Here is a 43,243-nt window from a genome sequence, read left to right on the forward strand (position 1 = left end):
TGGAGGGCAGCATGCCAGCGCAACAGCAGGCCGAAATTGGCGCGGTCCGGCAAGGCTTGCCGCGCGCGCCAGCCCGAGGGCAGCTCCGCAGGCGCACAATAGTCCGCCATTTGCGGGGGCAGTTCGCGGTCGCGCCAGCGCTTTGCGAGCGACGGCGGGCAGAACAACGCGCCGCTGAAACTGGGGCCGCCCAGAAATTTCGATCCCGTTATCGCAAGGGCGAACCCCTGCGCGAGATAGGCCCGAATGGTTTCCGGTGTGAGGCGCAGCTGGCAGCCATCGATCAGGAAATCGATGCGGTCGCCATAACGTGCCCTCAGGCGAAACACCGTATCGAGACGGGGGGCGATCAACCCGGTCTTGGACACATCCGTGACGACGACCAGGCAATTGTGGCCGCTTTCAATCGCGGCGGCGATACGGGCGTTGATGTCGTCCTCAACATCGTCTTCATCTCTTAGGCAACCGGCATCGTCCCGTACGGCAAAGGTCGCGTTGCTTATGCCCGATGTAATCGAACTGCCCGGCAAGCGGCACGCGCCGCTTGGCGAATGCGCCATGAAGTGCGAGCCCGAAGCCGCACTCGCCACCGAACTGCCGGTTTCGCTCGGCTCGAGCGTCAGGGTGAAAAGGGGTGCGTCCGGCTGGCGAAACAAAAGCGTCGCCAGCAAGTGCAGATCGGTGCCGGAGGGTGATAGCAGGACCTCGACCCCTGACGATGCCGCACATCCGATACAATCGAGCAGGCTGGCGCGGAGACCGTCACATTCCGCCTGATAAACAGCGGTTTCTCCCCGCGCGACACTCTCGCCCAGAAGATACCGGTGATAGTGTTGGACCGCCGCAAAGGCGCTGCCCGAAATCGACGAAGCGGTGGACGAGCTTAGCGCGCGTTCCGAGGCAGCCGGACGCGGTCCGTATCCATACATATTGCACCCCGTCTGCGGATCGAGCGCAAGCCGCTCATCCCCGCCGCTGACGAGCAAGTGCAGTAAATCGAGGGCGCTCACGCGGCGCACTCATAGCCGACCCCTCGCAACGCGCCCGCATAGCTGACGAACGCGTCGAAAAGCTTCTGCATCGCCACTTTTTTGTACGGGAACGTCTCCCCGTCATCCATGTCGTGAACGAGCATGGCGACATCGACCTCGAAAATCAGCAGTCGTCCGTCGGGCAATTCGGCACAGTCGATCCCGAAATAATCGAGCCCGATCCGACGATTGAGCGCGGCGAACGCAGCAGCGTGCCGGTGAGCGAAATCGATATCGAAATGCTCCATCCATGCCGCCTCGACGGCGCGTTTATCGGCATTTTCGGCCATGCCGGCGCTCAGATAATGCACGATCCAATGGTCGGAGAGCGCCAAATGACTGGGGAACGCCTTGCCGCCGATAAACACCACGCGTTGTTTGCTGAACAGTCCGTCGTTTCCGCGATAATCGATAAAGGGCGCGATGAAGAACTTCGCACTCTCATCGGTGGCGAGATACGCCAGCGCGGCGTCGGGCGAGTCCAGGCGATCGAGTCCGCCGCCGGCATGCGTGCCGAGGGGGCGCACAATGATGGGGAAGGCAAGGCTCGCGACATGGTCGGCGAGTTCGGTTGCTCCCGAGCCGATCGATTCGAGCACCGCCCGATCGACCTTGGTGGTTGGAGGGACGCACAGCGACGCCTCGGCCGCAAGCGACGCGCTGACGTCATCCCGCGTCAGCCCCGCGATCCGGCGCGGATCGGCATTCATCACTGGACCATGGAGCGTGGGCAATAATTCCGCCATCCGCGCCAGGACGGCGCGATGCTCGGTGGCCTCGCCAATCGCCAGCAAGGCGACATCATGTTCGGGCAGGCCGTCCAGATCTGCGGTGTCGGCATCGACATAGCGCAGCCACAGAACGGCGTCGGAACCGTTGAGCAGGAAATCGACCGGCGTGTTGGCCATGAAATCGCCCGGCGTGACGAAGGCGAGCACCTTCAGGCCCGAGCCATCACCGTGGACGATGCAAAAGTCGCGCTGAAGTGCGACGGCCTGATCGAGCAAGGCACGCGCTTCGTCGGCGCGAAAATGGCAATAGAGCATCATCGACAGATCGATCATCGCTGCCGCGTCGCCCACGTCCGCCTCGATCCGCTGGATGGTGTGTTGCCATAAAGCGGTCATGTCGCGGCGCTCAAAGGCCATTGGCAAAACGCGATGCATGCCGAGCGTCTCGGTGCGTGGACCGATTACGGGCCGGTTGAGAAGGGGGTGGTTGACTGGCATCGATATATCCTCAGCGCCGCGAAGAATGGCCCGCGCCAAACCGCAATACTCCTTCGACAAGCGCGTCGAGGTCATCTGCGGTGGTGCGGTGATTGACGAAAGCGGCGCGGATCGCGGGCCGATCTTTCACCAGCGTCAGGGACGGTGCGACGCGACCGGCATTGTGCAGATCCTCGACGATCGCACGGTTGATCGCGCCATCCCCGCCAACGCCGTCGGGCGCGTAACCGAAGCAAACGATGTTGAGCGCGACGGGAGCCAGAAGTTCCAGATCGGGTTCGGCCGCGATCCGCGCAGCCAATACGCGGGCCAACTGGCAGTTCGCAGCCATGGCCGCGCCCAATGCCTGGGTCCCGTAGGTCTTGAGCGTGAACCAGGTCTTGAGCGCCCGGAAGCTGCGCGAAAGATCGGGGCCGATATCGCATGGCCAGTCCCCGCCCGCCGCGAGGCCGGTCTCGGCGCGGGTCAAATAGCCCGCGGGCGACGCGAAGGTCTCTTTCAGCCAGATGCCCTCGCGAACGAGCAGGAAACCAGCGTCGTAGGGGACATGCCCCCATTTGTGGAAATCGAACGCCAGGCTATCGGCGCGCTCGATTCCGTGCAGGAGCGGCGCGATCTCGGGCGACATCATGCCCAGCGCCCCCAGCGCGCCATCGATATGAAAGTGCAGGTCCTCCTCGCCCGCAAGATCGGCCAGGGCGTCCAGGTCATCGATCGCGCCGCTGTTGACCGTACCGGCGGTGCCCACCAGCAGGAATGGCGTCAGGCCGGCGGCGCGATCCGCCCGGATGTGTGCCCGGAGCGAGCCCATATCGATCCGCCCCGCAGCGTCGGTCGCGACGCGGGTGAGCGCGTCGGAGCCAAGTCCCGCCATTTCCAATGCTCGGGGAACGCAGCCGTGAACTTCGTTCGACGCATAAGCAACCAGGCGCGGTGCCTTCGTCACGCCGACTTGCCGCACAGCCGCACCGCATATCCGCGTTCGTGCGACCAGCAGCGCGACGAAATTGGCTTGCGAAGTTCCGGTCAGGAATAGACCGTCTGCGGTTGCGGGAAAGGCGAAGATCTCGCGCACCCAGTCGCGAATCTGGCGCTCGATCAGGATCGGCATATGGTTGCGCCCGCCCAAATTGGCGTTCAGCCCGCCGCTGAGCATTTCGGCCAGCATGCCGACGGGCGTCCCCGCACCCTGCACCCAACCCATGAAACCGGGATGCAGATTGCCGCCGGCATAAGGAAGGATCGCGTCCATGAAGCTTGCGTGCACGCTCGCCAGATCGGTTGGGGCCACCGGTACCGCTTCGCGCGCAACGGCCCGAGCGTCTGCGGGCACCGGACGCCAGGCCGGTTGCCCGGAAAGCCCTTCGAGATGGTCGATCATGTCATCAAGCATCCGATGCCCCTGCGCGCGCAAGCCTGACCAGTCCGCCGGATCGAGCGATGTCGCGCAGCGAAGCGGTGCGCGCGCGCTGTCGAAGCCCGGGCTTATCGGCTCACCATCATCGGACGCGACAGAAGCGGCTGGATCGAACGTCACCGCTGCATCGCCTTTGCGTCATCGGGCTGCGCCCGATTTGAACCCGAAGCGGCGTCCAGGGCGGACCGCGCAGGAGCGAAACGCCGTGAGGTGAGATCGGAGGTCGCCGGGGCGGTCTCCGGCGTTCCTGCCCGGCTGCGGTCGCGATGCTGTGCCTGTCTCCCGATCACGCGAGGACGTTAATGTCGGTTTGGCTGGATCCGTAGGCAGCGGCGGGAATGGGCTTGGGCGGTGGCGGTGCGTTCGGGTCGGCCGACTTGCTGATCTGGCCGTCACGCGCTTGTTGCAGGGCCTCCGCCGCTTGCCGGATTGCCGCTGTGTCGCCACTCTGGAGCGTCGCCCCAAGCGCGGCGAGCGGGCTTTTGACGGGGGGCGTCCGATTGGCGGTCAGGCGCGCATACGCCGCTTTCGCCGCCGTCGCGTCACCCGATTGGGCGGCCGCCATCATCTTCAGATAGTCTTGCTTGTGTTGTCGTAACGCCGCCATCTGCGTGGTCGACGATATCGACGCGGTCGGTGATGCCGACGATATCGCGTTCACGCCCGTGCAGGTGCCCATGATGCCAGACTTCCCGTTGCCAATGCTTCGACTTCCTCATCTTCATTTTAGGAAGCAATTTGGCCGAAACGCCGAACCTGCGGGAATTTTGATAGTTACAGGCGCGCTAACCGAGGAAGGCCCTCGATTTCGGGGAGATTATTCCGGGTTAAATAGCCCCGCCGCCAGGGTCGGGGGGCACTATCGCCGATTGGCGGAAGAGGTGGAAGCCAGTTTGTGCATGCTAAGTATCCCCATTTACTCTTAAAACTGTTCGACTGATTTGTCCGGTGCCCCCGCGAATGCCCCCCTTCGCGGAACTGTTCAGGCGGCGGAGCGGCGTCCGTTGAGCCAATCTTCGATGCTGGCTTCCCACCATCCGACTGCCCGGGCAGTCAGCCGGACCTGTTCGGGAAAGGCATGTGCGTCGATTTGGCGATAGATCGTCGCGCGGCTCAGCCCGGTAGTCGCGATCACATCATCGATCCGCAGGAAGCGCCCTCGATCGCTTGGCCGACCGAGATTTTTCGACTCAGCCAATGTGGGTCGACGTGCGGGCGCGCTCATGCTGCCACTCCCGCCAAATACGCCTGCAGCCTGGACTCCCGGACGTACAGGCGGTTGTTGGTCACCGGATCGACGCCGACACGCGCGAGCGCCTCGGTGCTCCCGTCGGCCGACAGCAGTTCGGCACCGCCCGGTACTTCCAGGATCACGTTCGTGCGCCGTGCATGCTTGAGCAGCCAGGCGCGCATCGGCTCACGATTCCAGGACGCGGGGCGTTCGCAATGGGCGATCACCGTCCCGGCCGCGTTCAAATCGATGACGACGCCAGTGCGATCCGGGCGCATCGCCGCCGGGAGCGCAAGCCGGGCAACCCGCTGCGACCCGAGCCACAGGCATTGGAAACCGCTGCAGGCGTCGGGGCGCTGATCGTAGATCGCGCAGCCGCCAGAGCTGCAATGCGCGCATGTCACCCGCTCTGGCTTCGGCGGTTCCATCGCCACGCGCATCAGCGTGCAGCAAAGGGTGCACGATCCGCACGCGCCGCTCATGCGGCCACCGCCAAAGTGTTGTAGCGCTCGCGGACCAGGGCACGCAGCGCGATGATCTTGCTTTGCGTGCCCGAAAGTATGCGCAGGTTCGCCCAGTCGGACCATTGTTGCGTGGTGCCGGTCAGCAGCGTCTGGAAGAGGCGATCTGGATCGATCGCTGGCCGTTCGTGCGCGAGCAGCGTCAGGATCGCACCGAGCATTGCCGCCGGCTGCACCAGCACCTCGTCGGGGAAGGATTCGCCGATCAAGGTCAGAGCCTGACCCAACGCGCGTTCGCCATGTTTGATGAACAGCGTTCGGAGCGACCCGACAATCATAAGCTCGCCCGGCGCGACATGGGCAGGCTGTTCGTGAGGGGCGATCTTAAGGCCGGCCGCATCGACCAGGCGCGCGATCGCCAGCGCGTCGGCATCGCCAGCGCCGAGCGCCGCACGGAAGTCGTCGATGCGGCTCATCCGCTTGCGGCCGCGGTTTGAGGCGATGAAAATCCGCGCTTCCTCGGCCGGGCCGGCGCAACGCTTCAGCACGCACGGCAATTGCGTGATGTCGCCGCGCAGCTCGGCCGCCGCGCGCCGGTGCTGCCCATCGATGACGAACAACGAATCGTCGGGACGACGGGAGACCTTGAGCACGTCAAACACGTCCCAATCCCATTCGGCTGCGATCGCGCGGATCAACTTGCGCGATGCGTCGGTCTCGATCGAGCGCTGGTAGCTGTCGTCGATGCGAAGCTCGCCGAGCGGCACCCATTCGATAGACGGCTGTCGGCCCCGAGGTAGAGCATAGGAGGGCATACCCCCCCCCCGCGGCTTTTTTGGAAGCAACGGTCATTGATACCCCCTGCCGGTCTTGAGGACGGCTGCAGCGAGCTTCTGGCTACCGAGGCGCGCGTCGGTCAGGCGCTTCCGGTCGGCACCGGTGTCGCGCATATAGGCATGGACGCGCCGGACATGATCCAGCCGCACGCCGAGAAAACCGGCGATTTCCTGATCAGAATGGCCGAGATCGGCCATATCCATCACTGCGGTTTCAAACGATGTGGTGCGGCCTCCGCCGTGGATGATCGCGCCCATCACTCGGCCGCCTCGAGCATGTCGTCGGCATCGGCCGCGACGGCGGATTCGTTGCCGCGGAAGCGGAGCAGCGGATGCACCCAGTTCGCGGCCGCCTGCGCCTTCGATGCGCGGGTGGCGGGATGCTGTCCGGTGACGACCTGCAGGACCTGACGCGAGATCTCGCTTCCCTTCAGCCGCGCCCAGGTGGCGAAGGTGACCCGCTCGACCATCGGCTCGGCGATCGCGAGGCGTTGTTCCTTGCCGAGCAGATCGAGCAGCTCCACCGTCGGCTGCCAGAAATCGCGCAGGCCCTCATCGGTGGCGAGGCCGACCATGTCGGCAAGGGCGTCGTGCAGTGGGACGCTGTAATCGCCGTAATTGAGCGACCGTTCGATCGCGAGGCCTGCGGCGATCGTCGCGGCAAGCGATTTGAAGTCTTCGGCCTGGTCGCGATAGGACTGGAACGCAGCCACGAGATCGTCGCTGCTGAAGGCCGGGCACAGGTGCATGTCGCGCATGGCGTCCATCCACAGCCGGTTGCCCGGCATCGCCTGGATCAGGCCGCGTGCGCTGTCAGGCCCGGCCGAGGCCGGTGCCAGGCGTGCGACACCGATCGCGTTGCCCGGCGTGTTCGGCGCGATCATCTGGCGCAATTGCGACCAGACCAGGAAATCGCGGCCGACAGTGCCGCCATCGCGCGCATTGCCGACCAGGGCGGCGCGCAGGATCGATCGACGCAGCGCGCGGAAAACGTCGACGCCTTCCTGGGTGATGCCCTCCTCTTGCTTGATCGCCGCATCGGCCGCGCGGCGCGCGTCAAACCCCGCGACTTGGCTGACGGCCGCGCCGATCGCGCGCGGCTTGGCGGCTGGCGCGGCGGTGTCGACGGGTTTGCGCGTGCTGTACTTCGCCTTCGTGCTTTCCCACCAGAAACTGATTTTGGGGTCACCACTCGCGGCGATCTGGATGTAACCGACGACATCGCCGTCGGGCATGGTGATTTCGGTTTCCTCGCCCAGCACCACCGCGAGTTCCGGAATATTGAGGAAATGATCTGGTCCGCCAAAGCTCGCCTGCGGCGGTTGTGGAACGAAGCGCAGATCGGGCCGCGCGGCGCGGCGGCGGATCTCGTCGCGCACACCCGCCAGCGCGGCATCGGCAAGCTGGCGCAGCAAATCGGGATGGCAGATCAGCGCGCGCGCCGGTGCGGCGTCGGCAGGATCGTCGAAAAGGTCGAGTTCCAGCGCGCCACCGGCATCGAGATAGGTTTGCTGCCCGACAAAGCGGAGCAGCCGCGCCGCCTCGGCATCGCCGATCTTCAGCCAGGCGCGGATGCGATCGGGCGTCTGCTCGAGCGGGGACAAGAGGCGCAGCGCGTTGAATGCGGCAAGCTGCAGTGTCTGTTGCTCGGTCGCGCCATAGGCTTCGGCCTGCGCCTGCGAAATCGTGCCTGCCTTCAGTGCATCGAAGATCGGCGGGGCAAGCATGCCCAGCCGATAGGCGCGATAGGTGAAGCGCGGTTCCTGGCCGAGCCGCTCGGCGATCGTCTCGAGCGAATCGCCCGCCATATGCGAGCGCACCACGCCCTGGGCGATCTCGTACATTTCGAGATCGAGCCGCATCATGTTCTCGGCCTGGCTTTCCTCGAGCAGCTGCGCCTCGGTCAGCTGATCGCGCACGACGACGTCGATCGGCCAGTCGGCCGGGAGCGCGCCCGCCTTGATCAGCGCGCCGATCGCGCGGCACCGGCGCCCGCCGGCATGCACGCCATAGCGTTCCTTGCCGCCCTTCAGCGGATGGACCTTCAGCGCGTTGACCAGGCCGAGCGCGAGGATCGAGCGGCCGAGCGCCTCGATCGTCATTTGCGCTTTGCGATTGGTGCGGACGTTGAAGCGGCTGATCTCGAGCTGATCGAAGGTCACCGCCTTGCGCAGGATCGCGGGCGGGAGTTGCTGAGGCCGCGCAGACGCGATCGTCGCGGGAAACTCGGTCGGGGTGCTGGTCATGGGCACGCTCCTTCGGTTAGGACCGAGCGAGCGGGTGCCACCGCTGGACGGTCAGGGGCGGGGGCGAGGTTGGTCACCTCGCCTCCAGAGATCGGAAACATGCGCAGCGGGCGCGGCGCAGGGCGCCAGCGCGTGCAGCGCGCGGCGAGATCGAGGAAATCCACAGGCGGATGGCCGGGGCGGTTGCCCCACCAGGCGCGCGCCTCGGCCTCGCGCTCAGGCGTGAAATTCTGCACGCAATCGAGCGTGCCGCAGCGGGCCGTGCAAAAGCCGCGATCGCCAAAGCCGATCACGCGCGCGCCTCGCTGGTCGCGGCCGCGCGGGCGGCGCGCCATTGGTTGAAGGCGGTGCGATGCTGGGGGCAAAGGTCTTTCCCCGGCGCTGGCTGGTGCGCGCAGCGAGCGCACACCGGCGCATCGCACGTGCCGCTCTTCCTGGTCGGGACCTTCCAGTCGCACAGGCGGGTGGCAGGGCGACCGCAGCCGCAGCGTTGGCGCGTCCGGGACGAGCAGACGATGGCAGAGCCGCCACCGGGTAAGGAGACGTGGTCGCACGTCATGATCGCGCCTCGGCCGATGCGGCGCGCGCGGCGTCCTCGCCAGCTTGCAGATAGCCGATCAGCTCGCACAAAAACGCGTACATTTCGCGCCTACGATCTGTGTTCTCCTCGCGGGCCAACCACGCTGAACCAGTCCAATCCAGCAACTCTTCGCGTTTTTCCGCCCACTCGGAGGGCTCGCCCAGCGCCTCTCGCACAGCGGTGCCGCCTACTGGCAGGAGGGTGAGAGCTTCGCGCACGGCACGCGCTGCCACCGGATAAGGAATGAGTCCGATCGCGGTGTCGGTGCTTTTGTGGACGCCCGCGTGAAACAGCAGGGAGCGGACTTTGTCCGCGTCTGCGAAGCAGAGCGCGTCGGTGGGATACACGCCGCTCATCAGCAACACCCCCACAGATCATCGTCGTCGCAGGCGTCGCAAAGATCGTCGGTCCTGGACATCGATGCCTGGCCACACACGCGGCACGGCTTTGCCTCAGGCGTATAATCGAGCGTGCGAAAGGCGAGAGCGTCAGCCCAGTCGATCTGACTGGCGTATTGTGGACCGCGCACCTCGAGGCGACGGTCAATCACGATTACGCGGGTTTCCTGGTCGACCACGGGCGGCACAAAGCGATCGAGCTCGCGGAAGCCGAGCGCCTCGACATAGGTCTGCGCGGCCCAGTCGATGCCATCGGCGTGGATCGTGCCCTGGATCATGCCGACACCATCGCCGAGGCCATCAGCCGAAGGGTCGCGGTCTTGGTCCAGTTCTCGAGCAATCCCTTGTCGGGGCTGAAGGTGCAGGTGGACACGACGCCGGCGCAGGATAGCCGGCTACCATCATAGCGCGTGCGATATGCGGCCCCGTGGTTAGCGACGAGGCCGTCGATGATCGTCGCGGCGGGAACGCCCGCCCGAGTCAGCTTGCCGACATAGTCGGTCGCTGCGATCAGCTTTTGCCGTTTTAGATCGATCGCGTCCATCAGTGCACCCGATCGAACGAAAAGGCGGGATGGGACCGATCGTGACGCGGATCGGTCAGTCGGACATCCAGCACGTCCGAAATCCCGCGCACCTCGTCACGCAAGAGCTCGCGCGCTTCGGCCTCAGCCTGCTCGGCCGATGAGGCCAGGATCGCGTAGGAACGCTGATCCTCTCTGGTGACTTCAAAATCGATCGTGACGACGATCTCGCGCTCGCCACGATCGTCGAACAATGCCCAATGGCGATCGTAATAGCGACGGCATGCCTGCAGCGATGCCGGGTAGGGCATGGCGGCGATCTCTTGGAGCATGGGCTTTGGCATCACGCCGCCTCCCGCAGTTCTGCACGAGCATCGCGGCGCGCGAGAGTCATCAACCTGCCTTTGACGCTGTTGGGTTTCCTGCTGATCCGCCGCGCGATCTCAGCGATATTGATGCCCTGCGCCTCGAGCGTCAGGAGGAGCGCGTCGTCGGCCGCCGAGAATGGGCGGACAATGTGGCCGCCGCGGTTATAGGGCTCGGTTGGCTGGGTGCACCGGCCTTGGAACTTTAGCGGAGCATCGGCGCCGACGCGCAGACACTGCCAATTGATCGCATTGGCACTGATCGAGACACCCTGTTCGCCGAAATGCGCCGCGATGCGTTCGCTGCTCCAACCCCGCTCCCGCAGGCGAGCCATCTCATCAATCTGGTCGTCGGACAGCCGTCGGCGCTGACGTGAAGTAACCTCTGCCATTGCTACAGCCCCAACACGGATTTGTAGGTTTCGAGGATCGCCTCGGCCTCGTCACGATGGTGCTTTTCCATCTTGCGCAAGCGCACGATCGTGCGGATCGTCTTGACGTCGAATCCGGTCGATTTGGCCTCGCCGTAGACATCCTTGATGTCGTCAGCGATGCCCTTCTTCTCTTCCTCGAGGCGCTCGATCCGCTCGATGAGCAAGCGGAGCTGGTCGCCGGAAATGCTGTCGCTCATGCCGCAGCTTCCTCTTTCAGGCGTTCAAACCTTGGATCCTCGTAGGCACGTCGCCCAACGCCGCCGAGTTCGCGCCAAAGGTCGCGCACTCGTCGTGAGCCCCAGCAGTGGAAGGGGGCGTAATTGTGCAGGAACCGCATCAGGTCCGGCAGGCGATCGAGCGAAACCTCGTCGGCGCTGGTCGCCGCATTCAGCAGATCGTTCGCGAAAACGGCACTGAGGAAGCTGCCGGTGGATGTGCCATGCAAGATATGCGCGCGGACACCGGTCCACAGATGGTCCGGGACAAGTGACCGGCCCGCTGCGATCTGCTCGTCGACCGATGCGACTGTGACGCTCACAGACCGAACAGCGCGCGCAGCGCCGCTCCCAGATTGCCGGTGGCGGCGACCGCCAGCAGGCCAGCCACCATGCCGAGCGCGAACAGGCTGGGGCCACGGTGCAGAAGGCGGTGCAGCAGCGCGCGGCGCGGATCGCTGGGGCTGGGCGGGCGGCAGCTGGGGCAGCTGCAGTCCATGCGGTGCGTGATTTCCGGGCGCGGCCGGACGGCAAGGTCAAGTCTCATCGTGGCGTCTCCCGCTGGATCATCGCGAAGCCGGTCGCGAGCGCGACCAAAGCGAGCCACAAGGCCGCTTTCGCCAAGGAAGGTTTGCTAAGCAGCAGCACGCTGACGCCGAAACCGGCGGCGGCGATCGCGAGATCGATCGCGCGGCGCGCCAGGCGTGCGCGCCGGGGGCGGCGGTTACCGTCGGCGCTCATTGGACGACGCTCGCCGCAGGCGGCGTGGCGCAGGCTGAGCACAGATCGGGCTCGGACCAGAAACACGCCCAGCCGAGCGCGTCCATGCAGGCATCGCCATCACTGCACGCGCAAATGCGGCACAGGATCGGCGCGGGAAGATCCGCGCCCTGGGCGATCGCTTCGAGCTGGGCGAGCACGGTCAAATCAAAGCGATAGGCGAGCCGCAGCGCGACGATGGTGGTGAAGGTGGCGGGCGTGGCGTCGGCTTCGATCAGCTCGAGCCATTCGCCGCGCAGATGCTCGGACGTCTGCGGCTCGGTCGAGACGCGCGCGGCGACATCGGCGATGCTGAGCCCGGCGCGCTGGCGGCAGCGCTTTAGGTACGCGCCGGGGGTGATGGTGCCGGTCATGATGACAGGCCGTCGGTCAGGACGCTGGTCGCCGCAGCGCCGGTGAGCCGTGCCGACACAGGCTCGACGATCGTCATCTCGATGACGGGGTCGACCGCATAGTGCAGGGCGTGCGCCAGCTCGATCTTGGCGAGCGAAATAGCGAGACGTGCGCGCCGGATCCGCGCCAGCGCAGCAAAGGATCCGGTCGACCGCTCGATCGGCCGCAGCGCGTCCTGGATCGCGTCCAGGTCGATCATGATCGAAACGATGGCGGCGCGGTTGCTCATGCGGGTTTCCAGGCAGCAGTTTTCCCACCCCGCCAGCGGATGCGGCGAGGGGGCGACGGTTCGGCGATACAGGTTCGGTCAAGCCCGGGGGCGGGCCGGGCGGATCATGGCGGTTGTTGCTCGTGCGCGATCAGCGACTGGATCACCGCGACGGCGCGGTGGTTGGCCTCGATCGATTCGACGGTTTCCTTGAGCGCCTTTTTCAGCGTGCGGCTGTCGGCACCGGGCAAGCTCGCCTCGATCAGCGCGACGTGCGCGTCGCCGCCTTCCTTGACCACATCGCAGGTGACGCGGCTGATCGCATAGGCGTTGCTGAAAAGCTCGGGCTGGGCCGCGTGCAGGATGGTGGCGACGGCTTCGAAGATCGGCATGCCCGGGAAGCCGGCACGCATATGCGCAACGTCGAGCTTGATCATGTCGATCACGGTCAGTTGCGCGCGCTGGTCGGGATCCGACAGCATGCGGAGATAGCCTGCGGTGCGCCCGGTCGCCTCGACCGCGCCCGACATGGTGAGCGCGCCGAGGACCTTGTAAAGCGCATCCTCGACGGTGAGCGGCTGGCGCAGCTTGGTCATGCCGCCACCGCCTGCGCTGTAAACCATGCGGGCGATGCCAGCAGCATGGCCCCGGTGCGATCGATACAGAGGGGAGGTGGCACCGCCATGGGGGAGAGGGACCCGATGACGGTGCCGGTACGCGAACAGGACGGGTTGGGGGCACGTGCGCCAAGTCGAAACACCGAAACCCCAGGGCAAAGGTTCCGGACGCACGCGATCCGGCCGACCCGTCGGCGGCCGAAACGGGAAAAGGGGGACGTCGACGGCAGGCGGGAGCGCACCCGCCGCCGACGCTCGCCGCCCGGGTGGCGGCAGAGGGAAAGGGATTGTGCTGACCCCGTCACCGCGCGGGCTCCAGGCTGGCGCGGGGGGTAGCCGAGTCGTCGGGGTAGATGTCGGGGCGGAGCACCTCTTTCGGGATGCCGGTTTCGCGCTCCACCAAGAGGACGTGTTCGGCAGGGAGAGGCTTGTTGAGCTTCAGCCAACCCCACACCGCAGCTTGCGTGACCCCTACGAGGCGACCCATCGCGGATTGCGATCCAACCCGCGAAATTGCTTCGCGCAATGCATCCGTGGGGGAGAGTTGTTCCATGAGGGTAATCTAAAGGCAAATCTGTAGGTGCGTCAACAGATAAATCTTCAGATCGTCGCTACAGGGAAAGTTGTAGCAAAAGGCGTGCTCGATGCCTCCCGCCTCCGCGCCCGCATGGCCGAACGAAAGCTCTCACAGTCGGAGTTGGCTAGGCGCGTGGGTATTAGCCAAGCGTCGATTTACAACCTCGTATCCGGCAAGGGATATGGGTCCAAGCACATCCATCTTATTGCGCGAGAGCTTGGCACTACACCGGCTTACCTGACAGGTGAAACCGACCAGCCCGAAGATGACACCCCAGATGCGCCACGGCTCGACTCGGAGATACGGGAACTTTTTGACCACCTCCTGGCGATGGACACGGCCGACCGCCGCGCGATCGCGCAGATCGCGCGCGGCCTGACACGACACGCACCCAGCGGAAGGGACGTCTTTACGGTCCACGCGCCCGTGACAAGCTATCGCGGGCCGCCGGTCAGCGAGAACGCGCTGGGGCAAATGATCGAGGGGTTGCTGCGGGCTGTTGATCTGACGGCTCCCGTGCCCGAGCTCGCTCGTGAGCTTGCAGAGCTGTGGCCCACCGCGATCGCGCAAGTGCAAGGTCCTCTCTACGCGTTGGACGATGAGACGCCGGCGGCTCCAGCAGAATCGCCTGCAACTCTCGCCAGCGCCGGTCGCGCACCGCGGTGATGACGGCGCACTGCACATCGCAGCGCAGACAGCGCAATTCGCACGCGGGCGACGCCCGATACACGGTTCCAGTCATTGGTCTTGCTCCCGGCCTGGCCGTCGAGGCTACTTCAACGGCTTCAGGTCGAGCTACATGGTTGAGGGTAGATGGTTAGGTCGGCGTTGACGAGCGCCACGCAAATTTCCGGAAATAATGCTTGAATTAGAAGCGCGAACAGGGGGCTGGTGATGATCCTTCAAAGCGATCGATGAGGCTGGGGGATGCATCGGCTCCTGTTCTGGACCAACGCAAGGTCATCATCGATTATGTTGATGCGAACGGCGAGGAGAGCAGGCGTACAATCGTACCGCTCTTAATCGCTGGATCTTTCGCAGGCGGCCGATTGGATGTGCTTTATGTTGAGGCTCGTTGTCTCACTGCCAAAGCGAAGCGCACATTCCGCATCGATCGTATCCGGGAACTCAGTGACGCAGCAACCGGCGAGGTATTGGATCTTCTGGAGTGGGCGCGTGGTCTCGAGGTCGGGCCGTTATCGCTGGTCGATGAAGCTGAACCCGTAGAGGAGATCACTAGCGCCGCCCGTGTTCGATCACCATCGCGCCTGTGGCTGGTGGCAGCCATGCTATTGGCCGGGTATTTGATCGGCCGCTTTCGCATCCTGCACCTTCTTTTGGTCGCGACGCATATGCATTGGGGGCGATGGCTATGAGATTCACGATTGCGAGGATTCTCTGCATGACGAGCCTCGTGCTGGCCTCACCCGCGCCGCTATGCGCTGAGCAGGTGGCAGATGACGGCTTAGAGGTGTTGGACGGACAATGCTCTTATCCGCCAAAGTTGGGGAATCCCGGCCCCGAAGATCGCCGCCTGGAATGCGATACTGTGGTCTTGTTGCCCTCCGGTCAGGACAGCGTATTGGTCCAATTTGCGAAAAAGGGTTCCGGTGCTCCGGTCGGCTTCGCAGGCCCCATCGGCGACAACGGAGAAATGTCGGTGCGCCGCATCTACCTCTCTCCCGGAAACCCTACGGCGGCAACAGCCGGTCATTGCCGCCTTTTTGAGCAAGATGGCAAGACGACGGGAATTTGGTGCGTTGCCTCGATTGGACGTGGTCGAGTTATGGCGAATTTTAGGGTCGCGCCAAAGATCGCCACGGGATCGACGCAATAAAAGCGTTTGGTTTCATCCTCGCCGCGATCGGCCCATCGATCGTCTTGGCGGCATGCTCTGACCCGGTGGCCGACGCACAAGAGCGCTTGCGTATCATTTCCAGCACTCAGGCAAGCAAGGCCGACATCTGCAATGCCCATCGGCGGATTGTCGAAGCGTATCTGGCTGCAAAGCGCAGCGAGGGTTATGAGGAAGCGAAGATCACAGCCGATATGTATTGCCTGAGAGCAGAGCTCGACCCCGGGGGACAGATCGACGCCAACGGACACGATATTCTCATCGTCGCCGACTCCATCGACAATAACGCGTCCATGCTCGACCAGATCGACACGCCCCGGAAGATGCCTGCAACCGATGCGGTCAAAGGCAGCGACGACAATGCCGAAATCGGGCGTGACAATTGGGCGGGGGAGTGACGAGCCGCTAGGCAAGTCCCAGATGTCCTCCGCCTTTTGCCCGTCTCAGCTCAGTGCCGATGCTCGATCTCATTGCGCGCGGCCTGGGCGAGGAAGGCGCTCCGAGTAAGGCTGCGCGAGGTCGCGGCCTTGTCGATCGCGTCGAGCATACCGCGATCGAGCGACAGGTTCACGCGCGCGACGGTGCCGCTGTTGCGGATCCACGGCACCGCGATGATGAACGCGCCATCGCGCAGATCGTCGGCGGCAAGCGCCTGGATCTGATCGAGCGGGAGCGGCGCGACCTCGGCGGCATCCTCGAACCATAAGGCGAGCGCATCGCAGGCATTGGGCAGAACCTCGCCGATCTCATCCGCTGCCGAGAAACAGCCCGGAAGATCGGGGAAGGTGACGCCGAAGGCGCTGTCTTCATCCTTGTGCACGATGGCGTAGAAATACTTCATAGTCTTACTCCCAGGGGGCGGGGGATCACACCCACCCCGCCATTTTCGCGATGCTGCGGGCGGTGCCCAGCGGCAGGTCTTTCTTCGGGTGCGGGACGATCACCGTGATATCGCCCTTGCGGAATTTGTGGTGCGAGCCCTTGACCGACACGAGATCGAACCCTTCCGTCACCAGCCGCTTGACGATTTTCTTGCTGTCCCGTTCCATGCGCAAATATATACACATCATGCGGAGGTCGGTCAATCGCTTTTGCGCAAATACATGCGCAATATGCTGAAATGTTTCGGGCTATGGATGGTTGCCGCAATTCCCGCTATGTTCCGCACCGGGAGCGCGGGCGTAAACAAGTCTATGGTGGCGCAATATCGTCGTTCGCCGAGCATGGTGAGCACGAAGCTGCAGGTGCTGGATTTCGCCAAGGCGTATTTCCTGCGCTGGGGCAGCTCACCCAGTTATGGCGAGATCGCCGGCGCGGTCGGCATCGGCCGCTCCCGTGCGCGCGACATGGTGCGCACGCTGACCGCCGAGGGCGAGATCCTGCGCGCGCCAGGCGATCGGCGGCGCATGTCTTTCCCAGGGCTCGAGCAGCACGTCAGCGAGGGCGACGCGATCCTGGCACTGCGTGCGGCCGGCTGGACGGTGAACCCCGATGGCCAGGTGTTCGAGCGGTCAACGGCCAGCACATTTCCGCCACTGCCGCGGGTGCCCGAACTTGAGCAGACACCCGTGACAGACGACGGGGGTCAGCAAAATGTCGGACAGCAATCCAGCCGAGGCGAAGGTGATGCGCGCGATCATCGCGCGCCACCGCAAACAGGCACTGGCTGAGCGGGCCGAGGCGAACGCGGCGTCGGCGAAGCAAGAGGTGAGGGGTGTCGGCTGGTCGACCAAGGCCCCCAAGAAGCGCAAGCCCAGCCCGCTCGAGAAAAGCATCGCCGATGACATCGCGCTCAACCGTCGGCGCTGGGCAGAGAAACATCCAGATCGTGCGGCAGCAGAGCGGTCACTGCGGAAATCCCGAGCGGAAATGCACGAGCGCTGGGATCATAAGGCGCACGGTACGCCGGAAACCCATGAACACCACAAGCACCACCAGGACGGTGCGCTGGCCCAGCTCTACCTTTCCGGCTCGATCGACGCCGAGCAGCTTGCCTCGGCCGTGGAGATCGCCACGGTTGCGGAGCGGATCGGTGCCGACGTGACGGTGCGAACCTCCAGCGTCGAGACACGCGTCGACCAGACGCGCAGTGGCGATGGGACCTTTTACGAGGCATTGGGCGCGGTGCGGCGCGAAATGGCCTATTCGCGCTGGCGACGCGAGGTGCGCGGGCCGATCGCCGCAGTCCTAGACATGATCGTTGGCGAGACGGTCGGCTATACCGTGGTGGCGAATCGTTATGGGATGCACAACCGGCGTGCGAAGCGGTTGTTGATCGACGCGCTAGACCTATGGCCGCAGATATTCGGCACGGTGTGCAAAGACGTCGATGCGGCGACGCTGATCGCCGCGCATGCCGGTATCTTGAGCTAAATCACGCTAAGAGAGACGCCGAAATATTCGCGCATGGCGGCGCTCTCCAGCAAAGCTGTGATGATGATTGCGACCGGCCCCGGCACAGCTCGATCGCCATGCTCCCATTTGTAGATTGTCCGCGCTCCCGACACACCGACCAATCCGGCCAACTCCTCTGCGCTCAGACTGAGGGTAGCACGCGCCGCCAGAACCTCTGCGCCGGTCATTTCGGATCAATCCATGCCCAGGCGGCGCAGCGCTCGAAATCGCCAAGCCAAGCCATCGCGCCATGGTCGGTCACCGCAGCCGGCAGCAGCAGTGCTGCGCACCACGGCGCAGGAGGCTCGTCGAGTGCCGGCGCGTCCGGGTCAATCCTATGGCGCAACGCGATCATCTGCCCCCAGAGCGCGCGCGACGGTCGTGCAGCCACGGCGATCGTCACCAGCGGCACATCATCGCGCGAGACCGTGCACAGCGCGGCACGGCGCGACCCGAACGGCTCAACATGCAGCCGATAGCCGGGGACCGGCATGTCGGTATCCCCCCCGCCAGCGACCGCATCGGCGACTAGCTCGCGCGTATGCTCGATCGCTGCGTCGTCCACCTCGTGCAGCCATGAGCGGCGGAGATCCCCCGTGTTGAGGGTCAGGTGGTTGAGGTAGGTCATGTGGTCGCCTAACTGTTCGCCAGCAGCATGATGTCGATCATGCTGCTGGCTTGCTGACGGGTGAGGCCTTTGGGGATGTCCGCAGGATGCCGGTTTGCTCGCCGCATGAGATCGGCGAGATATTCCAGCTGTCGCCGCGTGGCGGGCGGCGCGCCGCGTTGACCGGCGCGCCGCCCGCCTTTTTGGCTGGCCATCTGTTTTTGTCTTTTACCAAAGACATAGTGGTAGCTACCGCCCGTTTCGGGACGTTTGAGCAGGGGGGCGTCCCCGCCGCGAGATCCGTCAGGGGCCAGGCTGCGATCCTTGGGGAGCCAATAGCTGAGATATGGGTTGTCTACCATTGGTCGCCATGACCAGACTACCAGAGAGCCTGCCACAGCTGCGTCTGATAGCCACCGCTCAAGACTGGCTCTCGGCGCGTCCGCATCCAACCGCTCACGCTCAGCATCAAGCCAGCGCCGATTTGCCGACACTACACCCAAACTGTCGCCGTTAATCGGCGGATAATGATGCTCGGTCATGTCCCAGGCACCGTCGCGCCATGCTCGGTTGATTAATCGAGACCGCAGGATAGACATGCTCGACACGCCTATGGGCATAACAATTCCGTAACCTCGGTGGGCCGCGACAATTCCGAGGTCGATCTCGGAGATGGGGTCGGCGATCATATCGCAACGCTCTCGCCAATAGTGACGCGACGCACGGACAGTCGCAAGTGCTGGGTCGCTATCCGGCACCGCATCGCTTTTTTGGGATCGGCGGAATGGGGTTTCGACATAGCCTGCCGCGAGCGTATCGCGGCAGGCTATGACCGTACGAAATTTGACGGACATTACAGCGGTGCCCCATTAACGGTAGGGATTGTAGCCATCGCCTCCCTCATTCATCCCGTCAAAAAATGCACGGCCAGCGGCGTTGGTGGCGGCCGTCTCCGATACCCAGGCGGCATAGCGCGCGCGCTCATCGGTACCCTTGGCGTAGTCCGCAGCCGTCAGGCCGATCTGCGTGTACTTGCCATCCACCTTGCCCTGCACATAGGCGGCATAGCCGGCCGCCTTAAGCCCGGAGACGAGCGGGCGCGCGAAGTGCTTGGGGTTGGCCTCGATCTCGGCGACGGTGATCACCGTCGCATAGGCGGATGCTTCGACGCGGGCGCTCTTGGAAATGATCTGCACGTGGCCGCCGGTCTGGACGACATCGAACAGCTCATGCGAGCGGAGGTTGGTAGCGGCGGGAACGAAATCGGCCATCGTCTGTCTCCTGCGCCCCGTTGTGGCGGCGCCCCCTTTCGGCGATCACCGCCGATGCAGTTTATATAGGCCCATTGGGCCTATGTATCAAGCGATACCTTGCGAAAATTTGGACGCGATAAAAAATCATTGGGGGTACACAAAAACGCCCCTGCCAAAATGGCCACGTAATGGCCTATTTCGACCCCGCGACAATTGCGCCTGACGCCCACCGCCTTCCCCCGGGCCGGTGGGCTTTTTTTGTATCTGGAGCGCTTCCCCATGCCCCAGTCGCGCGTCTCCCGCTCTTCCCCTGGCGGGTCCATTGCCGATCAGCTCGAGCGTTTGACGCCCGATTGGGATCGGCTGGTGCACGACGCGCGGCGGCGGGAAGAGGCCGCGACAGGGCGTCCGGATATGCCTCTCGATGACCTCGAAGAGCGAGCGCAGCAGCTCGTCCGCGCAATTGTCGCCCCCTTTCGTGGAGACCGCCGATGACCACGCTCGCGATCCTTCGTGATTTCATCTCGACCATGCCCGGCGAGGAAGCGGTGATTTCGAAGGCGAGCCTGGTGGCGATCGAACGCGAGCTCACCACCGCGAGCGTCGCTGCGGCGCGAGTGAATATTGATGCCGGCGTGAACAGCGTCATCGATGGGCTGCTGACGCCGAACGCAGTGCGCGGCTTCGCGTGAATCGCCAGCTGGCATCTCTCCTGGTCGGGAGCCGAACCCGGCAGGAAGTTTCGCCGACCGCGACCGTGCAGGGCACCCTGCCTGCGGGCACCGCCGGGGCATCGCCATCTGTTCGCGGCCGTGCGGCCACGGTTTTCCGCCAGATATTCTGACCGGGGCGGAGGGGGTCTCCGCCTCAGCGCTCGCCCACCTCATCGATCATTATCGCGGTCCCGCTAGCGGTGATCAATCGGTCGGACTGACCCGCCATCGTGGTGGTAATTGGAACACCTCGATAAGTGGTAATCGTCCGCTGTGCGCTCGGCGAAGGCATCGAATTGCGCTGCAGTTGGGCCTGACGGTCCTCTGACAGGTAAAGTCGAGCGGCACCTAGGCCGTGTCGATGCGCGGCATAAATCGCCGAATCGATCATTGATGTGAGTTGCTCCATCAGCTCCCGCCTTCTCACCGCGTCACGGCGCGGGTTGTCTTTGGGGATATCAGTATGGCGGACGCAAAGCATCCCGCGTCGATCGACGTTGCTGGTTCGCTCTATCTTCGCGACGCGAAAGGCAGCCTCGTGCCGCTAACCGCGGTGAAGGCGGCCGATCTGCTCATGGACGAGACCGTCCGCGGCATCCTCGGCCAGGCGCGCGATGTGTCCGCGCAGATCGCCGCGTTCAAGGTGGACGTGTTCGACCGCGTTTCGGCGCTGCAGGCACTGATCGCGCAGCACTATGGCGCGACGCTTGGCGGCAAGAAGGGCAACATCACGCTGATGTCGTTCGACGGCTGCCAGAAAGTCCAGGTCCAGGTCTCGGATCTGCTCGAGTTCGGGCCGGAACTGCAGGCAGCGAAAGCGCTGATCGACGAATGCCTTACCGAATGGGCCGCCGGCGGCCGCGTGGAGCTGCGCTCGCTCGTCAACCGCGTCTTCCAGGTCGACAAGGAAGGCCAGATCAATCGCGCGGAGCTGTTCATGCTGTTGCGCGTCGAGATTTCCGACGAGCGCTGGCTGCGCGCGATGGAAGCGATCCGCGAATCGATCCGCGTGATCGGCTCGCGCACGTATGTTCGTTTCTATCAGCGACCGGTGCCGGATGCGGCGTGGTCGGCCGTCACGATCGATCTCGCCGCCGCGTGACTTCGATCGACATCCGCGCCAACCTGAAGCCGCTCCAGCGTGCGTTCATCGGGCTCAGCGCGAAACAGGTGCCGTTCGCGACGTCGCTCGCGCTGAACGCCCTCGCAAAGGGCGTCGTCGCGCAAGAAAAGGACGAGGTGTCGGACACCTTCGACACCCCAACGCCGTTCACGCTGAATGCGTTTCGAATCGAGGTCGCCACGAAATCGCGCCCGATCGCGCGGGTCGCGGCGAAGGACATCCAGGCCGAATATCTCGAGCCTTATGTTGTAGGCGGCAATCGATCGCTCGGAACGAAGCGTGGGATGCTAGCGCCGCGCGAGATCACGCTGAACCAATATGGCAATCTGGCCAAAGGGAAGCTGGCCTCGCTCAAGGGAAAGCCCGGCGTTTTCATCGGTAAGGTGACGACGCGGAATGGCAAGGTCGTCAACGGTGTCTGGCAGCGGCCGACATCCGCAGCACGGCGCGTCGGCAACAAAGGCGGCAAAGCCCGAACCGGATTGAAACTGCTGATCCAGTTCGAAGACACGACGCCGGTCCGCAAGCGCTTCGACTTCTTCGGCCGGGCAACGGCCTACCTGAAGGCCAATGCCGCGCGCGAGTTCGACGCTGCGCTCAAGCGCGCCTTCGCGACTGCTAAGTGAACTGCTAAGTGAGACGCGATGATGGATTTAATGACCATGCAATTTGGCGGCCTTAAGCTGCTATCATCGGACGCGATGACCGTTCCAGCGGAGGACTGGTCACAAGTCCGCTCGCCAGGGCGCGCCCGGCGCCGCCTGAAGCGTGGCCATCCGCAGCGCATCCGCCACTACCCGGCTGCAGATCCCAAGGTCATCATCACCCGCGACGCGATCATTGGTCATCCAGTCACGATCGCGCGCTTGGCCCGCGACCTTCCCACTATCGGGCAGCGCCGCGTCATCTGACACCCCCCCGGGGGTTTTTTGGGTCCTTCCTGGCCCCTTCTGCATCAAGGGTAATTGCGCACCGCGTGACGTCCCCAGCTACGACGTTAAAAAAGTGGTTGCGGGGGGCAACCGGTTGCGGGGAGGGGGGGCTATGACGCTGCTCTCGCTGACCGCGTACGCAAAGACGCACGGTGCGTCCCGCCAAGCCGCGGCGAAGTGGAAAAACAACGGCGCGCTGTGGTTTTCCGGGGATTTGGTCGACGTCGAAGCGTCGGACGAACGGATGCGGAACGCCGGCCTCGGTCGCTTCAAGCCGGCCGCGGCAGGGGCGCAACCAGCCCCCGCAACCGCACCCCGCAACCGTACGCGGGTTGCCCCCGAAGTTGCGGCCGAGATCGATGAGGTTGTCACTGACCTCCAGGCTGCAGCCGAAGACGGCGAGATCGATGAGGAAATAGCGGGCGGCTTCATCGAGCAACTGCTCAACGGTCAGTTCCGGAGCAAGGTTCAAGCGAACGCGATCAAGGAGAACGCCCTTGCGCTGAAGCACCTGCTCGCGGCGCAAAAGGAGGCCGGTAAGCTCGTCGATATGGCGACGGCCGAGAAAGTGCTGTTCGACGATCGCCGCGCTGCACGCGACGCCTGGATGGCCTGGCCCGGACGCTTCGCCCCGCTGCTCGCCGCCGATCTCGATATCGACGGCGCAAAGCTGGCGGAGGCGCTGAAGCCCTATGTCCACCAGCAGCTCGAGGAGCTCGGCGAACCCGACCTCGACTTCACCAGCGCCGACGAAGACTGAGCGGCTAAGGCGCGCGAGCCGCAAGGGGTGGACGCCGCCCCCGCGGGTCAGCTTGCCGACATGGGCCGACAAGCGCCGCAAGCTCGCGAAGGAGGCGGGCAGCACATCGGGCCAGTATCGCACCGGTCGCGTCGAGATCGCGCGTGGTCCGATGCTCGCGGTGACCGAGCCGGGCGTGCGAAAGCTGACGGCGGTGGTTGCAACGCAACTGCTCAAGTCGACGCTGATCGAGAACATCGTCGGCTTCCACATGGATCTCGATCCATGCCCGATGCTGATCGTCCAGCCGAAGGACTCGGCCGCGCTGCAATTCTCGAAGGAGCGCATTGCGCCCTTCATCAAGGCGACGCCGGCGCTGCGCGGGCTGATTTCGTCCAAGACCCGCAACGCGGGCGATACGGTCGATTACAAGGCTTTCCCGGGAGGCTTCCTGGGCATCGTCGGCGCCGGCAGTCCGGACAACCTGGCGCGCAGGCCGATCCGGATCATTCTCTACGACGAGATCAACAAGTACCTGCCCCTGAAGGAGGGAAAGCCGACCGATATCGGCGACGAGCGCCTCGCCACCTTCGAATCGAATTCGTTGAGCGTGCGCGTCTGCTCGCCGACGATCACCGGCGAGTGCGAGATCTCGGCGAGCTATGCGACCTCAGATCAGCGCCGCGCGTCGGTCGCCTGTCCCGACTGCGGGCATCGCCAGTTTCTCGATTTCTTCGAGCACGTCCATTGGGAAAAGGGTGCCGAAGGCAAGGTCCACAAGCCGGAGACGGCGCGGATCTATTGCGAGGTGTGCGGGACCGGCTGGTCGGAGGGGCAACGGCTCCGCGCGCTCGGGACGATCAGGTGGCACCAGGCTCGTCCGTTCGAATGCTGTGGCGAGCTGCAACACCCGCTCGATGCCTATGCGGCGGCCTGGGCGGCAGGAGACGACGCCAACGCGATCGACCGGGTCTGGGATTGGTGGAGCGGCCCGCGCTGGGCCGTCTATCGCGCCAAATGCGGCCATTGCGGCAAGTGGGCGGTCCCGAACGAACATGCCGGGTTCCAGGCGTCGAAACTCTACAGCCCCTGGGCGAATGACTCCCCTCCCAGGATCGCGGCAAAATGGCTTGCCGCTATCGACGAGGACGGCAAGCTTACCTTTTACAACACCCAGCTCGCGCTGACCTTCAAGAAGAACACGGGCAAGGCACTTAGCGCCGACGCGCTGCTGAACCGACGCGAGATCTGGGCGGCGGATGTTCCCGACGGCGTCGCGATCATGACGATCGGCATCGACGTCCAGGACTATCGCATCGAAGCCGAGTTGGTGGGCTGGGGTCGGGACGAGGAAAGCTGGTCGATCGCCTATGAGGTGTTCGAGGGCGAATTCGACGATCCGCGGCTGCAGGCGCGGCTGGACGAGTTCCTCGAACGCAAATGGTATCGTGCGGATGGCCGCCCCTTCGTGGTCACCGCAGGCTGTATCGACTCGGGCGGCCATCACACCCAGGCAGTCTACGATTTCGCCAAGGCACGCCTGAAACGCTACATCTGGGCGATCAAGGGTGAAAGCGCGCGGACCGGGCAGCGAAACCCGATCTGGCCGACCAAGGTGCCAACGTCGCGTTCGAAGAAGTCGTTTCGCCCGGTCATCCTCGGGGTCAATGCCGGCAAAGACGCGATACGCTCGTACCTGACCCGGGAAATCCCCGGGCCGGGTTACATGCACTTCACCACCGACCGGGACATCAATTATTTCGCCCAGCTCACGGCTGAACAAATTGAGATCAAACAACTCGGCGGGATGAAATACCGGGTCTGGGTTCTGCCGCCCGGCAAAGCCAACGAGGCCAGCGACTGCCGCGTCTACGCCTATGCCGCGCTGCACGGCATGATGCATCGCGGCTTCAAGCTCAACCGCGAAGCGGAAAGGGTCGGTGCGGTCACGACGATCGAGCGCCAGGCCGCCGTCATGCCGACCGCACCGGCCAACCGACCCGCCGAAGAAGTGCCCGCCGCCCCTGCGGCACCGGCGGTGCCGCCCGCCAAGATGACTGCGCGCCGCTCGGGCCGCATACGCCGCCTTGCCTGAAGGAGCCGCCATGGCCCGCTACGATCCCAGCCAGAGCCTGCTCGCGGGGATGGATACGGCCGTGCTGCGCCAGCAGCTCCAGCTCATGCAGCAGGACTATCTCGACCTGAGCGCCGGCCGCAAGCTGGAGAGCGCGTCGTACGCCCAGGGCGATGGTGCCAAGAGCGTGAAATACACCATCGCGACGATCGGCCAGCTGGCGATGGCCATCCGGCAGCTGCAGGCGCAGCTCGGCATCATCTGCTCGCCGCGCCGCGCGATCGGGGTGCGCTTCTGATGTCGCCGGGTCGGGCGAGCGGACCTCCCGCGCTGATCGATAATCGTGGTCAGCCGATCCCGTCGTCGACGATCGCGCGCATTCGTGAGAACGCGCGCGGCGGCACCGGGCGGATGCGCGGCTCGCTCGGCGGCAATAGCGGCGGGAACTTCTTTCCCTACGACGCCGTCAACTTCCAGTCGCAGGACCAGAGCGACTGGTTTCCGCAGGTCCGCTCGCCCGACACCGAGATCAACCTCTATCGCGATCGGATGGCCGCCAAGGCGCGCGATCTGCGCCGCAACGATCCGTGGGCCAACGGCGCGATCAGCGGGATCCTCGATTCGACGATCGGCGCACAATACCGCTTCGTTTCCAAGCCCGACTATCGCGCCTTGCGGCTCCACGCGAAGGGCTTCGACGCGGTTTGGGCGAACGAGTATCGCCAGGTGCTCGAGGCGAAGTGGCGCACCTATTCCGAGGACCTCGGCCACTATAACGACGTCAACCGTCGTCTCACCATTTCGCAGCAGTTCCGCCTCGCGCTCGGCCATAAGCTGGTCGACGGCGAATCGCTGCTCGTCGCGCAGTGGCGCCCCGATCGCATCGGCCGCGGTGCCGCGACGTATGCGACGTGCTTCGAGGGCGTCGATCCCGATCGGCTGTCCAACCCCAACATGGGGCCCGACACGCGTTATCTGCGCGGTGGCGTCGAGCTCGACAACGATCAGGTCGCGATCGCCTATCACGTGCGCCGCGCGCACCAGTTCGACTGGTACAATGCGACGCAGAGCATGCAGTGGGATCGCGTCGAGCGCGAGGATCCCGACGGCTGGCGGCGGGTGTATCACGATTACGACGCCGACCGGGTGTCGCAGAACCGCGGCGTCTCGGTGTTCGCCCCCGTCATCGGCTCGCTCAAGATGCTCTCGCGGCTCTACGGCGTGAAGCTGCAGGCAGAGACGGTCGCGGCGGCGTTCGGCCTCTACGTCACCTCCCCGTACGATTTCGAGATGGTGCGCCAGGCGCTCGACGCCGAGGACCAGGACGAGGAAGCGTTCGGCTGGTATCAGGACATGCGGTCGGACTTCCATTCCGATCGCGACGTCAGCGTCACCGGCGCGCGCTTCTCGACGCTCGCGCCCGGCGAAGACATCAAGTCGGTCGCCCCCGGGGGCGGACAGACCGATATCAAGCCCTTCGCGCATGAAATGCTGCGGGGCGTCTCGGTCGCGATCGGCGTCTCGGGCGAGGAAGTCCACAATGACTATTCCGACTCGAGTTGGTCGTCGGCGCGCGCTGGCATCGTCAAGGCCGAGAAGACCTACAATCGCCGTTGCGACGAATTCGACCAGAACACCGCGACACCGGTGCTGGCAACCTGGCTCGAGGAGCCGTTCGAACGCGGCGAACTTCCACTCCCCCGCGATGCACCGTCTTACCTCGAAATGCGCACCGCCTATGCGCGTGGCCGTTGGCTCGGTGCCGCACGTGGTTGGGTCGATCCCGTCGCCGAGCGTCAGGGCGTCGTGCTCGGGCTCGATGCCGGCCTCTCCACCATGGAAGAGGAATGCGCAAAGCAGGGCATGGATTGGGAAGAGAACCTCGAGCAGCGCGCCATCGAATACCATCGCATGGTCAAGCTCGGTCTGCCGCGGCCGCAATGGTTCGGCAACGAATACACCGCGACCCAGATCTCGGCACCGCAATCACCGGAGCAAGCCTGATGTTTATCGATGTCACGCATAGTGGCGATGGGCGCACTTTGCGGCTGTCGACCTCGGCGATCGCCTATCTCGATCACGCCGAAGACGGAGCGCGCGTTCGCCTGATCGGCGGTGAGAGCTTGCGCGTCGCGGAGTCGCCAGCGGAGATCGAGGCGCGCGCCGACGCGCAGCTCGTCCAACAGGCAATCCCCATCGATCCGGACAAGGAACTGGCCGCGATTGATGCCCTTGAAACCATTGGGCTGCTGCGAACCGATGAGGCAGTCTGTAAACGGGTTGAGGTCATTTCGGCTCGCGGCCAGGGCAAACGTAAGTGACGGCCCTTCCGCGTCACCTGGTCACGCGCCTTTTCAACAGCTGCGCCGCGCTCCTGCCCGCTGCGTCGACGATTGCGGTCGACCTGCTCGCGCGGGCTAGCGATGGCATCGAAGCAAGTGCGCCAGGGTCGGCCTTTGGGATTAACGAGGATCTCGAAAACGAGGATCGCGCGCGCCCTTACGATATCGTTTGCGGAGTCGCGATCATTCCGATCCGCGGCGTCCTGATCCAGCGGCTCAGCTGGCTGTGGTCCTATGGCGACCTGTTCGGCATCTCCGGATATGATCGCATACGCCTGCAGTTCATGCGCGCGCTCGCCGATCCCAATGTCGATGCCATCGCGTTCGATCTCGATAGCCCGGGTGGCGAGGTCGCCGGCTGCTTCGATCTGGTCGATACCATCTACCGCGCGCGGGGTTCCAAGCCGATCGCCGCGATCCTCGGTGAGAGCGCCTATTCCGCCGCCTATGCTATCGCATCGGCGGTCGATCCAGGCCGCTTATGGGTCCCGCGCACCGGGGGCACCGGCTCGGTGGGTGTAATCTACCTGCATTTGAGCATTGCCGGCTGGCTCGCGAAGAGCGGCATCACGCCGACACTGGTCACCAAGGGTGCCTTCAAGGGCGAAGGCAATGAGATGTTCGACCTGAGCGAAGATGCGCTCGAGCACATGCAGGCCGATATCGATGCAGTCGGCCAACTGTTTGACGCGACGGTCGCCCGCAACCGTGGCCTCGCGATCAAGGATGTGACCCGCACCCAGGCCGGGACGTTTCTCGGCGGCAAAGGGGTCGACATCGGTTTCGCCGACGCGGTCGCCGCACCCGACGAAGCGTTCCGGGCGCTGCTGAAGCAGCTCGATTAACCCGGCCGGGCCGCCCGGGCCCGGCTGCCAGGCTTCGCGCCAACAGGAGTATCATCATGACGACCAGCCGCCTCATGGCCGGCGCGAGCAGTTTCGCGCATTTCGCAGGCCTTTCCCGCAAGGTCCGCAGCACTGCGGACGATGACCAGCACGACGACGAGCCCAAGGGCAAGCGCTCGCGTGCATCCGATGACGACGACGATGACGACGAACCCAAAAGCAAGAAGTCCAAGCGGGCGGATGATGATGAGCACGACGATGACGAGCCCAAGGGCAAGCGCTCGCGTGCATCCGAGGATGATGACGATGATGACGAGCCCAAAAGCAAGAAGTCCAAGCGCGCGGATGATGATCAGTGCGACGATGACGAACCCAAGGGCAAGCGGTCGCGCGCGTCCGATGAGGACGATGATGACGAGGAAGATGACGACAAGGAGGAGATGAACGGGCGCAGCGCCAAGGCTTCCGCCCGGCGTCGCGAGCAGGCGCGCATCGGGGCGATCCTCGGGCACGCTGCGGCCGCCAACAATCTCCCGCTGGCGGTGTCGCTGGCCTGCGAGACGCGGATGACCCGCCTCGAGGCTATCACCGTCCTCAAAGGCCAGGGTGGCCGCCAGCGCGACGATCGCGACGATGCAGGTGCAAATCGCCATGCGCGCCAGGACCGCTCCAGCCGCAACGTCCAGCTTGGCAGCGATAGCCATGGCCCAACCGGGCCGCAGGCCGTCAGCCGCGGCTGGGACGCGGCGTTCCAGCGCGCCGGCATCAAATCGACCCCGCGCTGATCTGACGCGCGGCCACCTGGCCCCCAACAGTCCCCTTATCCCGAAAGGAGCCCCTCATGGGCACTCCCACGATTACCCCGCTTACCGAAATGCGCCGCGAAGGCGGCTATGTCGTCTGGGATCCGAGCGACGGCATGCTCACCCGTGAGGCGATTCTCCTTGGCTCGGGTGCCGGGCTTTGCCTCGCCGGTCTCGTGCTGGCCGCGCAGTTGACTGGCGGCGCAGCGACCGCGACGGCGCTTGGCACCAACGTCGGCAACGGCGCGATCGGCGCGATCACCGTGTCCGGTGCCGCGAAGGTCGGCGATTACAAGCTGTTCTTCATCGAGCCCAATACCAATGCCGGCACCTTTATCGTCGAAGATCCGACGGGCGTCGAAATCGGCCACGGCAACGTTGCATCCGCGTTCAGCGCTGGTGGCCTTGGTTTTACCCTTGCCGATGGCACGACGGATTTCGTCAGCGGCGACAGCCTCACCATTACGGTCACCGGGGCGACCAAATATTTCCCCTATGATCCAACCTCGGTCACCGGGCTGCAATATGCCAGCGCACTGCTTTGGAGCGGCTGCCGCGACGCAACTTCGGCAGATCGGCGTGGCGTCGCGAACGTGCGTGGTCCGATGAAGGTCCAGGCGGCCGAACTGATGTGGGGCGCGAACGTGACCACGCAGGGCCAACGGACTGCAGCGCTCGCTCAGCTGGCCAAGCAGGGCATCCTCAACATCTGACCCGACGCGGCCGCGCCGCGTCATCCCTTCCGAAAAATGCCTGACCCTGGGTGGCTTCGCGCTGCCCGGGGCGGGCCCGGTTGCGGCCCATCCCCGGCGCAGCCCCCATCGATGGAGCCTTCCCGCCATGTCCATGATCAACATTTTCCGCAACGACGCCTTTTCGGAAGTCGCGCTGACCAGCCAGGTCGAGCGTATTCCACATTTGCCGCAGACTCTGAGCGACATGGATCTGTTCACGCCGAACCCGATCCGCACGACGGCGCTCGCCGTCGAGGAACGCAATGGCGTGCTCAGCATCGTGCCCATGAGCCAGCGTGGTGAGCCGACCAATTCGGAGCGCACGACCGAGCGGCGCAAGATGCGCTATTTCGACGTGCCGCGGATTTTCAAGGGCGACACGATCCACAGCCATGAGCTGCAGAATGTCCGCGAATTTGGCGAAGAGACCGTTCTGATGCAGGTCCAGACCGAGGTCGCGCGTCGGCTCGCGGGTCCGGTCGGCATTCTGACGCATCTCGACTATACCGAGGAGTATCAGCGTCTGGCCGCGGTCCAGGGCATGTTGCTCGATGCCGATGGCAGCGTCTGGTATAATTGGTTCGACGAGTTCGAATTCGCCCTGCCGGCGGAAATCGGCTTCAATCTCGATGCGAACATCGAATCGTCTTTGCGCCCGATCATCAACGCGATGACGCGCGACATGGCCCGGTCCGCCCAGGGTGCGTTCACCACACAGACCAGCGTCGTCGGCCTGTGCGGTGACTCCTTCTATGACAAATTCATCACCCATGTGGACGTCGAAAAGACGTTCAAAAACTGGAGTGATGCGTCCGAGCTACGCGCTGGCGGAGCCTTCAAGCACTTCAACTTCGCCGGCGTTGATTGGGTCAATTATCGCGGCTCCGACGATAACACCTCGATCAAAATCCCCAACGACAAAGTGAAATTCTTCCCCAAGAATGCCTTGGGCGTCTTTGAAAAGGCCATGGCACCGGGCGAATCCTTCGACTGGATCAACACGCCAGGCAAGGAGCGCTACGTCGTTCCGATCTTCGACCGTGACCGCAACTCCTGGTGGCGGATGGAAGCGTACGAATATCCGCTGTTCATCTGCAAGCGACCCGAGGTGCTCCGGACCGGACGCCAGGGTGCCTGATCGATGGCGATCGACTGGGACGCCGTAATCCTCGGGCCTGTAATGGGAGTTTTTGGAGAAGGCGTCGCAGTCGATCGTGCTTCATGGCCGACCTACACGCCACTCGGCCTCGCACCCTTTCAACTCGCCGATGCGGTGTTTGATCGCGCCTATGCCGACATCACCATTGATGGCGAAGGATCCGAGGTCACTACGCGGAAGCCGTGCCTGGGCGTGCGGACATCCCTATTCTTGCAACGTGAGCCGCTGCAGGACGACAGGGTTTTCGTTCCGTCGGTGCCAGGGACCTTCGTCGTCAAGGATGTGCGTCCGGACGGCCATGGGCACGCCAAGCTCATCTTGATGGGCCCCATTCCATGACGACGTCGGCCGAATTGCTTGATCTCGTCGTTGCTGCCCTCCGGGTCGATGGCGCAACGGTCGCCGGGAGCCGTGTGTATCGGCCCGGCGATCGTCCCACGCAGAACGACCAATATCCCAACTGGCGCGCGCGGGTCGTTCGGGAGACCAAGCAATCGCTCGGCCGCGGCGGCGGGCCTGCCTTCACTGTCACCACAACGATTCGCTTGATCGGCGAAGTCTCGGCGATCGCGGCGGTCGGCGACGATGGCGCGGCCGCGGCCGAGGCTGAGCTGTGGCAGATGCAGCGCGAGGCGGAAGTTGCGATCGTCGGCAGCTATCCGCTTACCTCCAAGATCTCGCAAATCGCATCGATCGATAGTCAGCTTTCGTACAACTCCGATGGCGAGACGCACCTTGCCGGCATTCAGAGCGATCTCGCGCTAGAGTTTTACCAAGGGCCGGAAAACTTCGCGCCGATCGAGAGCGACGATCTCGATGAAATTGACGGCCGCTGGCCTGCATTCCCGCCAATCGGCTTCGCCGCCGACCTTACGCGCTGAGGAAATTTGCATGAAAATTGTCTCCGTACCGGGCCGTCTGGTCCGCGACCCCGCGACGCAGCGTTTCGTCGATAGCGATGGCATCGACATCGACGAAACGGATCTGAACTGGTCCCGGCTGCTCGCCGACGGCGATGTCGTTGAAGCCCCTGCCGACACTCCGCCCGCGCCCAAGGGCGCATCCCCGCGCGCCGCGCCCGCTCAGGAGGCTTGAGCCATGACGATCCCGTTTAAAAACATCCCGTCGAACCTGCGCGTCCCGCTATTTTATGCCGAGCTCGACAATTCCAAGGCCAATACCTCTGCCCAGACGCAGCGGGCGCTGTTGATCGGCCAGAAGCTCTCCAGCGGCACGTTCACCGCCAACGTCCCGTCGATCTGCTCGTCGCAGTCGGACGGGCGCACCGCGGCGGGGCCGGGATCAATCCTCGCTGGCATGATCGACGCCTATCGTGATAGAGATCCGAGCGGCGAAATGTGGGTCCTTCCGCTGGTCGATGATGTCACCGCGGTGCAGGCGACGGGTAGCATCACGTTCACCGGCCCGACGACGGCGCTTGGCACCCTGCCGCTGTACATCGCAGGCCGCACAGTTTCCCCGATCATCGCCAGTGGCCAAACCGCCGCCCAGGTCGCCACTACGGTGGCAGCCGCGATCAATGCCACGTCCGGTCTCCCGGTGACGGCGGCCGTCGATGGGGCCGTTGCCAGCAAGGTCAACCTGACCGCCCGCAATGGTGGCGAGTGTGGCAACGATATCGACATCCGTTTCGCATTTAAGGGCCCGGCCAGCCAGGAAGCTATGCCGGCCGGGCTGGCTGCCTCAGTGGCGCCGATGGCAAACGGCGCGATCAACCCCGTTCTGACGACCGCCTTGTCGAACCTGCTCGATACGCCGTTCGATTTCATCGTTTGTTCGCTGACCGACACCGTATCGCTGGCGGCGATCGTCGCGCTGCTGAACGACGCGACCGGACGGTGGTCCTGGTCGAGCCAGGTCTATGGTCATTGCTTCATCGCCAAACGCGGGACCGCTGGTGCCAACGCAGCTTTTGCGACCACGCTCAACAACCAGCACATCACGTGCATCCCGTTCAATGACTCCCCGACACCGGCGTGGGAATGGGCGGCGGCCTTCGCGGCCACCTCGGCGGTCAGCGTGCGCGCGGATCCAGCCGTGCCGTTGCAATATCTGACCGTCCCGAATGTGCTGGCACCACCCCTTGCGTCGCGCTGGAGCCTGACCACGCGCAACAATACCTTGCTCTATGGCGGATGCTCGACCTGGACGGTCGATGCGTCGGGAAATCTCGTTATCGAAAATATGGTGACGACTTATGTCACCAATGCGGCTGGCCAGCCCGATAATAGCTATCTCGAGATCGAGACGCTGTTCCTCATCGTCTTCGTGCTGCGGTCGCTGTCGGCGATGGTCACCGCCAAATATTCGCGCGTGAAGCTCGCGGCTGACGGCACGCGTGTGAGGCCCAACTCGAACGTCGTCATGCCATCGACGATCCGCGCCGATATCATCGCATTGTATCGCGAGCTCGAAGGACAGGGATACGTCCAGAAATCGGCCGAGTTCGCCGCTGGCTTGGTCGTCGAGAAGGATGCGACCAATCCCAATCGCGTCAACGTCCTGCTTCCGGCTGTGCTGATAGGCCAGCTCCGCACCTTCGCCGTGTTGATGCAGTTCCGCAACGCCTGATCCCCTCAATTTCTGGAGAGCGCCGCAATGGCCAATGACCCCAACCGGCTTGCCGGCACCGCTTCCGTCACGATCGACGGCCAGTCTTTCACCATCGTCGGCGAGGGGACCTACCGGCTGAGTTCGGCCCATCGCGAAACCCTAAAGGGTCAGACCGGCGTCGAAGGGTATTCGGAGATGCCGATGGAGGGGAAGATCAGTTGGAAAGGACGCGACGGTTACAATGTCGACATCGCCGCGCTCAACGCGGCGACCAATGCGACGATCGTGCTCTCCCCTGCCAACGGCAAATCGATCATCGGCCGCAATATGTGGCGCACCGGCGACCCGATCGAGGCCAACACCGAAGACGGCTCATTCACCATCGAATTCGATGGTCCCGACGTCATCGCAGCATAAGGTACTCTTTGATGAGCGAACTCCCTGACCAGTTGACCATCACCCTGCGCAAGCCGGTGACGCTGGGCGAAACCTTCACCGAAATGCGCCTGACCGAACCGACTGGCGCACAGATGCTCGAGATCGACAAATATCGCGGCGTCGAGGCCGACTTGATGTCGCTCGCGATCGTCTCGGGCATCCCATTGCCAGCAGTGAAGATGATCGGCGCGCGCGATATCCGCGCTGGGTCGCGCTACCTCGCAAGTTTTTTGTTCGACGACCCGAAGACTGGCGACAGCGACACGTAATTCTCGCGCGTGCCTTCGGCTGCCTGCCACCTGCAATTCTCGGCCATCCTTGGTCGATGCTCAACGAGTGGTGGGAGCTTGGTGGCTTCGTCGAATGAAGGAGGCCTGATATGACTGCCCAGGCAACTTTCGGCATTGACATCACAGCCTCCGATAAGACGGCCAAGGGAAAGAAATCTGCCGAGAAAAGCCTCGGTCAAATCTCTAAGAATCTCGGATCGATCGACCGCAAGGCGGCCGAACAGCGCGAGCGAACAGTCAGTGCATCAGGCCGGCGCATGGCGCGCACGTTCGGCGAGGTCGAAAAGGCTGCCGCGCGTGCCTTCGGCGGGCGGTCGATCACCGGCGGGCTATCCGACCGCCTCGGGGCAGCTCGCTCCGCAGCGTCCGCGCTCGGATCCGGCTTGGGTGAGGCATCGGCAGCGGGCGGAGTGCTCGAGGGGGCGCTCGGCGGGGTCGCGGTTGCTGGCGCTGCCACGATCGGGGTATTGGCCGCAGCGGCCTATGCCGCGTTCAAAGTCGCCGATGGCTGGGCGAAGGGGGCGGCGGCGATCGGCCGAACAGCCGAGATCATCGGGGTCGGGACAAAGGCCCTGCAGGAATTCAGTCTCGCAGCCGAACGTTCCGGGGTCGATCGGGGGACGGCTGGTGCGGCGCTGGGCGGCCTATCGCAGACGCTCAACGATGCGCGCTATGGGCGCAACAATGATGCCTTGGCGCTGCTGGCACGTATGGGCGTGTCGTTGAAGACCAAAAGCGATGGCACGGTCGACGTAGAGGCAATGCTGCCGCAGATCGCTGATGCGGTAAGCCGCCAGAATTCGTCGGGACGCCGCACGGCCGCTCGCATCCTCGGTATCCCGGAGTCTGCGCTGCCCGCCTTCAGCCAGGGTGGTAAGGCCCTGTCACAGGATATGGAACGCGCCGGGAAGGAAGGCGCTGTCATCGATGACGCTGGTATCACGACCGGCAAGCGCATCGCACGACGCGACACGATCGGTGCCCAAATGGCCGAGCGCGGCACCAATGCTGCGTCGCGGATGGTTGCCGAAGGTGTTGATACCGTAGGGACCGCGGTCATTTCGAGCGCGCGATCCATGATGAGCAGCTCCCGCACCAACGAGCGCGCTTCTGCAACCAGCGAGCGTGCTGCTGATAAACTTGAACGCGCTTCATCGCGCTTCGAAGGCGCGGTCAATTATGCCGGTGGCGGAGGTGGAAGACTGACGCGTGAGGGCGCGATCAGCGAAGCGCGTAAGGGGGTTACCCTCCGCGACAAGCTTGTTGCCCGGGGAGTCCCGTTCAGTGACGCGACGGCCATAGCGGCGAATGCGGTGCGGGAAAGTGGCGCGAACTACCGAGCGCGCGAAAGAGGCGGGAATGGTCGTGGACTGTTCCAGGTAACTGACAAGGCGCGGAAGGCGCTCTTTCGACGGATAACGGGCGTCGATATCGAGAACGCGAGCGAGGATCAGCAAATCGATGCGATGCTGTACGAGCTCCAACATTCAGAAAAGAAGAATTGGCAGCGTGCTCGAGCGAACGGCAACGATGCTGGATCCGTGGCAGCGGGCTTCGCGCGCTATGTTGAACGCCCTGCAAACCCGGATCGAGATGGTGCAGAGCGCGCGGCCGTCGCTAGAGCCCTATCTGCGATCCCCGTTCACGTCACGGTTGAGCACAAGAATGCACCGCCTGGGACACGCACGACTGTCAAGGCGGGGAGCGGGCCCGCGCCTGCAGTGAGCCATGCTTTTGAGCCGGTGCATGGCGGATGAGATCGTGACGATCCCTTTCGCCCTCGAACCGAGAATGGAGGCCGAAAATGGCATTGCCTAACAGCGGTCTTCTGCCGGCGACATTCCGCGGCGTTCCTTTTGTCGTCACCAATGACGAAATTGGCGGCGGGCGACGCCAGGTTGTCCACCAATATCCAGGGCGCGACGACCCATGGACGGAGGATATGGGTCGCGAAGCCCGTCGCTTTCGCTTTCGCGGCTTCATTTTGGACGGATCTATCCGATTTGCTGGCGGCCCTGTGCAGTTGCAGCGTTCCTTGCTTATTGCAGCGCTCGAGCGGTCGGGCGCGGGGATGCTCACACATCCAACGCTGGGGATCCTTCAGGTGTGCGTCACGCGCTTTAACGTCAGCCAAGAGCTTGATGCCGGGCGCAAGTCGAGCGTTGACATCGAGTTCGTCGAGAGCGGTAAGCGCAATTTTCCATCGATCCTTTCGTCATCCTCCGGCCTGCTCAGCGCGGCCAATCTCGGGAAGCTCGCTCTTGCCGTCGATGGTGTGCGACTGATCGCACTTGCGGCCGCAGCCGGCGGTCGGCGGCAGGATATGAGGATCACTGCTGCCTCCTGGAGCAGCAAGGCAATTGCGCTCGGCGCTGATGCCACCTCATTGCATCGTCTCACTGCTCAGCTTCCGGGCAATTACGGTCGCTTCAGCGCCGGGGGCAATGCGGGTTTCTCCGACCGGACAAGTGTGGCCTATTCGGCAGGCACGACCGTCGCGACGCTGATTGGTGTCGCCTCGGGTGCGCGGGTCGGAATTGCGGCAGCAGCGCAAGCGCTGATGACAGCAGTTTCGACCACAGATCTCGGCTATGCGCAGGACGTCGCCAGCTCGATCGTCGCAATGGTGCAGGCGCTTGCAGATGCCTGCGCTGACCCGGCCGATGCAATCCGATTGCTTGAGCAGTTGCTCGGCTACGATCCGGGTCGCACGGAAGCGACCACTGCGATCGGGCTGGCCGTGTGCGGGATGGTGCGCCGCGCCGCTGCGTCCTCGTTAGTTATCGCGGCAGGGCAATATCAGCCAACCAGCGCGAATGATGCCGCAGCGATGGTTCAACGCCTAGTCGCACTGATCGACGCAGAGGCGACCATCGCAGCGGATGCTGGCGACCGCGAAACCTATAGTGCGTTGACCGCTGCGCTCGGCGCTGTTGTGCGCGACCTTCGCGCACGCGGGGCCAATCTCGCGCAAGTCCGAACCTTTCGCAGTCCTCGCGCAACACCGGCGATCGTTCTGGCGCAGCGCTGGTATCGCGATCCGACCCGCGCCGCCCAGCTTGTCACTCAGAGTGGAGTGCCATCGCCCCTTTTCATGCCGACAGAATTGCTGGCGCTATCCGCATGACCGATGCACACAAACCGGATGGAGACCTCTCGATCGAGGTCGGCGGCAACGCGATTACCGGCTGGGAAGCGATCGACGTAACGCTCCGCGCCGAAGCTTTCCCGAACAGCTTCGCGATCAGCCTTTGCTCGAAGGAGCCCATCACCAGCAAGGTGGTCATCGCGAAAGCTGGTGACCCATGCGTGGTCAAGATCGGCAGCGACACCGTGATTACGGGATACGTCGATCGCGACAGCAATACGACCAGCGCAGACGGACACACCCTCTCTTTGATCGGGCGCGGCAAGACGCAGGATCTCACCGATTGCTCAGCCGAGTGGGACGGTGGCCAGATCCTTAGCGCAACCGGGTTGGAAATCGCCAAGAAGCTGGCTGCTCCTTATGGGATTGAGGTCAAACTTGCCGCTGGCACCGACGCTGGCCAGCCGGTTCCACAAACCAACATCACCTATGGCGAGACTGCTGCTGGGATCATTCAGCGGAACGCGCGGAACGCAGGATTGCTCGCCTATGAAGATTCGGACGGCGCGCTGCTTCTTGCGCGTGTCGGAACCGTCAAGGCCGCCAGCGGCGTAAAATATGGGGTTAATGTCCTCGATTCATCGGTTACCAACTCAATGGACCAACGATATTCCGAGGTCCGCTGCGCGGCGCTTTCGCAGAATACCTTCGGCGATATTGCCGGGGGCGATGACTCATTCTTTTATTTCACTGCGTTTGACCCGAATGTTCCGCGTCATCGGTTGATGTATCTGGTGACCGAAGCGGCATTTTCACCGCGCTTCTTCACCGAATTGAAGGCCAAATGGGAGGTGGCACGGCGCGCAGGTCGTGCGGGTGGCGCGTTCGTCACGATCGATAGTTGGCGTGATAGCGCCGGCAGGCTCTGGAAGCCCAACACCCTGATTGATGTCGATGTCCCAGGCCTGCGCGGCGAGGGCCAGATGTGCATCTCCGAGGTGACTTTTCACCGATCGACCGATCGCGGTACCGTTGCAGACTTGTTCGTCATGCAACCATCGGCATTCGCTCCAGAACCGATCAGTCTGACCAATCTCAACACGGCAGATATTGCGCCAGATTCGACGTCGCAATTGGTGCTGCCATGATGTCGCGAATTCTCAATCTGATCGGTCGCGGTCGCCTCACGCTTGTGAAGGACGACAAGGACGTTCAGCGCCTTCAAATATCGGAAGGGAACACCGGTAGCGACGAAGGCGAAAGCCTTACGGACGATATCGCGATGATTGGCCTGTTCGGCTTATCGAGCAATGCACCGGAAAAAACCGAGGTGGTGCTGCTTCGCCTCGGCGGAGATCGGTCCCAGACAATCGCCATTGGGGCCAATCATCGGCCATCCCGGCCGACCAATTTGGCACCAGGCGACACGATGCTTTACCGCGCGAAGGACAGCGCGCGCGGGGCATATATCTGGCTCAAAGACGGCGTGCTGCAGATCGACGCGGCGGCCGGCGACGTGATGGTCCAGAACGCGGCGACCGTCACCGTCAAGGCATCGACCAAGGTCCGACTTGAGACCCCCACGGTCGAAACCACGGGCGACTTTGTCAGCCGCTGCGATGGGACCTCAGTCAGCCTCAATGCACTGCGCGATGCGTATCACCTGCACAAGCATACCGGTGGCACGATCAGCGGCAATACCGGGGCAACCGATCATGACGTGTGAGCTGCCCTGTGGCTGACATTGCCACCATCTGGGACGCCGCAGCTGGCATCGGAGACTGGTCGCTCTCACTCGGTCGATCGAACGTCATCGTCGATGAGAAAGGTGCGTCGATACGCGACGGGCAGGGTCGCCAATATCTTACCTCGGCAGATGCCTATACCCCCGGCACGGGACTGGTTTCGGATCAGGACCTTCAGACGGCGGTCCTGATCAGCCTCTTCACCGACGCAGAAGCCGGGCCGGACGATGTTGTTCCGGACGGCACCGGAGATCCTCGAGGATGGTGGGCCGGGTCTATCGGCTCCAAGCTTTGGTTGCGCGAACGGTCTAAGGCGACGCCCGATCTGCCGGAATTGATCCGAAACGATATTGGTCAAGCCCTGCAATGGCTGATCGATGACGACGTGGTCGCGTCGATCGCGGTGACTGCGGAATATCGGGACGCGAAGACGATCGCCGCCCAGGTCGTGCTTCGTCGGCAGGACGGAACGCAGATGGCGATGCAATTCGCGCGCGTTTGGGAGACAATCTGATGCCATTCGCACGCCCGAACCTGTCGCAACTGCGCGTGACCGCTGCGACCGGGATCAATTCCGTGCTGACCGGGCTCGATGCGTTGCTCCGCTGGTCGAACCTTGGCATCGTCGCCGAAGTTCTCGCTGGCCTGGTCGATGGCCTTTACGGTTATCTCGACTGGATCGCGCTGCAGAGCAATCCGTTCACGGCGACCGATGAATATCTGGAGGGGTGGGCAGCACTCAAGGGCGTCACCCGTAAACCCGCGACGAATGCGACGGGAACTGCCGTGTTTGCGGGGACGAACGGCAGGGTCGTACCATCTGGGTCGCTGGTGAGCCGTTACGATGGCATCGGCTACGTAAGCACCGCGGATGCTACGGTGACGGGTGGCTTTGCAACAGTTCCGATCAGCGCATCGGTTGCAGGGATCGAGGCAAATGCCGTCGCCGACGTTACGCTCACGCTGGGTGTTGGAATCGCTGGCGTCTCCGCGACGGGCACAAGTTCGGGACCATGTACCGGCGGCGCGGCGGTCGAGACCGACGCATCGCTGCGCAGCCGGATGCTGATCGCGTATCAGAAGCCGCCCCAAGGCGGATCGATCGATGATTATGGCGAATGGGCGCTGGCGGTGCCCGGCGTCACGCGGGTCTGGGTGATCCCGAGCGGGATGGGGCCGGGGTCGGTCGTCCTGTTTTTCATGATGGATGACGCGCAAACGTCTCATGGAGGCTTCCCCCAGGGCACCAACGGCTGCGCACGCCTCGAGACGCGCGATACGCCCGCGACCGGCGACCAACTTGCCCTCGCCAACGCCCTGTACTTTCAGCAGCCGGTCACCGCCTTGGTTTATGCGGTCGCACCAACACAGAATGTCATCGGGTTGACCATTGCCGGGCTTTCGACGGCCAGCACCGCGACCAAAGCCGATATCGCTGCAGCCTTCGCGAATGCGCTGTTGGTTGCGGGCCGACCGGGCGGGGTTACCAATGTCTCAGCGATCGAGAGCGGGATCGCCGCCGTGGCCCTGACGGGTGGCTTTGTCCTGACGAATGTGACGGCTTCGGCCGGGACCGTTTCGCCAGGCGCGACCGGCAACATCACCTCCAACGCTGGCGCACTGCCCGTTCCCGGCGCGATCACCTACATATGAGAGCTGAACCCGATACGCTGGATGGCGGTGGCGATCCGGGGTCGCCGATCACTACGCCCGATCCAGCCCCAAACCCAAACCCAACGCCGACGCCCGTCCCGACGCCGCCAGCGTCTCCTGTCGCGACGCCTGCGCCGCCCAGTCGGCCACCTCCGATCCCGCTCCCGGCGCTTCCCAAATCGCAATTGCCAACTCCGCCCGCACCCGTCGGCGTCGCGCGCTACAGCGAGGATGATTACACCGATGCAGCGCTGGCACTGCGCCCACGCGGTCGCGTCTGGTCGCTCGACCCGAATGGCGTGCAGGCGCGCGTTTTTCGAGGTGTAGCTAAGACGCTTGTTGCCCTTGATGCGGCAGCAAATTCGATCCTGGCGGGCAGTCTCCCCGGATCAGCACTATCTGGGTTCATACCGGAATGGGAAGCAACGCTCGGCTTGCCAGATCCTTGCGCCGGAAACGCACCGACTGTGCAGCAACGCTGTGATCAAATCCGCGCGCGCTTCGTTGGCGGCGGCGGCCAGTCGCGCCAGCACTATCTCGACATGGCCAAAACGCTCGGTTTCACGATTATGATCACGAACTTTTCACCGTTCCGGGTCGGCCATAGCAGCATCAATGAGCCGATCAACGACGTGCGCTGGACGTTCATTTGGGGCGTGACGATCGTTTCCAATTTCGGCGGCGCTCCGATCGACGTCCTGCTTTGCGAACTGGCCGCAGGCCGCCCGGCAGGCACGGACGTCATCCTACTTTCGTGAAGGGATTATCATGCATCGGATCGATGGACCGACGGCAGCGGCCGCGCTGCCGTCCCCGGCCGCAGTGGTGGGCACACCTGGCTATTGGTCAAGCGGGGATCCCACGACATCAACGCCAGCGACGGTTCCAACCCAAGACTGGTTTAATACCGTCCAGGAAGAGTTGGTCGGTCTGGTCACTGCAGCCGGTCTCGCACCCGACAAAAGTAATCATAGCCAGTTGCTTGCAGCCCTTCGGGTGCTGTTCGTTGCGCAAGGTGGCGTTGGCGGCGGCGTCATCATCGGTGCGAACCAAGCCACAATCCCCATCGCTGGCGGTTTTCTCATCAAGGTTGGAACGGATTCGGGCACCTTCTCAGAGGGAGCGCTGACAGTGACTTTCGATGATCCCTTCCCCCACGCGTGCTGGGCACTGATCCCAGTCTCGATCAATGCATCGGGCACGAACACCAAAGACATTTGGCCTCAGCGACAATCGCGAAGCGCGGGTTCGGTCACGCTGTTCATGAATCTGGGCGGCGGCGGGACCACCAATTCCATCGATGGCGTCGACTTCATCGCGCTCGGAAACTGATCGACGAAACCTAATTCTTGGAGTACCGACATGCCCACAATTGGGGATTTTAGCCCGCCAGCAGTGCTGGATGGGACGGAGAAGATCGCCGGTTGGAAAGACGGAAAAGACGTCGGCATTCTGGTCGATCAGCTCATTAATAAAGCAACGAGCTTCGCCGAGATCGCCCGTAGTAACGGTCTTTGGGGCGTTCTGCCTACCGATAGCGATATAACTGCTCTCAACAAGTTCGCCGATTACGCGATTACGCAAAATCCAGGCTTTCAAAGCACTATCCCCGGTCCTTCCGACAACACCTATACCACGCTCGCTACATTCCGAGCCTCGGACGTGACGCGCAAGGTAGCATCGCTGGTCGGGGTGCCGGGCATTCCAGACGCGCGATATTATTTCGACCGCGCCGCAGGTCCCTATGTCGAGAGCCTACCAGATCTGATTAAGGCCGATAGCACATCTCTATCGGTCGGGGTGTGGAGACGGCAGGGCGCGACCGGGATCAGCCATACCCCCGCAGGAATAGGCGCGGCAACGCGTACTGCTGCGCAGGTAATGGACGAGTTTGTCTATGCGTCTGGATTTACGGGTTACACCGAGGCAGGTGAAGGTTCGTCAACCGATAGCTATCCGGCAATTATGGCAGCCATCGCGGTTGCGAACGCCCGGAGCCGCCCGCTCATCATCCAAGGTCGCCCGCGCATCTCGCAGACGATTAAGCTGACTGCGCCCACGCACCTCAAGTTAGAGGGATCTCATTACGTGCCGGGCCAATTGCTCGGCGGCACGCTCATTATTAAGGGTAATAGCTGCGCTGGCCCAGCGATACAGGTAAACCCAGGGGCGCTTGGTTCCATCATCGAGGGCGGCGGCATCGTCGGCGAAAGCGGGAACACCGGCGACGGGCTCGCTATCATGGGCGCACGCGTCATAGTGCGCGACGTCGGCATCCAGTATATGGGCCGGGACGGTATCCGTATCGGCGGCTATGCCACGAGCGATCCATGGTACGATG

Annotated in this window: 64 protein-coding genes (1 of these 64 only partly in view); 34 read left to right on the forward strand and 30 right to left on the reverse strand. The window is 63.7% G+C overall.

Annotation, left to right across the window (positions count from 1 at the left end; translation table 11 throughout):
* The 23 genes from EJC47_RS07305 to EJC47_RS07415 all read right to left on the reverse strand — a co-directional run.
* Window positions 1–1,010, reverse strand: partial view of a hypothetical protein gene (locus EJC47_RS07305; protein WP_126846384.1) — the 5' portion only. It extends 502 nt beyond the left edge of the window; only the first 1,010 of its 1,512 coding nucleotides appear in the window; it begins with the start codon at window positions 1,008–1,010; its stop codon lies off the left edge, out of view.
* On the reverse strand, window positions 1,007–2,260 hold the full coding sequence (locus EJC47_RS07310; RefSeq protein WP_126846385.1) for an ATP-grasp domain-containing protein: 1,254 nt from the start codon (window positions 2,258–2,260) through the stop codon (window positions 1,007–1,009). Before EJC47_RS07310 ends, EJC47_RS07305 begins: the two co-directional genes overlap by 4 nt.
* Before the next feature lie 10 nt (window positions 2,261–2,270).
* Complete coding sequence (locus EJC47_RS07315; protein WP_221885161.1) at window positions 2,271–3,797, reverse strand: pyridoxal phosphate-dependent decarboxylase family protein; 1,527 nt, start codon at window positions 3,795–3,797, stop codon at window positions 2,271–2,273.
* A gap of 166 nt (window positions 3,798–3,963) precedes the next feature.
* Window positions 3,964–4,356: a hypothetical protein gene (locus tag EJC47_RS07320; RefSeq protein ID WP_033965971.1), complete on the reverse strand. Its 393-nt coding sequence runs from the start codon at window positions 4,354–4,356 to the stop codon at window positions 3,964–3,966.
* Window positions 4,357–4,659: 303 nt separating this feature from the next.
* Window positions 4,660–4,902 (reverse strand): helix-turn-helix transcriptional regulator, encoded by a 243-nt coding sequence (locus EJC47_RS07325; protein WP_126846386.1) that lies wholly within the window; start codon window positions 4,900–4,902, stop codon window positions 4,660–4,662.
* Window positions 4,899–5,390, reverse strand: a complete 492-nt coding sequence (locus EJC47_RS07330) for a hypothetical protein (protein WP_260591500.1) — start codon at window positions 5,388–5,390, stop codon at window positions 4,899–4,901. The genes EJC47_RS07325 and EJC47_RS07330 overlap by 4 nt, the downstream gene beginning before the upstream one ends.
* Window positions 5,387–6,184 (reverse strand): DUF6551 family protein, encoded by a 798-nt coding sequence (locus EJC47_RS07335; RefSeq protein WP_126846387.1) that lies wholly within the window; start codon window positions 6,182–6,184, stop codon window positions 5,387–5,389. The genes EJC47_RS07330 and EJC47_RS07335 overlap by 4 nt, the downstream gene beginning before the upstream one ends.
* Before the next feature lie 33 nt (window positions 6,185–6,217).
* The gene (locus EJC47_RS07340) at window positions 6,218–6,463 is read right to left on the reverse strand and encodes a hypothetical protein (protein WP_126846388.1); all 246 of its coding nucleotides are present in this window, start codon (window positions 6,461–6,463) and stop codon (window positions 6,218–6,220) included.
* Window positions 6,463–8,451, reverse strand: coding sequence for a ParB/RepB/Spo0J family partition protein (locus tag EJC47_RS07345; protein ID WP_126846390.1), 1,989 nt, complete (start codon window positions 8,449–8,451; stop codon window positions 6,463–6,465). The genes EJC47_RS07340 and EJC47_RS07345 overlap by 1 nt, the downstream gene beginning before the upstream one ends.
* Window positions 8,448–8,786 (reverse strand): hypothetical protein, encoded by a 339-nt coding sequence (locus EJC47_RS07350; protein WP_126846392.1) that lies wholly within the window; start codon window positions 8,784–8,786, stop codon window positions 8,448–8,450. Before EJC47_RS07350 ends, EJC47_RS07345 begins: the two co-directional genes overlap by 4 nt.
* Window positions 8,787–9,006: 220 nt before the next feature.
* Window positions 9,007–9,387, reverse strand: coding sequence for a hypothetical protein (locus tag EJC47_RS07355; RefSeq protein ID WP_085364578.1), 381 nt, complete (start codon window positions 9,385–9,387; stop codon window positions 9,007–9,009).
* Window positions 9,387–9,707, reverse strand: coding sequence for a hypothetical protein (locus tag EJC47_RS07360; protein WP_126846394.1), 321 nt, complete (start codon window positions 9,705–9,707; stop codon window positions 9,387–9,389). The genes EJC47_RS07355 and EJC47_RS07360 overlap by 1 nt, the downstream gene beginning before the upstream one ends.
* Window positions 9,704–9,973, reverse strand: coding sequence for a hypothetical protein (locus EJC47_RS07365; RefSeq protein WP_033966405.1), 270 nt, complete (start codon window positions 9,971–9,973; stop codon window positions 9,704–9,706). Before EJC47_RS07365 ends, EJC47_RS07360 begins: the two co-directional genes overlap by 4 nt.
* Window positions 9,973–10,296 carry a hypothetical protein gene (locus EJC47_RS07370; RefSeq protein ID WP_126846396.1) on the reverse strand — a complete coding sequence of 108 codons (324 nt, stop codon included), beginning with the start codon at window positions 10,294–10,296 and terminating at the stop codon, window positions 9,973–9,975. The genes EJC47_RS07365 and EJC47_RS07370 overlap by 1 nt, the downstream gene beginning before the upstream one ends.
* Window positions 10,296–10,709: a hypothetical protein gene (locus tag EJC47_RS07375; RefSeq protein WP_126846398.1), complete on the reverse strand. Its 414-nt coding sequence runs from the start codon at window positions 10,707–10,709 to the stop codon at window positions 10,296–10,298. The genes EJC47_RS07370 and EJC47_RS07375 overlap by 1 nt, the downstream gene beginning before the upstream one ends.
* A 2-nt stretch (window positions 10,710–10,711) precedes the next feature.
* Complete coding sequence (locus EJC47_RS07380; protein ID WP_126846400.1) at window positions 10,712–10,948, reverse strand: DUF2312 domain-containing protein; 237 nt, start codon at window positions 10,946–10,948, stop codon at window positions 10,712–10,714.
* Complete coding sequence (locus EJC47_RS07385) at window positions 10,945–11,289, reverse strand: hypothetical protein (RefSeq protein ID WP_126846402.1); 345 nt, start codon at window positions 11,287–11,289, stop codon at window positions 10,945–10,947. The genes EJC47_RS07380 and EJC47_RS07385 overlap by 4 nt, the downstream gene beginning before the upstream one ends.
* A complete protein-coding gene (locus EJC47_RS07390) occupies window positions 11,286–11,513 on the reverse strand; it encodes a hypothetical protein (RefSeq protein ID WP_126846404.1) in 228 nt (75 codons plus the stop codon). Before EJC47_RS07390 ends, EJC47_RS07385 begins: the two co-directional genes overlap by 4 nt.
* Window positions 11,510–11,707 (reverse strand): hypothetical protein, encoded by a 198-nt coding sequence (locus tag EJC47_RS07395; RefSeq protein WP_126846406.1) that lies wholly within the window; start codon window positions 11,705–11,707, stop codon window positions 11,510–11,512. Before EJC47_RS07395 ends, EJC47_RS07390 begins: the two co-directional genes overlap by 4 nt.
* On the reverse strand, window positions 11,704–12,099 hold the full coding sequence (locus tag EJC47_RS07400; RefSeq protein ID WP_126846408.1) for a helix-turn-helix domain-containing protein: 396 nt from the start codon (window positions 12,097–12,099) through the stop codon (window positions 11,704–11,706). The genes EJC47_RS07395 and EJC47_RS07400 overlap by 4 nt, the downstream gene beginning before the upstream one ends.
* Window positions 12,096–12,368, reverse strand: coding sequence for a hypothetical protein (locus tag EJC47_RS07405; protein WP_126846410.1), 273 nt, complete (start codon window positions 12,366–12,368; stop codon window positions 12,096–12,098). Before EJC47_RS07405 ends, EJC47_RS07400 begins: the two co-directional genes overlap by 4 nt.
* A gap of 104 nt (window positions 12,369–12,472) precedes the next feature.
* The gene (locus EJC47_RS07410; protein ID WP_010403021.1) at window positions 12,473–12,970 is read right to left on the reverse strand and encodes a hypothetical protein; all 498 of its coding nucleotides are present in this window, start codon (window positions 12,968–12,970) and stop codon (window positions 12,473–12,475) included.
* Window positions 12,971–13,265: 295 nt separating this feature from the next.
* Window positions 13,266–13,517 (reverse strand): transcriptional regulator, encoded by a 252-nt coding sequence (locus EJC47_RS07415; protein WP_126846412.1) that lies wholly within the window; start codon window positions 13,515–13,517, stop codon window positions 13,266–13,268.
* A 27-nt stretch (window positions 13,518–13,544) separates the two neighbouring features.
* Here EJC47_RS07415 and EJC47_RS07420 point away from each other — a divergent pair, with 27 nt between their 5' ends.
* The 4 genes from EJC47_RS07420 to EJC47_RS07435 all read left to right on the forward strand — a co-directional run bounded on the left by EJC47_RS07420 (window position 13,545) and on the right by EJC47_RS07435 (window position 15,794).
* Window positions 13,545–14,207 carry a helix-turn-helix domain-containing protein gene (locus EJC47_RS07420; protein ID WP_148110546.1) on the forward strand — a complete coding sequence of 221 codons (663 nt, stop codon included), beginning with the start codon at window positions 13,545–13,547 and terminating at the stop codon, window positions 14,205–14,207.
* Between the two features lie 248 nt (window positions 14,208–14,455).
* On the forward strand, window positions 14,456–14,917 hold the full coding sequence (locus EJC47_RS07425; RefSeq protein ID WP_126846416.1) for a WYL domain-containing protein: 462 nt from the start codon (window positions 14,456–14,458) through the stop codon (window positions 14,915–14,917).
* A 26-nt stretch (window positions 14,918–14,943) separates the two neighbouring features.
* A complete protein-coding gene (locus tag EJC47_RS07430) occupies window positions 14,944–15,378 on the forward strand; it encodes a hypothetical protein (RefSeq protein WP_126846419.1) in 435 nt (144 codons plus the stop codon).
* A 65-nt stretch (window positions 15,379–15,443) separates the two neighbouring features.
* Complete coding sequence (locus EJC47_RS07435; RefSeq protein WP_126846421.1) at window positions 15,444–15,794, forward strand: hypothetical protein; 351 nt, start codon at window positions 15,444–15,446, stop codon at window positions 15,792–15,794.
* Between the two features lie 50 nt (window positions 15,795–15,844).
* Here the strand turns inward: EJC47_RS07435 and EJC47_RS07440 are convergent, their stop codons facing one another.
* Both EJC47_RS07440 and EJC47_RS07445 read right to left on the reverse strand, forming a co-directional pair.
* A complete protein-coding gene (locus tag EJC47_RS07440; RefSeq protein WP_126846423.1) occupies window positions 15,845–16,237 on the reverse strand; it encodes a type II toxin-antitoxin system HicB family antitoxin in 393 nt (130 codons plus the stop codon).
* 25 nt (window positions 16,238–16,262) lie between these two features.
* Window positions 16,263–16,466, reverse strand: coding sequence for a type II toxin-antitoxin system HicA family toxin (locus tag EJC47_RS07445; RefSeq protein WP_260591501.1), 204 nt, complete (start codon window positions 16,464–16,466; stop codon window positions 16,263–16,265).
* A gap of 33 nt (window positions 16,467–16,499) precedes the next feature.
* Here EJC47_RS07445 and EJC47_RS07450 point away from each other — a divergent pair, with 33 nt between their 5' ends.
* Both EJC47_RS07450 and EJC47_RS07455 read left to right on the forward strand, forming a co-directional pair.
* Window positions 16,500–17,066 carry a hypothetical protein gene (locus EJC47_RS07450; RefSeq protein ID WP_260591502.1) on the forward strand — a complete coding sequence of 189 codons (567 nt, stop codon included), beginning with the start codon at window positions 16,500–16,502 and terminating at the stop codon, window positions 17,064–17,066.
* The gene (locus EJC47_RS07455; RefSeq protein WP_126846427.1) at window positions 17,023–17,769 is read left to right on the forward strand and encodes a hypothetical protein; all 747 of its coding nucleotides are present in this window, start codon (window positions 17,023–17,025) and stop codon (window positions 17,767–17,769) included. Before EJC47_RS07450 ends, EJC47_RS07455 begins: the two co-directional genes overlap by 44 nt.
* Here EJC47_RS07455 and EJC47_RS07460 read toward each other — a convergent pair.
* From EJC47_RS07460 to EJC47_RS07475, 4 genes are read right to left on the reverse strand one after another with little or no spacing between them, the layout of a single operon-like run.
* Entirely contained in the window at window positions 17,766–17,978 is a 213-nt protein-coding gene (locus EJC47_RS07460) for a helix-turn-helix domain-containing protein (RefSeq protein WP_126846429.1), read from the reverse strand. The two genes, EJC47_RS07455 and EJC47_RS07460, sit on opposite strands and share 4 nt — an antisense overlap.
* Window positions 17,975–18,418 carry a hypothetical protein gene (locus tag EJC47_RS07465; protein WP_126846432.1) on the reverse strand — a complete coding sequence of 148 codons (444 nt, stop codon included), beginning with the start codon at window positions 18,416–18,418 and terminating at the stop codon, window positions 17,975–17,977. The genes EJC47_RS07460 and EJC47_RS07465 overlap by 4 nt, the downstream gene beginning before the upstream one ends.
* Window positions 18,419–18,426: 8 nt before the next feature.
* Window positions 18,427–19,251, reverse strand: a complete 825-nt coding sequence (locus EJC47_RS07470) for a hypothetical protein (protein ID WP_126846434.1) — start codon at window positions 19,249–19,251, stop codon at window positions 18,427–18,429.
* Window positions 19,252–19,266: 15 nt separating this feature from the next.
* Complete coding sequence (locus EJC47_RS07475; RefSeq protein ID WP_126846436.1) at window positions 19,267–19,668, reverse strand: hypothetical protein; 402 nt, start codon at window positions 19,666–19,668, stop codon at window positions 19,267–19,269.
* Window positions 19,669–20,141: 473 nt separating this feature from the next.
* On the opposite strand from EJC47_RS07475, the gene EJC47_RS07480 reads away from it, so the two are divergent.
* Window positions 20,142–20,342 (forward strand): hypothetical protein, encoded by a 201-nt coding sequence (locus EJC47_RS07480; RefSeq protein WP_126846438.1) that lies wholly within the window; start codon window positions 20,142–20,144, stop codon window positions 20,340–20,342.
* A 175-nt stretch (window positions 20,343–20,517) separates the two neighbouring features.
* Here the strand turns inward: EJC47_RS07480 and EJC47_RS07485 are convergent, their stop codons facing one another.
* Window positions 20,518–20,772, reverse strand: a complete 255-nt coding sequence (locus EJC47_RS07485; RefSeq protein WP_126846440.1) for a hypothetical protein — start codon at window positions 20,770–20,772, stop codon at window positions 20,518–20,520.
* A 54-nt stretch (window positions 20,773–20,826) separates the two neighbouring features.
* Here EJC47_RS07485 and EJC47_RS07490 point away from each other — a divergent pair, with 54 nt between their 5' ends.
* The 27 genes from EJC47_RS07490 to EJC47_RS07620 form a co-directional block, all read left to right on the forward strand.
* Window positions 20,827–21,465: a DUF3164 family protein gene (locus tag EJC47_RS07490; RefSeq protein ID WP_126846442.1), complete on the forward strand. Its 639-nt coding sequence runs from the start codon at window positions 20,827–20,829 to the stop codon at window positions 21,463–21,465.
* The gene (locus EJC47_RS07495) at window positions 21,462–22,112 is read left to right on the forward strand and encodes a hypothetical protein (protein ID WP_126846444.1); all 651 of its coding nucleotides are present in this window, start codon (window positions 21,462–21,464) and stop codon (window positions 22,110–22,112) included. Before EJC47_RS07490 ends, EJC47_RS07495 begins: the two co-directional genes overlap by 4 nt.
* A 36-nt stretch (window positions 22,113–22,148) precedes the next feature.
* On the forward strand, window positions 22,149–22,397 hold the full coding sequence (locus EJC47_RS07500) for a hypothetical protein (RefSeq protein ID WP_185867587.1): 249 nt from the start codon (window positions 22,149–22,151) through the stop codon (window positions 22,395–22,397).
* 133 nt (window positions 22,398–22,530) lie between these two features.
* Window positions 22,531–23,178, forward strand: coding sequence for a hypothetical protein (locus tag EJC47_RS07505; RefSeq protein ID WP_126846449.1), 648 nt, complete (start codon window positions 22,531–22,533; stop codon window positions 23,176–23,178).
* 52 nt (window positions 23,179–23,230) lie between these two features.
* Window positions 23,231–25,252: a phage terminase large subunit family protein gene (locus EJC47_RS07510; protein WP_221885162.1), complete on the forward strand. Its 2,022-nt coding sequence runs from the start codon at window positions 23,231–23,233 to the stop codon at window positions 25,250–25,252.
* A gap of 10 nt (window positions 25,253–25,262) precedes the next feature.
* Window positions 25,263–25,529, forward strand: a complete 267-nt coding sequence (gene gpW / locus EJC47_RS07515; protein ID WP_126846453.1) for a gpW family head-tail joining protein — start codon at window positions 25,263–25,265, stop codon at window positions 25,527–25,529.
* On the forward strand, window positions 25,529–27,235 hold the full coding sequence (locus EJC47_RS07520; RefSeq protein ID WP_126846455.1) for a phage portal protein: 1,707 nt from the start codon (window positions 25,529–25,531) through the stop codon (window positions 27,233–27,235). The genes gpW and EJC47_RS07520 overlap by 1 nt, the downstream gene beginning before the upstream one ends.
* Window positions 27,236–27,273: 38 nt before the next feature.
* Complete coding sequence (locus tag EJC47_RS07525) at window positions 27,274–27,552, forward strand: hypothetical protein (protein WP_126846457.1); 279 nt, start codon at window positions 27,274–27,276, stop codon at window positions 27,550–27,552.
* Window positions 27,549–28,418 (forward strand): S49 family peptidase, encoded by an 870-nt coding sequence (locus EJC47_RS07530; protein WP_126846459.1) that lies wholly within the window; start codon window positions 27,549–27,551, stop codon window positions 28,416–28,418. The genes EJC47_RS07525 and EJC47_RS07530 overlap by 4 nt, the downstream gene beginning before the upstream one ends.
* 56 nt (window positions 28,419–28,474) lie before the next feature.
* On the forward strand, window positions 28,475–29,203 hold the full coding sequence (locus tag EJC47_RS07535) for a hypothetical protein (protein ID WP_126846461.1): 729 nt from the start codon (window positions 28,475–28,477) through the stop codon (window positions 29,201–29,203).
* Between the two features lie 56 nt (window positions 29,204–29,259).
* A complete protein-coding gene (locus tag EJC47_RS07540; protein ID WP_126846463.1) occupies window positions 29,260–29,934 on the forward strand; it encodes a head decoration protein in 675 nt (224 codons plus the stop codon).
* A gap of 127 nt (window positions 29,935–30,061) precedes the next feature.
* Window positions 30,062–31,093 carry a major capsid protein gene (locus EJC47_RS07545; RefSeq protein WP_126846465.1) on the forward strand — a complete coding sequence of 344 codons (1,032 nt, stop codon included), beginning with the start codon at window positions 30,062–30,064 and terminating at the stop codon, window positions 31,091–31,093.
* Window positions 31,094–31,096: 3 nt separating this feature from the next.
* On the forward strand, window positions 31,097–31,453 hold the full coding sequence (locus EJC47_RS07550) for a head-tail joining protein (protein WP_126846467.1): 357 nt from the start codon (window positions 31,097–31,099) through the stop codon (window positions 31,451–31,453).
* On the forward strand, window positions 31,450–31,995 hold the full coding sequence (locus EJC47_RS07555; protein ID WP_126846470.1) for an ATP-binding protein: 546 nt from the start codon (window positions 31,450–31,452) through the stop codon (window positions 31,993–31,995). The genes EJC47_RS07550 and EJC47_RS07555 overlap by 4 nt, the downstream gene beginning before the upstream one ends.
* Before the next feature lie 10 nt (window positions 31,996–32,005).
* Entirely contained in the window at window positions 32,006–32,209 is a 204-nt protein-coding gene (locus EJC47_RS07560) for a DUF2635 domain-containing protein (RefSeq protein ID WP_185867588.1), read from the forward strand.
* 3 nt (window positions 32,210–32,212) lie between these two features.
* Complete coding sequence (locus EJC47_RS07565) at window positions 32,213–33,706, forward strand: phage tail sheath subtilisin-like domain-containing protein (RefSeq protein ID WP_126846474.1); 1,494 nt, start codon at window positions 32,213–32,215, stop codon at window positions 33,704–33,706.
* A gap of 27 nt (window positions 33,707–33,733) precedes the next feature.
* Window positions 33,734–34,105, forward strand: a complete 372-nt coding sequence (locus tag EJC47_RS07570) for a phage tail tube protein (protein WP_126846477.1) — start codon at window positions 33,734–33,736, stop codon at window positions 34,103–34,105.
* An 11-nt stretch (window positions 34,106–34,116) separates the two neighbouring features.
* Complete coding sequence (locus EJC47_RS07575; RefSeq protein ID WP_126846479.1) at window positions 34,117–34,395, forward strand: phage tail assembly protein; 279 nt, start codon at window positions 34,117–34,119, stop codon at window positions 34,393–34,395.
* Between the two features lie 110 nt (window positions 34,396–34,505).
* On the forward strand, window positions 34,506–36,173 hold the full coding sequence (locus tag EJC47_RS07580; RefSeq protein ID WP_126846481.1) for a phage tail tip lysozyme: 1,668 nt from the start codon (window positions 34,506–34,508) through the stop codon (window positions 36,171–36,173).
* 47 nt (window positions 36,174–36,220) lie between these two features.
* Window positions 36,221–37,543 (forward strand): DNA circularization protein, encoded by a 1,323-nt coding sequence (locus EJC47_RS07585; RefSeq protein ID WP_126846483.1) that lies wholly within the window; start codon window positions 36,221–36,223, stop codon window positions 37,541–37,543.
* Window positions 37,540–38,652, forward strand: a complete 1,113-nt coding sequence (locus EJC47_RS07590; RefSeq protein ID WP_126846485.1) for a phage baseplate assembly protein — start codon at window positions 37,540–37,542, stop codon at window positions 38,650–38,652. The genes EJC47_RS07585 and EJC47_RS07590 overlap by 4 nt, the downstream gene beginning before the upstream one ends.
* Entirely contained in the window at window positions 38,649–39,230 is a 582-nt protein-coding gene (locus tag EJC47_RS07595) for a phage baseplate assembly protein domain-containing protein (RefSeq protein WP_126846487.1), read from the forward strand. The genes EJC47_RS07590 and EJC47_RS07595 overlap by 4 nt, the downstream gene beginning before the upstream one ends.
* An 8-nt stretch (window positions 39,231–39,238) precedes the next feature.
* Window positions 39,239–39,763: a phage GP46 family protein gene (locus EJC47_RS07600; protein ID WP_185867589.1), complete on the forward strand. Its 525-nt coding sequence runs from the start codon at window positions 39,239–39,241 to the stop codon at window positions 39,761–39,763.
* Complete coding sequence (locus EJC47_RS07605) at window positions 39,763–40,902, forward strand: baseplate J/gp47 family protein (RefSeq protein WP_126846491.1); 1,140 nt, start codon at window positions 39,763–39,765, stop codon at window positions 40,900–40,902. The genes EJC47_RS07600 and EJC47_RS07605 overlap by 1 nt, the downstream gene beginning before the upstream one ends.
* A complete protein-coding gene (locus EJC47_RS07610; protein ID WP_126846493.1) occupies window positions 40,899–41,660 on the forward strand; it encodes a putative phage tail protein in 762 nt (253 codons plus the stop codon). The genes EJC47_RS07605 and EJC47_RS07610 overlap by 4 nt, the downstream gene beginning before the upstream one ends.
* Window positions 41,661–41,670: 10 nt before the next feature.
* A complete protein-coding gene (locus tag EJC47_RS07615; RefSeq protein ID WP_126846495.1) occupies window positions 41,671–42,234 on the forward strand; it encodes a hypothetical protein in 564 nt (187 codons plus the stop codon).
* 30 nt (window positions 42,235–42,264) lie between these two features.
* Window positions 42,265–43,243 (forward strand): hypothetical protein (locus tag EJC47_RS07620; protein ID WP_148110547.1); only part of this gene is annotated, 979 nt, incomplete at its 3' end.

The sequence above is a fragment of the Sphingomonas sp. TF3 genome (genome assembly GCF_003985085.1).
Lineage (GTDB): Bacteria > Pseudomonadota > Alphaproteobacteria > Sphingomonadales > Sphingomonadaceae > Sphingomonas.

Bases quoted from the DNA above. Each gene is read 5' to 3' on its own strand.
- EJC47_RS07310 (WP_126846385.1), bottom strand. From the start codon at position 2,260: ATGCCAGTCAACCACCCCCTTCTCAACCGGCCCGTAATCGGTCCACGC.
- EJC47_RS07320 (WP_033965971.1), bottom strand. From the start codon at position 4,356: ATGGGCACCTGCACGGGCGTGAACGCGATATCGTCGGCATCACCGACC.
- EJC47_RS07325 (WP_126846386.1), bottom strand. From the start codon at position 4,902: ATGAGCGCGCCCGCACGTCGACCCACATTGGCTGAGTCGAAAAATCTC.
- EJC47_RS07330 (WP_260591500.1), bottom strand. From the start codon at position 5,390: ATGAGCGGCGCGTGCGGATCGTGCACCCTTTGCTGCACGCTGATGCGC.
- EJC47_RS07335 (WP_126846387.1), bottom strand. From the start codon at position 6,184: ATGCCCTCCTATGCTCTACCTCGGGGCCGACAGCCGTCTATCGAATGG.
- EJC47_RS07340 (WP_126846388.1), bottom strand. From the start codon at position 6,463: ATGGGCGCGATCATCCACGGCGGAGGCCGCACCACATCGTTTGAAACC.
- EJC47_RS07345 (WP_126846390.1), bottom strand. From the start codon at position 8,451: ATGACCAGCACCCCGACCGAGTTTCCCGCGACGATCGCGTCTGCGCGG.
- EJC47_RS07350 (WP_126846392.1), bottom strand. From the start codon at position 8,786: ATGGCGCGCCGCCCGCGCGGCCGCGACCAGCGAGGCGCGCGCGTGATC.
- EJC47_RS07355 (WP_085364578.1), bottom strand. From the start codon at position 9,387: ATGAGCGGCGTGTATCCCACCGACGCGCTCTGCTTCGCAGACGCGGAC.
- EJC47_RS07360 (WP_126846394.1), bottom strand. From the start codon at position 9,707: ATGATCCAGGGCACGATCCACGCCGATGGCATCGACTGGGCCGCGCAG.
- EJC47_RS07365 (WP_033966405.1), bottom strand. From the start codon at position 9,973: ATGGACGCGATCGATCTAAAACGGCAAAAGCTGATCGCAGCGACCGAC.
- EJC47_RS07370 (WP_126846396.1), bottom strand. From the start codon at position 10,296: ATGCCAAAGCCCATGCTCCAAGAGATCGCCGCCATGCCCTACCCGGCA.
- EJC47_RS07375 (WP_126846398.1), bottom strand. From the start codon at position 10,709: ATGGCAGAGGTTACTTCACGTCAGCGCCGACGGCTGTCCGACGACCAG.
- EJC47_RS07380 (WP_126846400.1), bottom strand. From the start codon at position 10,948: ATGAGCGACAGCATTTCCGGCGACCAGCTCCGCTTGCTCATCGAGCGG.
- EJC47_RS07390 (WP_126846404.1), bottom strand. From the start codon at position 11,513: ATGAGACTTGACCTTGCCGTCCGGCCGCGCCCGGAAATCACGCACCGC.
- EJC47_RS07395 (WP_126846406.1), bottom strand. From the start codon at position 11,707: ATGAGCGCCGACGGTAACCGCCGCCCCCGGCGCGCACGCCTGGCGCGC.
- EJC47_RS07400 (WP_126846408.1), bottom strand. From the start codon at position 12,099: ATGACCGGCACCATCACCCCCGGCGCGTACCTAAAGCGCTGCCGCCAG.
- EJC47_RS07405 (WP_126846410.1), bottom strand. From the start codon at position 12,368: ATGAGCAACCGCGCCGCCATCGTTTCGATCATGATCGACCTGGACGCG.
- EJC47_RS07410 (WP_010403021.1), bottom strand. From the start codon at position 12,970: ATGGTTTACAGCGCAGGCGGTGGCGGCATGACCAAGCTGCGCCAGCCG.
- EJC47_RS07415 (WP_126846412.1), bottom strand. From the start codon at position 13,517: ATGGAACAACTCTCCCCCACGGATGCATTGCGCGAAGCAATTTCGCGG.
- EJC47_RS07425 (WP_126846416.1), top strand. From the start codon at position 14,456: ATGAGGCTGGGGGATGCATCGGCTCCTGTTCTGGACCAACGCAAGGTC.
- EJC47_RS07430 (WP_126846419.1), top strand. From the start codon at position 14,944: ATGACGAGCCTCGTGCTGGCCTCACCCGCGCCGCTATGCGCTGAGCAG.
- EJC47_RS07440 (WP_126846423.1), bottom strand. From the start codon at position 16,237: ATGAAGTATTTCTACGCCATCGTGCACAAGGATGAAGACAGCGCCTTC.
- EJC47_RS07445 (WP_260591501.1), bottom strand. From the start codon at position 16,466: ATGATGTGTATATATTTGCGCATGGAACGGGACAGCAAGAAAATCGTC.
- EJC47_RS07450 (WP_260591502.1), top strand. From the start codon at position 16,500: ATGCGCAATATGCTGAAATGTTTCGGGCTATGGATGGTTGCCGCAATT.
- EJC47_RS07455 (WP_126846427.1), top strand. From the start codon at position 17,023: ATGCGCGCGATCATCGCGCGCCACCGCAAACAGGCACTGGCTGAGCGG.
- EJC47_RS07460 (WP_126846429.1), bottom strand. From the start codon at position 17,978: ATGACCGGCGCAGAGGTTCTGGCGGCGCGTGCTACCCTCAGTCTGAGC.
- EJC47_RS07465 (WP_126846432.1), bottom strand. From the start codon at position 18,418: ATGACCTACCTCAACCACCTGACCCTCAACACGGGGGATCTCCGCCGC.
- EJC47_RS07470 (WP_126846434.1), bottom strand. From the start codon at position 19,251: ATGTCCGTCAAATTTCGTACGGTCATAGCCTGCCGCGATACGCTCGCG.
- EJC47_RS07475 (WP_126846436.1), bottom strand. From the start codon at position 19,668: ATGGCCGATTTCGTTCCCGCCGCTACCAACCTCCGCTCGCATGAGCTG.
- EJC47_RS07480 (WP_126846438.1), top strand. From the start codon at position 20,142: ATGACCACGCTCGCGATCCTTCGTGATTTCATCTCGACCATGCCCGGC.
- EJC47_RS07485 (WP_126846440.1), bottom strand. From the start codon at position 20,772: ATGGAGCAACTCACATCAATGATCGATTCGGCGATTTATGCCGCGCAT.
- EJC47_RS07490 (WP_126846442.1), top strand. From the start codon at position 20,827: ATGGCGGACGCAAAGCATCCCGCGTCGATCGACGTTGCTGGTTCGCTC.
- EJC47_RS07500 (WP_185867587.1), top strand. From the start codon at position 22,149: ATGCAATTTGGCGGCCTTAAGCTGCTATCATCGGACGCGATGACCGTT.
- EJC47_RS07505 (WP_126846449.1), top strand. From the start codon at position 22,531: ATGACGCTGCTCTCGCTGACCGCGTACGCAAAGACGCACGGTGCGTCC.
- gpW (WP_126846453.1), top strand. From the start codon at position 25,263: ATGGCCCGCTACGATCCCAGCCAGAGCCTGCTCGCGGGGATGGATACG.
- EJC47_RS07520 (WP_126846455.1), top strand. From the start codon at position 25,529: ATGTCGCCGGGTCGGGCGAGCGGACCTCCCGCGCTGATCGATAATCGT.
- EJC47_RS07535 (WP_126846461.1), top strand. From the start codon at position 28,475: ATGACGACCAGCCGCCTCATGGCCGGCGCGAGCAGTTTCGCGCATTTC.
- EJC47_RS07540 (WP_126846463.1), top strand. From the start codon at position 29,260: ATGGGCACTCCCACGATTACCCCGCTTACCGAAATGCGCCGCGAAGGC.
- EJC47_RS07545 (WP_126846465.1), top strand. From the start codon at position 30,062: ATGTCCATGATCAACATTTTCCGCAACGACGCCTTTTCGGAAGTCGCG.
- EJC47_RS07550 (WP_126846467.1), top strand. From the start codon at position 31,097: ATGGCGATCGACTGGGACGCCGTAATCCTCGGGCCTGTAATGGGAGTT.
- EJC47_RS07555 (WP_126846470.1), top strand. From the start codon at position 31,450: ATGACGACGTCGGCCGAATTGCTTGATCTCGTCGTTGCTGCCCTCCGG.
- EJC47_RS07560 (WP_185867588.1), top strand. From the start codon at position 32,006: ATGAAAATTGTCTCCGTACCGGGCCGTCTGGTCCGCGACCCCGCGACG.
- EJC47_RS07565 (WP_126846474.1), top strand. From the start codon at position 32,213: ATGACGATCCCGTTTAAAAACATCCCGTCGAACCTGCGCGTCCCGCTA.
- EJC47_RS07570 (WP_126846477.1), top strand. From the start codon at position 33,734: ATGGCCAATGACCCCAACCGGCTTGCCGGCACCGCTTCCGTCACGATC.
- EJC47_RS07575 (WP_126846479.1), top strand. From the start codon at position 34,117: ATGAGCGAACTCCCTGACCAGTTGACCATCACCCTGCGCAAGCCGGTG.
- EJC47_RS07580 (WP_126846481.1), top strand. From the start codon at position 34,506: ATGACTGCCCAGGCAACTTTCGGCATTGACATCACAGCCTCCGATAAG.
- EJC47_RS07585 (WP_126846483.1), top strand. From the start codon at position 36,221: ATGGCATTGCCTAACAGCGGTCTTCTGCCGGCGACATTCCGCGGCGTT.
- EJC47_RS07590 (WP_126846485.1), top strand. From the start codon at position 37,540: ATGACCGATGCACACAAACCGGATGGAGACCTCTCGATCGAGGTCGGC.
- EJC47_RS07595 (WP_126846487.1), top strand. From the start codon at position 38,649: ATGATGTCGCGAATTCTCAATCTGATCGGTCGCGGTCGCCTCACGCTT.
- EJC47_RS07605 (WP_126846491.1), top strand. From the start codon at position 39,763: ATGCCATTCGCACGCCCGAACCTGTCGCAACTGCGCGTGACCGCTGCG.
- EJC47_RS07610 (WP_126846493.1), top strand. From the start codon at position 40,899: ATGAGAGCTGAACCCGATACGCTGGATGGCGGTGGCGATCCGGGGTCG.
- EJC47_RS07615 (WP_126846495.1), top strand. From the start codon at position 41,671: ATGCATCGGATCGATGGACCGACGGCAGCGGCCGCGCTGCCGTCCCCG.